The sequence below is a fragment of the Variovorax sp. GW531-E2 genome (genome assembly GCF_059423125.1).
The window spans coordinates 18,908-74,029 of record NZ_JBWKXQ010000029.1; the positions used below are offsets into that span (position 1 = coordinate 18,908).

Genomic DNA, 55,122 nt, shown 5'->3' on the forward strand with positions numbered 1-55,122 from the left:
CGTTTTGGAACGGCCGCGGCGGTCGTGCGCGCGCGTAGCGCCATCCAAAAAACTGATTAAAACCTCGGGGGTAAATAACCCGGGGTATCAAAAAATTTGCAGCCGCATTCGCTTGCGTGCGCCAAATCCATCCCCTACGCTGACCCCCTGATTGCGCCTGTCTTTGAATTGAAAAGGCAAAGCCGGCGCAATGAAAAACTCCCACGGAGGCATTGCAAAGAAAATTGACGCGTCAATTTTCAATGCATTGTTTCGCCCAAAAACAATCAGATCCGCATCGCACGAAGAATTCTTTCATCACGGCCCAGGCGTTTCCAATCCCACGGAGAAACCGGAATGCATGCCCTGCTCGAAGCCATCGATTCGCCCCATTCGCTGCGCCAGCTCGGCATTGCGCAATTGCCGGGCCTTGCGGATGAATTGCGATCCTTCATCGTCGACAGCGTGTCCCGCACGGGCGGCCACTTCGCCTCCAACCTGGGCACGGTCGAGCTCACGGTCGCCCTGCACTACGTGTTCGACACCCCGCGCGACCGCATCGTCTGGGATGTCGGCCACCAGAGCTATGCCCACAAGATCCTGACCGGCCGGCGCCAGGCCATGCCCACCTTGCGCCAATTCGGCGGTATTTCCGGATTTCCCCGGCGCGCCGAATCCGAGCACGATCATTTCGGCACCGCGCATTCCAGCACCTCCATTTCCGCCGCCCTGGGGTTTGCACAGGCCGCCCGCATTTCCAATTCGACCGATCACGCCATTGCGGTGATCGGCGACGGTGCCCTGAGCGCCGGCATGGCCTTCGAGGCCATGAACAATACGCAGGCCTGCGGCCGCTTATTGGTGATATTGAACGACAACGACATGTCGATTTCGCCCCCCGTCGGCATGCTGCGCCTTTATCTGGGCGGATTGATTTCAGAACGCGCCTATGCCAGCGCCAACGAAGCCAGCCGGCAAAGATTGCGCGCCATGCGCCCGGCGCTGACCCCCTGCGAGCCCTCGGAGCTCGGCCTGTCGCCCGCCACCCTGTTCGAGCAGTTCGGCTTCCACTACACCGGCCCCATCGACGGCCACGACCTGGGCGCGCTGATCCCGGCCCTGCAGAAGCTGCAGGCGCAGCCGGGCCCGCAGCTGCTGCACATCGTCACGCAGAAGGGCCACGGCTACCGCCCGGCCGAGCAGGACCCGGTCCTGTACCACGGCCCCGGCAAGTTCGACCCCGCCGCCGGCATCAAGACCGCCCCGGCAGCCGCCCCCGCCAAGCCGACCTACGCCCAGGTCTTCAGCGACTGGCTCTGCGACGAGGCCGAGGCCGATGCGCGCGTGGTCGCCATCACGCCGGCCATGCGCGAGGGCTCGGCGCTGATGGACTTCGAGCGCCGCTTTCCCGAGCGCTACTTCGACGTCGGCATCGCCGAGCAGCACGCCGTGACCTTCGCCGCGGGCCTCGCGGCGGCGGGGATGCGGCCCGTGGTCGCCATCTACTCGACCTTCCTGCAGCGCGCCTACGACCAGTTGATCCACGACGTGGCCTTGCAGAACCTGCCGGTCGTGTTCGCGGTCGACCGCGCCGGCATCGTCGGCGCCGACGGCGCGACGCACATGGGCGCCTTCGACGTCGCCTACCTGCGCTGCATTCCGAACATGGTCGTGATGGCCGCGTCCGACGAGGACGAGTGCCGCCAGATGCTGCACACCGCCCTGCGCCACGACGGCCCCGCCGCCGTGCGCTACCCGCGCGGCGGCGGGCCCGGCGCGCTGCCCGTGCGCGCGCTGCAGCCGCTGCGCATCGGCCGCGGCCAGGTGCGGCGCGAATCGACGCAGCCGATGGGCGCACGCATCGCCATCCTGGCCTTCGGCACGATGGTGGCACCCAGCCTGGCCGCCGCCGAGCGGCTCGACGCCACGGTCGCCAACATGCGCTTCGTGAAGCCGCTCGACGCCGACCTGGTGCTCTCGCTCGCCGAAACGCACGACGTGCTCGTGACCGTCGAAGAAGGCTGCGTGATGGGCGGCGCCGGCGCGGCCTGCCTCGAGTCGCTGGCCGCGCAGGGCGTGCTGATTCCGTCGCTGCAACTGGGCCTGCCCGACCAGTTCGTCGAGCACGGCGACTGCGCCCGGTTGCTCGCCGCCCACGGCCTGGATGCCGACGGGCTGGTGCAGTCGATCCAGGCGTTCTTCGATGCCCACGCCCCCGCGTTCCGCACGGCTCGCATGAGCCTCGTTTCCTGAAACCCACCGTGACCGCCAGCCAGAGGAGAACCCGATGAGCACAGCCACCGCACGCCGCATCGATGCGCCCGCCCCGCCTTCGCTTCAAGTGATCCGGGGTGCCGAGGCCAACCCGTACCACGCCAAGGTCGAGTACACCTACCAGGACGACCCCGAGGACTGGCGCAAGGCCATCGGCGAGGACCTGATGTTCCAGTTCGGCGTCTACGACGACCCGCGCTCGGTGCCGCCGATCTCGCTCAACGAATCCGGCCTGCGCTACTTCGACCAGCAGATGGAGATCGCGGGCCTGGACCAGCCCCCGCCGTTCCCCATCCGGCGCATCCTCGACGTGGGCTGCGGCTGGGGCTTCGGCCTGCGCTACCTCGCGGAGCACTTTCCGCAGTGCCGCCAGCTCGACGGCATCAACATCAGCGAGACGCAGCTCGCGCACTGCGCCCGCTACCACGCCCAGCAGCACCTGAGCGACCGCGTGAACCTGTACCTGTGCGACGCACAGGACGTCGCCCTGCTGCCCAACCCCGACACGCCCTACGACCTGGTGACGATCCGCGGCGTCATCTCGCACTTTCCGAACGACCTGTACGAACGCTCGATGAAGCAGGTGGCCGCGCGCATGCGCCCGGGGGCCAAGGTCGTCATCTCCGACAACCTCTACAACATCCCGCTGGACAACTACCGCTCCGACATCGAGGACGAGGTCGACCGCCTCGCCTGCAAGCACCGCAAGACGCCGGCCTACTTCCGCCGCGTGCTCGAGGAGAGCGGCTTCGTGGTCGAAGACATGCGCGTGCTCCCGCGCAACATCGACGTGGCGCGCTGGTTCACCGACGTGAAGGAAAACATCGAGAAGAACTTCACGCCGGACACCATCCCGCCGCCGCTGGAAGAACTGCGCGTCATGGCGGTCAGCCTCTCGGTCGCGCTGATCAAGGACAAGTTCTCGACCTACAGCGTCATCGCGCGACGCGTCTGAATCCCCCACAAGGAGCGCCCACACCATGCAAGCATCCGCGCAAGCCGTCGGCATCGACGTCATCCACAGCCGCAGCCTCGACCACTACCAGGACAAGATCGAGCAGGTCTACGCCGACACGCCCGACCAGTGGCGCAAGGCGATCGGCAACGAGCTCTGGTACCAGTACGGCGTGTTCGACGACAAGATGGACCCGCACGACCTCCCGCTCGACGCCTCCGGGCGGCGCCACATGGAGCACCAGTTCGAGCTCGCCGAGCAGGCCGGCGCCGACCTCTCGCCGGCCACCGTGCACCGCGCGATCGACATCGGCTGCGGCTGGGGCCCGGTGCTGAAGTTCATTGCGCAGCGCTACCCGCAGTGCGCGCGCATCGACGGCGTGAACGTGAGCCGCCCGCAGCTGGAATGCGCGCGCGAACTCATCGCGCACGAAGGCCTGGCCGACCGCGTGCGGCTGTACCAGTGCAACGCCAAGGACATCGGCGAGCTGCCCGACGCGCAGGTGCCCTACGACCTGGCCATCCTGCGCGGCAGCCTCATCCACTTCACGCCCGAGGTGCTGGAGCAGGCCATGGCCTCGCTGTCGGCGCGCATGCGCACGGGCGGCACGGTCATCATTTCGGAGAGCCTCTACAAGGTGGACCTGGCGACCTACAAGTCGCACATCCCGGACAAGGTCGACCGCGCCGCGTCGGGCTACCGCAAGACGCCCGATGGCGTGAAGCAGGTGCTCGAGCGCCACGGCTTCGCGGTGCTCGACCAGCGCGTGCTGCCGTCGAACGCGGAGGTGATCCGCTGGTACGCGCTGGTCAAGGACAACCTGGACGCGCACCACCCGACCAGCAAGACCGCCACGTTCACCGAGCTGCGCGACATCGCCGTGAGCTTCTCGGACGCGCTGCTCAAGGACAAGGCCTCGTCGTTCAGCTTCATTGCGCGGCGGACCTGAGCATGCCCGAACCGACCCCGTTCGCCCAAACCCTGGCCCGCATGCCCGAGCTGGGCAGCAAGGTCCATCTCCCCGACCCGGGCCTCACGCTCAAACCCGCCTGGCACCCGCAGAACGACGCCATCGAGGCGCGGCTGGCGGTGGACGACCGGCCCTATGTGCTGGCGCACTTTCGCAGCGAGAAGGCCACCGCCGCCTACCTCGGGCAGCGCGTGCCGGCCTACGGCGGCCTGTGCTACCCGCACGCGAAAGCGGACCGCATCTATTCCGTCATGCGCATGATGAATGCGGGGACCCTGATGGACGATGCCTTCACGCCCCTGGAGCTGAGCGCCGACCAACGCCCGCGCGACGAACTCCTGCGCCACTACCTCGATGCCCTGGAAGGCATCCTGCCGCCTGCCAGTGCGCCGCTGCCGCGGCTCCTGTTCGACACGCTGCCGCCCATCCAGGCGCAGCTGGCGCAAAAGCCCCGCGTCTGGGAGCGCATGAAGGCCGGCATCCGCAGCCAGCTGGTGCGCATGGCCGATCCGCTGGCCTACCAGATGGACACGCTGACGCTGGATGGCTACATGGACCTGCGCCGCGACAACGCGTTCGGCGAGTACCTGACCATGCTGACCGAGTACGCCCTGGACGTGGACATGACCGATGCGCTGGCCGAAGACGCATCGCTGCGCGCGGTCCGCACCGCGGCCATGGACGCGGTCATCCTGGTGAACGACTTCTTCTCGTTCCGCAAGGAGGTGCCGGCGAGGGATTCGCTCAACGCCATGTGGGTGCTGATGCGCGAGGAGGGCCGGGACCTGCAGCAGGCGGTCTATCGCCTGGCCGCTCTGTGCGCGCGCAACGAGCAGGCGTTGATCCGGTCGCGCGACGCGGTGCTCGCCGGCCCCCTTGGGCAACGCCCCGACGTGCGCGCCTACGTGCGCGAGCTGGAATACATCAGCTCGGGCAACGCGGAGTGGTGCGTCATCACGCGGCGCTACCACCTCTCGGACCAGCGCTTCGTTTCCGGCGAAGTGACCATCGCGGCGGCTCCGACGCTGGACGACATCGCGGCGGCCGACGCGCGCGCCGCCTGACCCTGCGCCACACCGACATCCCCACGCACTTCGATCCATTTCACAGGAGCAGATGCATGAATGCCGTTCTCGAAAGCACCACGCCCGCGGCGCTGGAGCCGCCCCCGAAATTCGTGATCCCCGAGATGTTGAAAGCCATCCGGCCGCGCATCAACACGAGCTACCCCTACATCAAGCGGCTGCATGCGCAATGGCTGTACGAGAACTACGGCAAGCCGGAGCCGGGCAGCCTGCACGGCGCCATCGAGCGCATGGATTCGCTCTACGACGCCAGCGTGTTTCCGGACGGCATTCCGGAGCGGGTCGCGCACCACGCGAGCATCCTGACGCTGATCTTCCAGTGCGACGACCTGACGACCAGCGACCCCGAGCAGTGCGCGAAGATCATCGCCGAAGACCCCGACGCCCACGACGCGCGCGTCATGGAAGGGCTCTGGCAGACCATCCGCCAGCATGCGCCCAGCGACGCGGTGTACCAGCGCCTGCGCGGCCGGTGGACCCGCTGGATGCACCACCTCAAGGTCGAGAAGGAATTTCGCGACAACTGGGCCAACGAAGACATGGAGAGCTTCCTCAAGGTGCGCCTGATGTCCAGCGGCATGCAGCCGTACATCGCCGCCATGGAATACGTGCTGGACATCGACGTGTCCGACCTGATCGAGGACCCCGACATGAAGCGCGCGGTGGACCTCGTCAGCTGGCACTGTGCGTTCACGAACGACGTGTACTCATATGCCGTCGAGTACTACTCCACCGAGGACACGCTGAGCTCGGTCCTCATCATGCGCAACACCCGCGGCCTCGATGCGCAGCAGGCCATCAGCGCCGTCTGCGAAATGATGGAAGAGATGTACGCAGAGCTGGCCGGCCTGATCGCCCGGCTGCACGAGCGCTATGCCAATCACCCGCTGGGCGCGCGCCTGCACCTGTACCTGGACACCTACCTCCTGATGGTGGTGGGCACGCTGCAGTGGCACATCGAATCGCCGCGGTACGGCGGGCACGGGCACATCTGGAACGGGTTGCCCATGCGGCATGTGGATGTGAGCCTGGCGGGCACCGACAAGATGGAGGGCGCGGGCGCCCCGCAACAGGCACCGGTCGGTTCTGTCTACGTGTCGTAGAGACCGCGCCATGAAGCTGCCGTACTTCGAGTGCCCCATTCCCAGCGCCATTCATCCCGGGGCGGCGCACGCGGATGCGCAGTCGGTCGCCTGGATGCGGCGCTTCTCCCTGTGCCTGAACGACACCGAACGCGACCGCATGGCCCGCTCCGGCTGCGGCGAACTCGCGGCCCGCATCGTGCCCGACGCCACGCCGCAGACCCTGCAGATCCTCTCGGACTTCTTCATCTGGAACGTCTCGTTCGACGACGAGTACTGCGACGAGGGTCCGCTGAGCCGGCAACCCGGCCGGCTGGCCGGCGTGCTGGCGATGATCCACCGGGCGATCGAGACGCCGGAAGACAGCGCGCAGGTCGACGACCGCTATGCCGCAGCCATGTGCGACATCCGCCGCCGCCTGGACGCGCACGCCACCGCCGACCAGATGGCCCAGTGGCTGGCCGCCATGCGGGGATGGTTCTTTGCCGAGGTCTGGAAGGCGGGCAACGTGGCCTCGGGCCATGTCCCCTCGCTGAACCAGTACGGGCTGCTGCGCCTGTACAGCGGGGGCGGCCTGGCCTTTCCCACGCTGGCCGCGATCGCCGAAGGCTATGCGGTGCCCACGGACCTCCTGGAGGATCGCCGTGTCAGGGCGCTCGCGGAAATGGCGCTCACGCTGGCCACCTGGAGCGCCGACATCGTGTCGTACGAGAAGGAGGTGGCGCGCGAGCAGGGCGGGCACAACCTGATCAGCGTGATCCAGCACGGGTCCCAATGCTCGCCCGCGGCGGCAGGCGCACGGGCCGTCGCCATGTACATGGAGATCATGCAGCTCTTCCTGGGCCTGCGCGGCGAACTCATCGCCGCCGGCACCTCGCCCGCGCTGCAACGCCATGTGCAAAGCCTGGGCCGCATCGTCAGGGCCACGTTCGACTGGTGCCACGGCTCCGAGCGCTACGTGCAGGATGGCATGCCCGACGGAGCCGGGCCGCAGGGCGCCCCTGCGCCGAAGGTGGCATCCACTGCGTCCGCCATTCCGTGCATCGCCTGGTGGTGGACGCACGACCCCGCGGCGCAAGAAGCCCGCCGGGGCACGCCGGCCCTGCACGTCGCAGGCCAGGGTGAACGCGCCCGTGCGGGAGCGCTCCCATGAACCCGCCCACGATGCCGCGCGTGATCGATGCGGCCTTCCAGGAAGCGGGCCATCTCGCGCCGCCCGCCGCGGCAAGCTGCGGCCCGGCCGCGCACACCATCGGCCTGCAGCAATTTCGCAGCACCGTGGGCGAAACACGCCGCCCGCTGCCCTATGCCGAGGGCTGGTTCCTGGGGTGCTTCTCCAGCGAGCTCGCGCGCGGGCAGGTGCTGACAGTGCCGTTCATGGGGCAGGAACTCGTCCTGTACCGCACGCACGCCGGGCTCGCCCGCGTCGTCGAGCCGTACTGCCCGCACCTGGGCGCGCACCTGGGCCACGGCGGCAAGGTCGACGGCGAGAACCTGGTGTGTCCGCTGCACGGGCTGGCCTACGGGCCGGACGGCGGCTGCGTGCGCACCGGGCACGGCGAGCGGCCGCCGCGCGCCGCGCTGACCGCGCGCCACGCCCGGGAAATCGACGGTGCCGTCCTGGTGTGGGTCGACCATGCGGGCCGCCCTCCCCAGTGGGACGTGTCGCACCACGACCTCGGCGACTTTTCTTCCGCCTGCTACATCCGCAAGACGCTGGACGGCTACGCGCACGATGCAGTGGAGAACGGTGCCGACATGGTTCATTTCGGCTGGCTCCACGGGCTCTCGGACATGACCATGTCTCACCGGGCGGACGACTGCAGGTTCGAGATCTCGCTATCGGCCCGCTGGAAAGGGCTGCACATCCGTGGCGAATTCATGAACTACGGCGTCGGTTATGTGATGGGCTCGTTCGAGATGCCCGACCTGGGCGTGCGGCTGCAGACGCAGGTCTTCTTCACGCAGATCGCACCGCTGAAATGGAAGCTGGCGATCGCGGATCGGCTGCGCATCGTGCGGCTTGGCCGCGCGCCCCGCATGCTGAGGAGCGCGATCTACGCCGTGCTCACGCCGATCGCCAGCCGATGGATGCGGTGGTTCATCGAGCCGGACTTTCCGATATGGAATGCCAAGAGCTTCATCAAGCATCCCAGGCTGACCGCGGGCGACAAGACCCTGATCGTCCACCGGCGCTGGGCGTCCCGGTTCTATCCGGGCGGCCTCGTGGACGATCCCGGCGCACTGCACGCGGGAGACCACCATGCCCCTTGAAACCCTGCTGCCATGCGATGTCCGCGAGGCCCCGGTGCCGCAGGGCGGACCCGCCGCCCCCTTCGACACCTGGATGCTCGACGCGGTCCGCCGCACCGAGCACGCACTCGCTGCCGGCCTGCCGCCGGCCGAGACCCTGCCCACGCACCTGCACGAAGCGCTGCGCTACGCCGCGCTCGGCGGCGGCAAGCGCATCCGCCCGCTGCTGTGCCAGGCGGCGGGCGCCCTCGTGGACGCACCACCCGACGCGCTCGACGCCACGGGCGCCGCGATCGAGATGGTCCACGTCTACTCGTTGGTGCACGACGACCTGCCCGCGATGGACGACGACGACCTGCGCCGCGGCAAGCCGACCGTGCATGTGGCTTACGACGAGGCCACCGCCATCCTCGTGGGCGATGCGCTGCAGGCCCAGGCCTTCCTCACGCTGAGCGAACTGCCGCTGCCGACCGAGCGCCGCATCGCACTGGTGCGCGAGCTGGCGCAGGCGGCCGGCTCGCGCCAGCTCGTGGGCGGCCAGGCCATCGACCTGCAGAGCGCGGGCCGGTCGTTGAGCCAGCCCGCGCTCGAGCAGATGCATCGCATGAAGACCGGGGCGCTGATCCGCGCGGCCGTGCGCATGGGGGCGCTGTGCGGCGCGGCCGACGTGCCGGCCAACGCCGCGCTGTACCGCGCGCTCGACGACTACAGCAGCGCCATCGGCCTGGCCTTCCAGGTGGTCGACGACATCCTCGACGCGACCGCTGACACGGCCACGCTCGGCAAGACCGCAGGCAAGGACGCGTACGACGACAAGCCGACCTGCGTGTCGATGCTCGGCCTCGACGCCTCGCGCACGCTGGCCCGCACGCTGAACGCGCGCGCCCATGCGGCGCTCACACCCTTCGGTGAGCGCGCCGCACGGCTCGGCCAGCTGGCCGACCTGGTGGTCCAGCGCGCGCACTGAGCCCCACCTGCGAATGCCCCCGTCCCAGGAGCCCCGACATGCCTGAACCGACGACCCATTTCATGAGGGAACCACTGGGCGTGAACAGCGCCCCGTCGGTTGCCGACGAACGCCACGCGCGCGTCGTGGAGGTTCGCACGCCGCCGCGGCCCATGCGCAGCACCACGGGAGAGACGCGCCCCCCGCATCCTTATGCCAACGGCTGGTTCGCCGTGTGCTTCAGCCACGAGGTCAAGCCGGGCGCGGTGCGCATCGTGCCGTTCGCGGGACAGGAGCTGGTGATCTACCGCACGCAGTCGGGCCTGGCCCGTGCCATCGATCCGTACTGCCCGCACCTGGGCGCGCACCTGGGCCACGGCGGCAAGGTCGACGGCGAGAACCTCGTGTGCCCGTTCCACGGCCTGAGCTTCGGCCCCGATGGCGGCTGCGTGCGCGCCTGCACGGGCCAGACCCCGCCGAACGCGGCGCTGACGGGCCGCTACATGAAGGAGATGAACGGCGCGATCATGGTGTGGCGACACAGCGAGGACCGGCCGCCCGACTGGGACATTCCGGAAATGGACCTCAGCGACCGCCTCAACCCCCGGTACGGTAGCCACGAACTCGAAGGCTACTTCGACTCGATGGTCGAGAACAGCATGGACCTGACCCACTTCGGATGGGTGCACGGATTCACCGAGACCGCGCTGTCGCACGAGGTGGACGGGCACAAGCTCGTCGTCACGATCACCGCCCGCTGGAAGGGGCAGCGTTTCCACTCGCGTCTGACCAACTTCGGCCTCGGCTTCACCCGCGGGGAGAACGCGTTGCCGGACCTCGGCGTGCAGGTCGTGACCCTGGCCTTCGCGACACCCGTCGCGCCCATGAAATGGACCTTCCGCTGGAGCGACAACCCCAGCGTCGCGCGCTTCGACCGCTGGCCGGCCCCGCTGCGCAAGCTCGCCTACCAGGTGCTCAATCCGCTGGCGCACCGCTGGCTGATCTCGGTGGTGGGCGGCGACTTCCCGATCTGGGACGCCCGCACCCGCCTCCCGCATCCCAAGCTCATGGCGGGGGAGCGCTCCTTCACCGCCTTCCGGCGCTGGTCGGCGCAGTTCTACCCGCCCACCTCCGGCGACGACGCAGACGCTGGCCATGTCCTGCGCATGTCTGCGGGACGCTGAGCCGCCCCCACCAGGAGTTCCCCCCATGCGCGTCATCCTTGCCCAGCCCCGAGGCTTGCGAGCTGCGCGACATCGCCGTGAGCTTCTCGGACGCGCTGCGCAAGGACAAGGCGGCGTCGTTCAGCTTCATTGCGCGGCGGACCTGAGTTCCTGCGCGAACGGCGCCAGGAACGCCACTCGCGCGCCTGCCCCACCCACCTCACCCGCGACGACGCGACCCAGGAGAAAACCGCATGACCAGCCGTCTCAAGTTCCCGTTGCTACCGATCCCGCGCCGCTGGGAGATGCATCCGCACTTCGATCCCGCGCATTCGCTGACGAACCGCTTCGAGATGGCGACGCTCGCCTACTGCGACCGCTTCAGGATGTACGACAGCGAGACGCAACGGGCTCGCCTGGCCAAGATAGAAATCTCGCGCCTTGCCGCCCTGATGTACACCAAGGGCTCCGACGAGTTGCTGCAGGTCGGCTCCGACTTCACGTTGTGGGCGTTCGCCTTCGATGACGAGTACTGCGACGAGGGCCCGCTCAGCAAGGATCCGGCGGGTTTCAACCGCAAGGCCTGCGAGATCCTGCGCGGCATCGACAGCCCGGAGGATCCGCCTTGCAACGGCGACAAGTACGCCATGGGGATACGGGACATCCGCCAGCGCCTGGACCGGTTCGCCAAGCCCCAGCAAGCCGCGCGGTTCACCGAGATGATCCGCTGGTACGTCACCTCCGAGATGATGAAACTCACGGACCCCAGTCCGACGCTCAGCGATTACTTCGTCACGCGCCTGTACGCGGGGGGCGGCATGGCGTTTCCGGCGCTGGTCCATATCGTGGCCGACGTCGACCTCCACCAGAACGAGTGGGAGGACCGGCGCGGGCGCGCCCTGATGGAGATCACGGCCCTGCTGGCCATCCTCGACGCAGAGATGTACGCCTACCCCAAGGAAGTTGCGCGTAGTTCCAACGACCACAACATCCTCATCCTCTTCCTGCGCGACTACCGCTGCTCTTTCGAAGAGGCGGTCGAGCGCTACATGCAGATGCGCTGGCGAATGATCAGCCTCTTCGAGCGCGTGCTCCGGGACGTGCTCGAGGACGCATCGCCGGCCATGACCGAATTCGTCAACGGTCTGGCTCTCTATCACGTGGGGACGATCCCATGGTCGATCGGCAACAACCGCTATGGATCGATCAGCGGGCTGGTGACCAACGAAGCGGTCGAGAACGGCGGCGTCACGTACGAGTGTCCGCCGGAGAGTTTCGAATCAATCGGCATCCAGTCGTGCGATTGGTGGTGGACGCTCGATCCGGCGCGGCGAGAAGTCGCGCACAGGCGCCGGGCCTGAATCCGCAGGCGCGAAGCGCCAGGCACCAAGGGCGGCGATCCACCGAAACCGAGAGCTCACATGACCGTTCTACTGAAACAGACAGAGACCGAGGCGCCTCCCGCCCCACCGATGCATGTGTCGGACGCCGCGACGCCCTTGCGCGCGCGCCAGCCGATGGCCGCACACATGAAGTGCCTGCCCGGCGACGCACGGCCGGTGCTGCCCTATCCGAACGGATGGTTCGCCGCCTGCTTCAGCCACGAGCTCAAGCGCGGTGCGGTGCTGATCAGGCCCTTGATGGAACGGGAAATCGTCCTGTACCGGACGCAGTCCGGCCTCGTCCGCGTGATCGAGCCCTATTGCCCTCACATGGGTGCGCACCTGGGACACGGAGGCCGGGTCGAAGGAGAGAACCTGGTGTGCCCCTTCCATCGCCTGAAGTTCGGACCGGAAGGCGGCTGCGTGCACACGGGCCGCGCCGGGCCGACACCGCGCATGGCACTGAACGCACGGCATGCACGGGAGCACAACGGGCTTGTCTTCACGTGGGTGCATCACGAGGGGCACTCTCCCTCGTGGGAGCTGCCGGTGCATGACATGAGCGGCTGGAGCCGTCCGGCCTTCGTGCATCACGAGCAGGAAGGCTATTTCCAGAACTCCGGGGAGAACAGCGTCGACGTGATCCATTTCGACACGATCCACCGCTTTGGACAACCGGAAATGTCCGCCCGCGTCGTCGACAACCAGCTGGAGGTCCGGATGTCGGCCACGTTGATGGGCAAGCCCATGTTCCTGCATCTCACGAACTACGACGCAGCCACCATGTACGGGCACTTCACGGTGCCTTCGCTCGGCCTGCAAGCCGTTGTCCGGGCGTATTCCACGCCCAACACGCGCCTGCGCTGGTCCTTGCGCATCGTCACGACCCTGAAAGTCGAACGCTTCGCCCGCTGGCCTGCGGGGGTCCGCTCGGCGCTCTATGCGCTGATGAAGCCGCTCGCGGGCGTGTGGTCGGATCGCACGTCGCACCAGGACACGCGGATCTGGGACCACAGGGGGCTCCCGGGGAGTTTCAAGCTGATGGCCGAAGAGCGACCTGCCGCGCTGTACCAGCGCTGGGTGTCGCAGTTCTATTCGTGCGACTTCCCGGGTGTGAAGCCTTCGGCAACGGACAGGCCTTCGCACAAGGAGACTTGATGACCGCCTCCCTCGAGCATGCGCCCCACCGCATGGCCCCTCGCCCGGACGAGACCCGCTTCGACGCCTGGATGCACGACGCGATCGGCCGGTATCTCGGGCAGCTGGCCGACCTGATCGTCCACCGCTCGCACTGAAACGATCGCCCCGCCACCCGACGCGTTTGCCATGCCTTCTTCATCGCCAGCCAGGCGTCGTGGGTCCAGGACGAGGCTCTCGGCGCTGCATCCGAACATCCTCACCCAGGAGTCCCAGAGATGACCGAACCGACCGCGCGCACCATGATCGGCCTGCCCTCCGTGCAAGCGATCCATCCACCCGCAGGCGAACACCATGCCTTCCCCCAGGAGGTTCGCAAGCCGTACCTCCTGGCGCGCAGCGCCTCGGGCGACACCCGTCCTGCGCTGCCCTATTCCAACGGCTGGTTCGCCGTGTGTTTCAGCCACGAGGTCAAGCCGGGCGGGGTGCACGTCGTCCCCTTCATGGGCCAGGACCTGGTCGTCTATCGCACGCAGTCGGGGCTGGCGCGTGTCGTCGATCCGTATTGCCCGCACGCGGGCGCGCACCTGGGACACGGCGGGAAGATCGACGGCGAGAACCTGGTCTGCCCGTTCCATGGCCTGGCGTTCGGTACCGACGGCGGGTGCGTGCGCGCCTGCCCGGGCCAGACCCCGCCACGCGCGGCGCTGACGAGCCGCTACATGCGGGAGCAGAACGGGACCATCCTGGTGTGGCGGCACAGCGAGGACCGGCCTCCCGAATGGGAGATTCCCGCCATGGACCTGTCGGACCGCCTCAGCCCGCAATACGGCGCCCATGAACTCGACGGCTACGGCGACTCCATGGGAGAGAACGGCATGGACCCGACCCACTTCGGCTGGCTGCACGGATTCACCGACACCGAGATCACGCACGAGATCGAGGGGCACACGCTCGTCGCCACGATCAACGCACGCTGGAAAGGACAGCGATTCCGCTCGCGCCTGACCAACTACGGCCTTGGCCATGCCTGCGGGGAGAACGAAATGCCGGACCTCGGCGTGCACGTCGTGACCCAGGCGTACGCCACCCCCATCGCCCCCCTGAGATGGACGTTCCGCTGGATCGACAACCCCAGCGTCGCGCGGATCGATCGCCTGCCCGCGCCGCTGCGGCGACTCGCCTACCGGGTGCTCAATCCGCTGGCACACCGCTGGCTGATCTCGGTCGTCAACGACGACTTCACGATCTGGAACGCCCGCACGCATCTGAAGCATCCCAAGCTCATGCCGGGCGAGCGCACCCTGGCCGCGTTCCGCCGCTGGTCCGAGCAGTTCTACCCACCCACCCAGACCGCCGACGCGGAAGCCGGCTCGGCGCCGAGAACGTCGACGGGAAGATGAACCGCCACCCCGAGGAGTCCCCACCATGCGCGTCATCCTTGCCCAGCCCCGAGGCTTCTGCGCCGGCGTCGTGCGGGCCATCGACACGGTCGAACACGCGCTGCGGCGCCACGGCACGCCCATCTATGTGCGCCACGAGATCGTCCACAACAAGCACGTCGTCGACGACCTGAAAGCGCAGGGCGCGGTCTTCGTCGAGGAGCTGGCCGAAGTGCCCGCGGACGCCGTGGCGATCTTCAGCGCGCATGGCGTGAGCCACGCGGTCGAGGTCGAAGCCCGCGCGCGCGGCCTGCGCGCGATCGATGCCACCTGCCCGCTGGTCACCAAGGTGCACGAGCAGGGGCGCCGCTATGCCGCCAAGGGCTATGCGCTGATCCTCATCGGCCACGCCGGGCACCCCGAAGTGACCGGCACGCTGGGGCAGATTCCCGCGCCGGTCACGCTGGTGCAGACCGAGGCCGACGTGGACGCGCTGGTGCTCGATGCCGACACGCCGCTGGCCTACATCACGCAGACCACGCTGTCGGTGGACGACACGCGCGGCATCATCGACGCGCTGCAGCGGCGCTTTCCGCAGATCGTCGGCCCCGACACGCGCGACATCTGCTACGCCACGCAGAACCGGCAGACGGCCGTGCGCGAGCTGAGCCAGCAGGTCGACGTGGTGCTGGTGGTCGGCGCGCAGAACAGCTCCAACTCGCAGCGCCTGCGCGAGATCGCGGCGCAGGCCGGCGTGCGCAGCTACCTCATCGCGCAGGGCAGCGAGCTCAAGCCCGACTGGGTGCGCGACGCCGGTGCGGTGGGTGTCACCGCCGGTGCGTCGGCGCCCGAGACCATGGTGCAGGACGTGGTGGCCGCGCTGCGCCGGCTGGCCGAGGTGGAACTGCTGACGCTGCCCGGGCGCGAGGAGCACGTGGTGTTCCGCCTGCCGACGGAACTCGCAACGGAAGTGGCCGTGCCATGAAACCGCCCGTCGCACGCCGCAGTTCGCGGCAGGTGCGCGTAGGCACCGTGCGCATCGGCGGCGACGCCCCCGTGGCCGTGCAGGCCATGACCAACACCGACACCGCCGACGCGGTCGCCACCGTGGCGCAGGTCGCCGCGCTCGCGCGCGCGGGGGCCGAGCTGGTGCGCCTCACGGTCAACAACGAAGAGGCCGCCGCGCAGGTGGCGCCGATCCGTGACGCGCTCGCGCGCCAGCAGGTGCACGTGCCGCTGGTGGGCGACTTCCATTTCAACGGCCACCGCTTGCTCGCGCAGTACCCCGACTGCGCGCAGGCGCTGGCCAAGTACCGCATCAACCCCGGCAACGTCGGGCGGGGCGACAAGCGCGACGCGCAGTTCTGCCAGCTCATCGAGATCGCCTGCCGCCACGGCAAGCCGGTGCGCATCGGCGTGAACTGGGGCAGCCTCGACCCCGCACTGCTCGCGCGCCTGATGGACGCGAACGCGCAGGCGGCGCAGCCGCAGCCGGCCGACGAGGTGATGCGCCAGGCGCTCATCGTCTCGGCGCTGGAGAACGCCGCGCGCGCCGAGGACGTGGGCCTGCCGCCCGATCGCATCGTGCTGTCGGCCAAGGTGAGCCAGGGGCAGGACCTGATCGCCGTGTACCGCGAACTCGCCGCGCGCTGCGACTACCCGCTGCACCTGGGCCTGACCGAAGCCGGCATGGGCTCCAAGGGCATCGTGGCCTCGGCCACCGCGATGGGCGTGCTGCTGCAGCAGGGCATCGGCGACACCATCCGCGTGTCGCTCACGCCCGAGCCGAACGGCGACCGCACGCGCGAGGTGCTGGTGGCGCAGCAGATCCTGCAGTCGATGGGCCTGCGCGCCTTCACGCCCAGCGTGACGGCCTGCCCCGGCTGCGGGCGCACCACGAGCACCTTCTTCCAGTCGCTGGCCAGCCAGATCGAAGGCTGGCTGCACGCGCAGGCGCCGGCCTGGCGCGTGCGCTTTCCGGGCGTGGAAGACATGCACGTGGCCGTGATGGGCTGCGTGGTCAACGGCCCCGGCGAGAGCCGGCTGGCGCACCTGGGCATCTCGCTGCCGGGCTCGGGCGAGCAGCCGGTGGCGCCGGTCTACATCGACGGCGAACGCGCGCTGACGCTCAAGGGCGAGCACATCGCCGACGACTTCACGCGGCTGGTCGAGACCTACGTGGCCGCGCGCTACGGCGCCGATGCCGAGGCGAGCGAGCGGCTGGGCGCGTGGATGAAGCCGTCGTCGCGCGAGCGCGTCGTGCCGATCGCTGCCGTCTGAAGGCATCGCCATGGCCACGCAACGCCTCACGCTGCTCGGTGCCACCGGGTCGATCGGCGACAGCACGCTCGACCTCGTGGCGCGCCACCCCGACCGCTTCACGGTGCATGCGCTGACGGCGCACCGCAACCTCGACAAGCTCTTCACGCACTGCGTCGCCTTCCGCCCCGAGGTCGCGGTGGTCGGTGATGCGCCAGGCGCCATGCAGTTGCAGGCCCGGCTGCGCGCGGCCGGCCTGCGCGCCGAGGTCATGTATGGCCCGCAGGCACTGTGCGAAGTGGCGCAGTCGGCGGGCTGCGACACGGTGGTCGCGGCCATCGTCGGCGCGGCGGGGTTGCTGTCGTCGCTGGCGGCGGCGCGCGCGGGCAAGAAGATCCTGCTGGCGAACAAGGAGGCGCTCGTGATGTCCGGCGCGCTGTTCATGCGCGCGGTGGCTGCGCACGGCGCCACGCTGCTGCCGCTGGACAGCGAGCACAACGCGATCTTCCAGTGCCTGGCGGGCGCGCCGCCCGGCGGCGCGGGCGTGCAGCGGCTGGTGCTCACCGCGTCGGGCGGGCCGTTCCTGCACCGCCCGCTGGAGGCGCTGGACCGGGTGACGCCCGACGAAGCCTGCGCGCATCCCACCTGGCGCATGGGCCGCAAGATCTCGGTCGACTCCGCGACGATGATGAACAAGGGCCTCGAGACCATCGAGGCCCGCTGGCTGTTCGCGATGCCGCCCGAGCGCATCGAGGTGGTGATCCATCCGCAGAGCGTGATCCATTCGATGGTGGCCTATGCCGACCAGTCGGTGCTGGCGCAGCTGGGCCGCCCCGACATGCGCACGCCGATCGCGCACGCGCTGGCCTGGCCCGAGCGCATCGACTCGGGCGTGGCGCCGCTGGACTTCCTGCAGCTCGCCCACCTGAGCTTCGCCGCGCCCGAGCTGAAACGCTTTCCCTGCCTGCGCCTGGCGCTGAAAGTGCTGCGCGAGGGGTGCGCGGCCAGCGTCACGCTCAATGCGGCGAACGAAGTGGCGGTCGATGCGTTCCTGAACGGGCGCCTGCGCTACACCGACATTGCGCACGTGGTGGAAGACTGCCTGCAACACGCGCCCGCATCTGCGCACGAGAACCTCGACGACATCCTCGCGGCCGATGCGCATGCGCGCGTGCTGGCGGGTCAGGCGATCCAGCGTGCGGCGTTGCGGTCCCCATCGCCGGCGGTCCCGCTTTCCGAGTCGGTCACCTTGGACGAAGGCATGGGCGCGCGGCTGTAGCGCGACAGCCATTTGGCCGCGACGGCCAACGCCATCGGCGGCGGGGTCTCACGCACGGCGCGCGACGCGCCATGCGCCTCGTGCGCCGCGCCGCTCACCATGGCAGCGAATAGGTCTTGGTGTTGGTGAAGCTCTTCATGGCCTCGAGCACGCCTTCCTTGTAGCCCAGGCCCGAGTCCTTGATGCCGCCGAAGGGCGTGAGCTCCAGGCGGTAGCCCGGCACTTCGCGCACATTCACGCTGCCCACGTTCAGCTCGCGGATGAAGCGCGTGATGTAGTCCAGCCGGTTGGTGCAGATCGAGGACGACAGGCCGTAGGCCGTGCCGTTGGAGATGCGGATCGCCTCGTCGATGTTCCTGAAGCGGATTACCGGCGACACGGGGCCGAAGGTCTCGTGCTTGGCGACGGTCATCTCGGGGTCGACGTGGTCGAGCACGGTGGGCGAGTACAGCGCGCCGCGGCGTTCGTTGCCGTACAGAAGCTTGGCACCGGCTGCGATGGCTTCGTTGACGACGGCTTCGAACTGCTTGGCAGCCGCTTCGTCGATCACGGTGCCCATGTCGGTGTCCGGGTCCATCGGGTCGCCGTACTTCAGCGCGCGGGTCTTTTCCACCAGCAGCTCGACGAAGCGATCTGCGACCGACTCGTGCACCAGCATGCGCTTCACCGCCGTGCACCGCTGCCCCGAGTTCTTGTACGACCCGTTGGCAGCCAGCGTGGCCGCTTCTTCGATGTCCGCGTCTTCCATCACGATGATCGGGTCATTGCCGCCCAGCTCCAGGATCTGGCGCTTGTAGGTGGCCTTGCCCGCGATGTACTTGCCGATGGGCACGCCGCCGGTGAAGGTGACGAGGTCGACGTCGGCGTTGGTCAGCAGTTCGTCGGCGATCTCCTTCGGATCGCCCGTGAGCACCGACAGCATCTGCGGCGGCAGGCCCGCTTCGTACAGGATGTCGGCCAGCAGGAAGGCCGTGAGCGGCGTCTTCTCGCTGGGCTTCAGGACGATGCGGTTGTTGGTCGCAATGGCCGGCGCCACCTTGTGGATCACCTGGTTCAGCGGGTGGTTGAACGGCGTGATGGCGGTGATGGCGCCCAACAGCGGCTCGCGCATCGTGTAGACCTTGCGGCTCTTGCCGTGGTGCGTGAGGTCGCAGGAGAACACCTGGCCGTCGTCCACCAGCGCCTGGTTGGCGGCGAACAGCAGCACGTCGGAGGCACGGCCCACTTCGTACAGCGAGTCCTTGCGCGACAGGCCCGACTCGAGCGTGATGGTGCGCGACATTTCATCGAGGCGCGAGGCGATGATCTCGCCGGCGCGCATGAGGATCTTGTAGCGCTCGTAGCGCGTGAGCGTGGGCTTGTAGTCGCGGGCGATGCGCAGGGCATGGCGCACGTCGTCCAGCGTGGCCTTGGGCACGGTGGCGATCACCTCGCCGGTGTACGGGTAGGTGACCTCGATGGTGCGGTCGCGGTGGACTTTCTCGCCCGCGATGCGCAGCGCTTCGCGGTACACGGTGCCGGACTTCAGGGCGGCGTGGTCAGACTTACTCATGGAATGCTCCGTCAAATAGGTTCAGGCGGCGGCCACCAGTGGGCCTTGGGCGTGGTTCAGGGCGAGGTCGAGCGCGTCGAAGTTGCGCAGCCGGCGCGTGCTCGCCACGCCCGCGACGGGGCGGTTGCAGATCAGCGGCACCTTCTGCTCCGACACGCCGCCGTGCGAACGCAGCGGCACTTCGAGCGCCGTGAGGTCGTGGCGCGTGGCCGAGGTGCCGATGACGGTGCGCTGCTCGCTCACCACCACGATGTCGCCGATGCGGTCGGGCGGCAGCTCGAAGCGCTGCGCGGCCTCCTTGCGCGAGAGCACGAGCTGCATGCCGGGGATGCGCTGGATGCGGTCGATCCAGCCGGGCACCTCGTCCTCGCTGGGCACATACACGGTGGCGAACGAGCCGAGCGCGCCGTGGTGTACCACATACGGGTCGGTGATCGGCAGGATCACGCGCGCGCGGTCCGGGCCGTACCAGCCGTCGAGCACGTCCTGCAGGTAGATCACGTTCGGCGAGCCGTCGGCGCCGTGCTTGTCGTTCATGCCGTGGTCGGCCGTGAGCACGATGGTGGCGCCCAATGCATCGAGCTGCGCGAGGTAGCCGTCCATCATTTGATAGAAGGCGTTGGCGGCGGGGCTGCCCGGCGCGGCCTTGTGCTGCACGTAGTCGGTGGTCGACAGGTACATCAGGTCGGGGCGGCGCGACTCCATCAGCTTCACGCCGGCGGCGAACACGAACTCCGACAGCTCCGCGCTGTACACCGAAGGCACCGGCATGCCGACCATGTCGAGCACGTTGTCGATGCCGTTCTCTTCCATCGTCACCTGGTCCGACTTCTCGGACGAGAAGCAGATGCCCTTCATCTTGTGACCGAGCAGCTTGCGCAGCTTGTCCTTGGCCGTGACCACGGCGAGCTTGGCGCCCGCGTCGGCGAAGGCGGCGAGCACGGTGCCGGCGCGCAGGTACTTGGGGTCGTTCATCATCACTTCCTGGCCCAGTTCGCGGTCGAAGAAGTAGTTGCCGCAGATGCCGTGCACGGCCGGCGGCGCGCCGGTCACGATCGACAGGTTGTTGGGGTTGGTGAACGAGGGCACGACGCAATCGGCCAGCAGGTCGGCGCCGCCTTTGCGCATGGCCTCGAGGTACGGTGCCACGCCGGCGGCAATGGCCGCGTCGAGGTACGCGGGCTCGCAGCCGTCGACGCAGACGACGACCACCGGGCGGACCATCCAGCGGTAGCTGCGGCCGTTGACTTCGAGTGAGTCGGATTTCATGAAGAGGTGCTCCTTGGCAAGTTGGGTGTGTCGGTGCGGCGGCTTCAGCGGCGGATGAACAGCGCGATGAAGGCACTGATGAGGCAGCTGGCCGCGACGATGGGGAACACCACCGAGGTGCTGCCCGAGTGATCCAGCATCCGGCCGATCAGCGGTTCGCCCAGGCCGGCCAGCAGGTACGAGAAGAAGTTCATGACACCGGTGGCGGTGCCGGCGCGCTTGGCGCCCACGAGGTCGGGGCACAGGGCCCAGAACGACGAGGCCGGGCCGTAGACGAAGAAGCCCGCCAGGAACAGCAGCCCCAGGCCGAGGATGCTGGTGGGCAGCAGGTACATGCCCATCGAGGCGATGGCGCCCAGCAGCATGTACAGCACGATGGCCTTGTAGCGCTTGGAGCCGAACACCTTGTCGGAGATCCAGCCGTTGGTGAGCGCGCCGAAGGCCATGCCCACGGGCAGCGCCACCGAGATCCAGGCCGGGTCGATCATGCCGTCGGCGGCCTTGGCCCAGTCCTTGCCCAGGAAGTGCACGGGCACCCAGACGATGAGGCCGTAGCGCGCCGCGTTCTGGAAGCCGATGGCCAGCGCGGCGATCATCAGCTTGGGGTTGCTGAGCACGGCCTTGTAGCGCGACCAGGAGCTTTCCTGCGGCTCGCCGTCGGCCACGCCGGCCTTGTCGGCTTCCTGCGGGTTGTTGTTGGCCACGCCGGTGTCGGGCGACTTGAAGCCCAGGTCTTCCGGCCGCTCGCGGGCGATCAGGTAGAAGGCGATGCCGCCCACCAGCATCAGCAGCACGGGGAGCCGGAAGATCCAGCGCCAGTCCAGGTGCAGCACGTTGACGACGATGATCGAGGTCACGAACGACAGCACCGAAGCGCAGCCGGCGGCGAACACGTAGAAGCCGTAGACCTTGCCGCGCTCGCCCGCGCCCCACCAGTTCGACAGCAGCCGGCTGCCCGGCGCCCAGCCCAGGGCCTGGAAGTAGCCGTTGATGCCCCAAGGAATCGCCAGGCTCTTGAAGCCGACCGCGAAGCTCACGACCCAGTTGGCGGCGCACGAGAGGATGGCGCCGGCGGTCATCACGCGGCGTCCGCCGAACTTGTCGCCCAGGTTGCCGTTGATGGCCTGCCCGACGGCATAGCACCACAGCAGCGAGGTCGAGGCCCAGCCCAGCATTTCCTTGGAAAGGCCGAACTCCTTCTGGATGCCGGGGATGGCGAAGCCGAAGGTCTGGCGCCCCGTGTAGAAGAAGAAGTAGCAGAACATGGCCGCCAGCAGCATCCGCCACTGCGCCTTGCGGAACGAGTTGTCGAGGGGGCGTGCGTAGGTGCCCGCCTGCAGGATGGGATTGGCCGCTTGCATGGTATGTCTCCTTGTCTTGACGGGCGTGGGGCCCGTGGGGCCGGCTCGATGGCCGGCATGCTGTCTGTCTTGTCTGGCTGACTCTGTCTTGTCTCGCTGCGCAGTCCCTGCCTGTCAGGCCAACGCCGCCGCGCCGATGAAGTTCTTGCCGCGCGCCCCGTCCATGGCGCGCGCGATCATGGCCGCCGCTTCGCTGTCCGCAACGCCATAGTCGGCAAACTCGGTCTTCACGCCAAGCCCCTGCAGGAAAGCCCGCAGTCGCTGCGTGGCGGTCGCCAGGTCGGTGCCGAACAGCAGCTGCAGCGTCCGGTCGCGGTCGGGCGAGCGGGCCCAGGCCTTCTCCAGCACCAGGGGCAGCGTGAAAGAGCAGGCGATGCCGTGGGCCAGGCCGTGGCGCAGCGTCATCTCGTAGGAAATGGAATGCGCCAGCGCCGTCTTGGTGTTGGAGAACGCCATGCCGGCCTTCAGTGCGGCCAGCGCCATGCGCTCGCGCAGGTCGAGGTTGCCCAGGTCCTTGAGCAGCGCCGGCAGGCAGTCGAAGATGTCGCGCACGGCCGAGACGGCGAAGGTGTCGGAGACCGGGTTGGCATTCACGTTCCAGATCGCTTCGAGCGCGTGCGACAGCGCATCGAGCCCCGTCGACACCGTGGTGCCCGCCGGCACCGAGAGCATGAGCTCGGGGTCGACGATGGCGGCCTCGGGCCAGGTGGCGTCCAGGTGCAGCGAGTATTTCTTCTGGTTGCCGGCGTCCCAGATGGTGGCCCACGGCGTCACCTCGCTGCCGGTGCCGGCGGTGGTCGGCACGGCGATCAGCGGCTTGACGCTGGCGGGCACGAAGGGCTTGCCCGTGGCCAGCAGCGCGACGAGTTCGTCGAACTGCCCGTTGGCCGTGCCCACCATCAGCGCCTTGGCCGTGTCGATGGCGCTGCCGCCGCCGACCGCCACGATGGCGTCGCAGGGTGCGTCCGATTGCCAGAAGGTGTTGTACAGCTCGCGCAGGTGGGCGACGTCGGGGTTGGGACGCACGTCGTCGATGACGGTGACGAGCGCGTCGCCCAGCAGCGCCTGCAGGCGATCGACCAGGCCGAGCCCGCGGGCCTCGGGGAAGGTGACGAGGGCGACGCGGCGCCCCGCCAGGAGCGCGGGCAGCCGTGCGAGGCTGCCTCGCCCGGAATGAATGGACACGGGATTGCGGTAGGCGTGGGGCATGTTTTTTGTCTCCGGTTTCTGTCTGGGCCGCAGTGTCGAAGCGGCGCACCGGGGCGTCCAATCGCATTTCGCGCGTGCAACCCGTCCAAAACCGATGGATGCCTTGGGGAAAGCCTGCATAGGCGCCAGCGCCGCATCTGAGGGAGGCTCGGCGCACGCCCCTCACGATCGCCCCATGTTTCACCAGTACTACAAGTGGATCCGCTGCTTCCACGCCGTCGCCAAGACCGGCGGCTTCACCACGGCCGCGCGCTACCTGCACATCGGCCAGCCCACCGTGACCGACCAGGTCAAGGCGCTGGAAGAGCGCTTCAACGTCGAGCTGTTCCTGCGCAGCGGGCGCGCCGTGCGGCTCACGGCCGCGGGCGAGCAGCTGTATGCGATCACGCAGGGCCTGTTCGGGCAGGAGGAAGAGGCGATGCAGTTCCTGCAACGCGCCCACAAGCTGCGCACGGGGCTGGTGCGCGTGGGCGCGGTGTCGCCGCCCATCGCGCTGGAGCTGGCGCGCAGCTTCAAGCGCAGCCACGCCGGGCTCGACCTGACGGTGTCGATCGGCTCCGAGGCCTCCACGCTCGGCGGGCTGCAGGACTTCGACATCGACGTGGGCATCCTGGTGGAGCCGCCCGAGATCGAAGGCCTGCACCAGGTGCCGTACCGCGTGGAGCGCATCGTGGCCGTGGTGCCCGCGAAGCACCCGTGGGCGAAGAAACGCACCATCGCCACGCGCGACATCGCGGGCGAGCCGGTGATCCTGCGCGAGCCCGGCTCCAAGACGCGCCACCGCGTCGAGCGTGCCTGCGCGCAGCAGGGCGTGCAGATGCACTGCGTGATGGAGATCAACAGCCGCGAGGCCATCCTGCACGCCGTGGCCAACGGCATGGGCGTGGGCTTCGTGACGCAGATCGAGTGCATTCCGCTGCCCGGCCTGAAGATGGTGGAGATCGACGACGACGAGCTGTCGATCAGCTACTCGCTGTGCTGCCTGGCGGTGCGCAAGGACCGGCCGCTGATCCGCGCGCTGTTCGAGGTGGCGCAGCAGGGCGACGACACGGCCGACTGAGCAGGGTTTCGTCGCGGGCGGCACACCCCGCGGCGGGCTTCTTCGCTATCCTGCCGTCTGGCCCCAGACGAAGGATCGACCTTGAACTTGCACCCCGCCCTCCAGGACGCCGCCGCGCGCGACTTCGGCACCCTTGCCGACCTGGTCCGCCTCCACGCCCAGCACACCCCCGAGCGCCCCGCGCTGGCCGACGCCCAGCAGACGCTGGACTACCGCGCGCTCGACGCGCTCATGGACCGCATCGCCGCCGCCCTGCAGCGCGACGGCCTGCGCGCCGGCGACGCCATCGCGGTCTGCGCCGCCTCGTCGGTGCCCTATGCCGCCGTGTTCCTGGGCGCGCTGCGCGCGGGCGTGGCGGTGGCCCCGCTGGCCCCCGGCTCGGCGCCCGCCAGCCTGGCGCGCATGATCACCGACGCCGACGCGCGCCTGCTGTTCACCGACGCCTCGGCCGCCGAGGTGGTGGGCGCCGCGCAGGCCACGGGCCTGCCGCACATCGCGCTCGACGGCTCCAACGTCGGCCGCGCGCTCGACGACTGGCTCGCGGCGCCCGGCGCAAAGCCGGAGCCCGTCGAGGTGCAGCCCGGCTGGGCCTTCAACATCATCTATTCGTCGGGCACCACCGGCGAGCCCAAGGGCATCGTGCAGGGCCACGGCATGCGCTGGTCGCACATCCAGCGCGGCGCCAAGTACGAGTACGGGCCCGAGACGGTCACGCTGCTGTCGACGCCGCTGTACTCCAACACCACGCTGGTGGTGTTCTTCCCCACCCTCGCCTTCGGCGGCTGCGTGGTGCTGATGCCCAAGTTCGACGCGCTGGGCTACCTGCAGCTGGCCGTGCAGCACCGCGTGACGCACACCATGCTCGTGCCGGTGCAGTACCAGCGCCTGATGGCGCACCCGCGCTTCGACGCGCACGACCTGTCGACCTTCCGCCACAAGTTCAGCACCAGCGCGCCCTTCAACGCGGCGCTCAAGGCCGACGTGCTCAAGCGCTGGCCGGGCGGGCTGGTCGAGTTCTACGGCATGACCGAAGGCGGCGGCACCTGCATCCTCGAGGCGCACCTGAACCCGACCAAGCTGCACACCGTGGGCCAGCCCGCGCCGGGCAGCGACATCCGCCTGATCGACGAGGAAGGCAACGAGCTGCCGCGCGGCGACACCGAGGTGGCCGGCGAGGTGGTGGGCCATTCGGCCGGCATGATGACCGGCTACCACCGCCAGCCCGCGAAGACGCGCGAGGCCGAGTGGTTCGACGCCACCGGCAAGCGCTTCATCCGCACCGGCGACGTGGGCCGCTTCGACGCCGACGGCTTCCTCACGCTGTTCGACCGCAAGAAGGACATGATCATCAGCGGCGGTTTCAACATCTACCCGAGCGACCTCGAAGGCGTGCTGCGCGGCCATGCGGCGGTGGCCGACGTGGCGGTGGTCGGCGTGCCGTCCGAGCAATGGGGCGAGACGCCCGTGGCCTTCGTGGTGCGCCGCGAGGGCGACGCCACCACCGAAGAGGCGCTGCTGCAGTGGGCCAACGCCCAGGTCGGCAAGACCCAGCGGCTGGCGCGCCTGCGCTTCATCGACGAGCTGCCGCGCAGCGCGATCGGCAAGGTGCTCAAGCGCGAGCTGCGCGACCTGAGCGCCTGATCGGGTGAGCGCCACAAGCACCAACAACACCGCCCCACCCGAACACGGCGGCGGCAACGGCCTGCTGTGGGTGCTCGTGGCCGTCGCGGTCGTGTTCGCCTTCGTGCGCCCGCGCGCGCCGATGGACTGGCTGCGGCTGGTCGACTGGCAGACCGTGGGCGCGCTGGCGGGCCTGCTCGCCATCACGCAGGGCGTGGAGAAGAGCGGCATGCTGCAGGCCGCCGCGCGGCGCCTGCTGGCCCACACGCACAGCCAGCGCGGCCTGGCGATGGCGCTCACGGCCACGGCCGCGCTGCTGTCGGCGCTGGTGACCAACGACGTGAGCCTGTTCCTGCTGGTGCCGCTCACGCGCGTGCTGGCCGTGCAGGCGCACCTGCCGCTGGCGCGGCTGGTGGTGCTGCAGGCGCTGGCCGTGAACGCGGGCTCGGCGCTCACACCCATCGGCAACCCGCAGAACCTGTACCTGTGGCACCGCTCGGGCGAGAGCTTCTTCGGCTTCATGGCCATGATGGGCCCGACCGTGGCGATCATGCTGTTCTGGCTCTTCGTGGCCGTGTGGTGGCTGGTGCCGCGCACGCCCATCGCGCTGCGCGAGGAGACCGAGGCCGCGCCCGTGCAGCCGCGCCTGCTGGCGCTGGCCGGCGTGCTGTTCGTCGGCTTCGTGGTCGCGCTCGACCGCCACTGGCTGCTGCCCGGCCTGGGCGCGGTGTTCGGCGTGCTGCTGCTCACCTACCCGCGCGTGCTGCGCGGCATCGACTGGGCCTTGCTGGCCATCATCGCCCTGATGTTCGTCGACCTGCGCCAGGCCGCCGAGCTGCCCGCCATCGCGGCGCTGCTGGGCCACTGGCCGATCGGTGAGGGCTGGCGCGCCTACCTCGCGGCCATTGCGGCCTCGCAGGTCATCAGCAACGTGCCGGCGGCGATCCTGCTCGACCGCTACGTGCACGACCTGCCCGCGCTGGCGGCCGGCGTGAGCGTGGGCGGCTTCGGCTGCGTGCTGGGCTCGCTGGCCAACCTGATCGCGCTGCGGCTGGCGAAGCTGCCGCACGGGCTGCGCGAGTTCCACCGCATCAGCATTCCGTTCCTGCTGGTGTGCGCGGCCTCGGCGCTGCTGCTGCGGCTGGGGTGATGACAGGCGGCGGGGCGGCGCGGACAATCGCTCCCGCCATGCACACGCCCGCCCCTGTCCTCTCACTGCGCGACTACACGCCATCGCGCGGCAGCCACGCGCACGACCACTTCCAGGTGCTGCTCGGGCTCGACGGCGTGCTCGAGATCGAAGTCGAAGGCCGCGGCTCGGGCATCGGCACGGGCCAGGCCCAGGTGGTCGCGCCCGGCGACCGGCACGACTTCGAGGCCCGGCGCGGCGGCAGCGTCTGCCTCGTGCTCGACACGCCGCATGCCCCGTGGGCACGCTGCGTCGAGCAGCCGCCGGCCGATGCACCCCGGCTGCATGCGCTGGCCCGCTACCTCGCGCACTGCCTGCAGCAGCCGCAGCACGCGGCGCTCGCCCTGCAGCATGGCCCCGCGCTGCTGCTCGAGGCCTGGGGCGCCGCCCCTTCGGTCGCCGACACGCGCCGCCGCCGCATCGACTGGCCGGCCCTCGCGGCCTGGGCGCAGGCGAACTGGCACCGGCCGCTGGGCGTGGCCGACCTGGCCGAGGTCGCCTGCCTGAGCCCCAGCCAGTTCGCACAGCGCTGCCGCGAGGAACAGGGCCAGAGCGCCATGCTCTGGCTGCGCACGCTGCGGCTGGCCCATGCGCGCGCACTGCGGCTCGAAGGCCTGAGCGTGGCCGAGACGGCGCGCCGCACGGGCTACCGGTCGCCGTCGGCGCTCACGGCCGCGCTGCGCCGCTGACACCGTCGTTGCGCGACGACGCACCGTCGGGCCGCGACGAACGCGGCGCGTAGCCTCGGCGTCCATGCCCGCCACCTTCTACGCCCTGCTCGCCATCGCGCTGTGGGCCACGCTCGCCACCTTCGGCACCGCGCTGTCGCACCTGCCGCCCTTCCTGCTGACCGGGCTGGCGCTGATCGTCGGCAGCGTGCCGAGCTGGCCGCTGGTGCTGCGCGACCGCCGCGCCTGGCGCGTGCCGCCGCGCACGCTGGCGCTCGGGGTGTACGGCCTCTTCGGCTTTCACTTTTTTCTGTTCATCGCGCTGCGGCATGCGCCGCCGGTGGAGGCCAACCTCGTGAACTACCTCTGGCCGCTGCTGATGGTGGTGCTGGCGCCGGTGCTGCTGCCGGGCGTGTCGCTGCGCCCGCTGCACGTGGTGGCGGCGCTGCTGGGCTTCGCGGGCGCGGCCATCGCGATCCTCGGCGCGCGCGGCGGCAGTGCGGCGCTTCCCGGCGCGCCCGCCACGTACTGGGGCTTCCTGCCGGCGGCCGGCTCGGCCTTCATCTGGGCCAGCTACTCGCTGTGGACGCAGCGCGTCACGCCCTTCCCGACCTCGGCCATCGGCCTGTTCGGGCTGGTGTCGGGCGCGCTCTCGCTGGCCTGCCATGCGCTGCTGGAACCGGCGGTGGCGCTGTCGACCAAAGACGGGCTGCTGGTCGCGCTGTGCGGCCTGGGCCCGCTGGGCGCGGCCTTTTTCGTGTGGGACATGGCGCTCAAGCGCGGCGACGCGCGGCAGATCGGCATCCTGAGCTACCTCACGCCGCTGGCCTCCACCGCGCTGCTGCTGGCCGTGACCGGCCGGGCGCTCACGGCCAGCATCGCGCTGGCGGCGGCGCTGATCATCTCGGCCGCCGTGATGGGCACGCGTGCGAAATGAGACAAATCAGGGCGATGCCCGACAGAGCTTGTCGTTTTTTGTGGCTAGAGTGGAGGCTCAGGAAAAAGGAGTCACCCCCATGGATCAGAAGAACAACAAGACCGAGGATTTCGAGATCACGCCCAAGCTGGTGTTCGACATGAACCTGGCGCTGTACCTCGACCTGGTGGCCGCGCTGGAGGGCGCGGGCGCCGTCACCTACCGGCAGATGGCGGCGCGGGTCCTGAACATCAGCATGGACGCCCGCACCGACGGCGACACCAACCTGTCGACCGTGCTCGAAGGCATCGCCCAGGGCTTCGCAGGCCACGGCGACGGCCTCTCGATCGAACTGCTGAAGGCCGCGCGCGGCCTGCGCGAGGACGATGCGATGGGCGACATTCCGATGCGGCCCACCGACGATTGAGGTTCGGGGCGCCGCGGCGCCCCTTTGGTTATTCCTCGGCGACCTGCAGCACCAGCTTGCCGAAGTTCTCCCCCGCGAACAGCTTGTTCAGCGACTCGGGGAAGGTGTCGAGGCCCTTCACGACGTCTTCCTTGCTCTTCATGCGGCCGTCCTTCAGGTAGCCGGCCATCTCGGCGATGGCGATCGGGTAACGGTCGGCGTAGTCGAACACCACGATGCCTTCCATGCGCGCGCGGTTCACGAGCAGGCTCAGGTAGTTCTTCGGGCCGGCGGCCGGCATGCTGTTGGCGTTGTTGTACTGGCTGATGGCGCCGCAGATGATCACGCGGGCCTTGCGTGCCAGGCGTGCCAGCACCGCGTCCAGGATGTCGCCGCCGACGTTGTCGAAGTAGATGTCCACGCCCTTGGGGCAGTGGGTCTTGAGGCCTTCGCGCACGGCGCCCGCGCCGGCCTTGTAGTCGATGCAGGCGTCGAAGCCCAGCTCTTTCACCACCCAGTCGCACTTGGCGGCGCCGCCGGCGATGCCGACCACGCGGCAGCCCTTGATCTTGGCCAGCTGGCCCACGGTCTGGCCCACAGCGCCGGCTGCGCCCGAGACGACCACCGTTTCGCCTGCCTGGGGCATGCCCACGTCCATCAGGCCGAAGTAGCCGGTCATGCCGGGCATGCCCAGCACGTTGAGCCACTGGGTGATGGTGCCCACGCGCAGGTCGACCTTCACGAGGCCGTTGCGCTTGATCTGGTCCTGCGGGATCAGCATGTATTCCTGCACGCCGAGCGTGCCGTACACGGTGTCGCCCACGGCGAACTGCGGGTTCTTCGAGGCCACCACGCGGCCGATGCCGCCGGCGCGCATCACCTCGTCGATGGCCACGGGCGGGATGTAGCTCTTGGCGTCGTTGAGCCAGCCGCGCATGGCGGGGTCGAGCGACAGCGACAGCGTCTTGACCAGCACGCCGCCCTCGTCGGGCTGGGCCACGGGCTCGGTGCTGAAGCGCCAGTGCTCGCGCGTGGCCGTGCCCTCGGGGCGCTTGGCAAGACGGACCTGGTGGTTGGTGAGGGCGCTGCTCATGGTGTCTCCTTGATGGGTGAATGTGCCGGGCATCGGCGACGCAGCCGCATCGTAGTCGCGGGCCAAGACCCCGCGCGTAGCGCAGGCGACAGCCCGCGCGCACCCTTCGGGCGCCCTGCTATGGAAGCAGGAGCAACCCGTACGCCGCCGCCGTGGCGACGCCCAGCACCGAGGCCACGGCGCCGACGCGCCGCGCCCAGCCGGGCCGGTAGCTCACGAGGCCGACCACCACGAGCGCAGCGGCCGTGAGCGCGCCCAGCCACAGCACCCAGCCCATGGCCGGCCCGCGCAGCCGGAGTGCCGCGACCAGCGACAGCCCCAGCAGCGCCGCGCCGCCCAGCTGCTGCCAGGGCCGCGACGGCCCCGGCGTGCGGCCGCGCCCGTGGGCGTCTTCGTAATGCCGGTCCATCGCCAGGCTCAGCGTGACGAAGCCGCCGAGCGCCGACGCGAACAGGGCGCACACCAGCGCGAAGGTGCTCATCAAAAGCACCCCCGCGCCGGAAGCCCCGCCCTCACCGGACGACGAAGCTCAGCGTGGCGACGTGGCGCGTCTGCGTGTAGGGCTTGCCGTCCCAGGTGCCCTTGCCGTCCTTGTCGGTGTGGTTCACCTCGACCACGTACTGGCCGGGCCAGGGCGTCTGCAGCGTGACCTTGCCGGCGTCGTCGGTGGTGAACTTCTTCTCCCACTTGGGCGGGCCGAACACGACCACCTCGGCCTTGGGCAGCGGCTTGCCCGCCAGCAGCAGCGTGAAGCTGTTGCTGTTGGCGGCCTGCGGCACGAGCTCGAGCGTGTGGCGCGCGACGGTTTCGGTGCGGCCGGTGCGTGCCTGGTAGAGGCTTGCCACGCCCTTGTCGCTGACGTAGGCGCCCACGAGGCGCGCGTCGCCGCTGGCGTCGGCCTTGACCACGAAGTGGTCGGCATGGCGCGTGGCCGGCGTCTGCTTGCCGTCGGCGGCGATGCCGCGCGGGGCGCTGATCAGCTTCAGGTGGCCGGACTCGGTCTCGCGCAGGTCGTCGGCCCATTCGCCGAAGTAGGCCTTGGCCTCGCCGCCCGCGGCGGGTTCGAGCCAGACGAAGTGGGCGTGCGCGGCGCCCGAGAAAACGAACGCGGCCGCCGCGAGGGTGGCAAGGGAGAACAGGGGTTTCTTCATGGTCGATGCTCCAGGTTGATTGATGGTTGAGACGGAATGGAAGGCTGCTTGTTCAGAACTTGGCGCGCAGGGTCAGGCTCACATTGCGCGGCTCGCCCCAGAACACGCTGTCGTAGAAGCCCACGTTGCGGTAGTACTTCTTGTCGAAGACGTTGCGGATGTTCAGTTGCGCCGTGACGTTCTTGTTGATCTCGTAGCTGGCCATGAGGCTGAAGACCGCGTACGACTTCTGCGAGATGCGCGGCAGCGGGTCCTTCATGCTGAACAGCGGCGGCTTGCCATACCACGACTCGCCGTAGATGCCGCTTTGCGCCGTCATGTCGCCGCCGACCTTCAGGCCGCGCCAGGCGCCGCCGAAGCGGTAGGCGGTCGACAGACGCAGCAGGTGCTTGGGCTGGTTGGGCACGGCACGCGCGCCCTTGGCGGTCTTGGCATCGAGGTACGTATAGCCGGCGGCCACGTTCCAATCGGGCGTGATCTGGCCCGACACGTCGAACTCGAGGCCGCGCGCCGTCACGCCGTCGCCGCTGGCCACGTAGGCCTGGCCGCCGTCGGGCAGGCGAAAGCCTGCGGGCACGCTGCGATCCAGCTCGGCCAGGTTCTTCTTCTTGACCTGGAACACGGCGGCCGACGCATTGAGCGCGCCGCCGAAGTACTCGCCCTTCAGGCCCAGCTCGGCGCTGGTGCCGGTCTCGGGCGTGAGGTACTGGTCGTTGCGGTCCTTCGAGGTCTGCGGACGGAACAGCGTGGTGTAGCTGGCATACAGCGAGTGGCGCTTGTCCAGGTCGTAGACCACACCGACGTACGGCGTGACCTCGTCCTTCGACTCCGACTTGCCCGTGGTGCGCGTGTACTGCAGCGCCGTGTTGTAGGCGTGGGTGTAGCTGCGGTAGTTGCTCACGCGCGCGCCGACGATCACGCTCAGCGGGTCGGTGAGGCTGAAGCGGCCCGCCACGTAGCCGCCGTTGAGCTGCGTGAAGCCCACGGTCTTGGAGCCGTCGGCCAGGAAGATCGGGCGCGGGATGTTGCCGGTCCACGTGCGGTAGTCGGGAATGGCCTCGGCGTACGGGATCACCGGCGTGCCGCCCTGCGAGGTGTAGGTCTGGTTGCCGCCGTTCCATCCGGCGATGAAGGTGTGGCGCCGCCCGAACAGGCTGAAGGGGCCGGTGGCGTACAGGTCGAAGTTGTCGTTGACGTACTCGCCCTCGCCCCACACGCCGCTCCACAGCTTCATGCCCTGGCCGGTGAAGCGGTTGGGGTAGCCCGCGCCGCCGTTGGCCACGGTGGTGTTGTTGGTGCTGGTGGTGCGCGCATAGCCCAGGTGCACCTTCCAGTCGTTGTCGAAGCGGTGCTGCAGCGAGACGAAGGCCGTGTGCTGCTTGTTGGCCCAGGTGCTCCACGGCGCGCTCAGGCTGGTGTTGCGCGGCAGGTTGGCCAGCGAGCCGTCGTGGTTCCAGTACGGAATGGCGCCCCAGGTCGCGCCCGTGGGCTTGTTGTCCTGGAAGTCGATGCCGGCGGTGAGCAAGGTGGAGCGCGTGAGGTCGGCCTCGACGATCACCATGCCCACGGTCTTGCGCTCGTGGTACAGGTCCATGTACGAGTCGCGGTCCTGCCAGGCCAGCGCGGTGCGCGCGCGGACGCGGCCGTCGGCGGTGAGCGGCACCGACAGGTCGACCTCGGCGCGCTTGTGGTTCCAGCGCCCGTAGCTGAGCGAGGCGCTGCCCTGGAACTCGCGCGTGGGGCGCTTGCGCACCGAGTTGATGGTGGCCGACGGGTCGCCCGTGCCGCCCATGAGGCCCGTGGCGCCGCGGATGACCTCGATGCGGTCGTACAGCACGGTGTCGGACAGCGGCGAATTCGGGCCGCGCGGCATGCCGTCGATCTGGAAGTTGTTGATCGAGAAGCCGCGCGCCGAGTAGTTCACGCGCTCGCTGTCGGCCTGCCCGACCATGATGCCGGTGGTCTGGCCCAGCACGTCGTCGATGCGGGCGCTGCCCAGGTCGTCCATGCGCTCGCGCGTGATCACGGTCACCGACTGCGGCGTCTCACGGATCGACAGGTCCATGCGGGTCGCGGTGGAGGCCTGCTCGGCGGTGTAGGAGCGGCTGCCCTCGGTGCGGCCGCTGCGGTCGCCCGAGACGGTGACCTCGGACAGCGCCGCGCCGCTGGCGGCGGGCTGTTGTTGCGCGCCGGCTGCGCCGCACAGGAGCAGGGCGACGAGGGCCACGGGAGACCGCCGGAAGCGGGCGCGTGAAAACGAATGCTGGTTCATGGCATGAAGAAAGGGGGCGACCCGACCCGGGAGGTCGGCAACGCCCGTTGGCAAGAGATGGCTAGCGACGCACCCGGTCGCGAAGGGACCGGCAGCGACCTGGCTGCGGAGAAAAAACGCGGTGCGTCAGTAGGTGCCGCGCAAGGTCACGAGCAGGTGGCGCGGGGCGCCGTAGAAGCTGCTGCTGGTGCTGGTGCGGTAGCGCGTGTCGAAGACGTTGTTCAGCGCCACCGACACGGCGAGGTGCTTGTTGATCGGGTAGCGCGCCATGAGGTCGAGCGTGGTGTAGGCCTGCTGCGTGAAGCGCGCATGGCCCGAGGGACCCAGGCCGGTGCTGTAGGTGTCGCTCTGCCAGTTCAGGCCGCCGCCCACCGTGAGGCCGTTGCCGATGCCGGCGATGCGGTAGCTGGTGAAGAGCTTCAGCAGGTTCTTCGGCACCTGCGTGTTCAGGCGCTGGCCGGCCGCGCCGCGGGCCACGCTGTGCGCAAAGCCGCCGCCAACCTGCCAGCCGGGCAGCAGCTCGCCGGCAATTTCAAATTCGTAGCCGCGCGTGGTCGTGCCCTTGGCGGCGCGGTAGGCGGCCGAGCCGTCGGGCGCAAACTCGTTGTCCAGGCGCACGGCGAGGTTGTCCTGCTTCACCTGGAACACGGCGGCGCTGAGGTTGAGCCGGTCGTTGTGGAAGGCGCCCTTCACGCCCGCCTCGTAGGCGTGCCCTTCGAGCGGGTCGAGGTAGGTGCCGCTGCGGTCCTTGCTGGCCTGCGGCTTGAAGATGCTGGTGTAGCTGGCGTAGGCCGACCAGTGCTTGTCGAGATCGACCACCACGCCCGCGTACGGCGTGACGACGCCCTTCTCGCTGCGCGTGGTGAGGGTGGCGGCGCGCTGCAGGGGGACGGTGCGCGTCACGTCCTTCCAGTCGCTCGCGCGTGCGCCGACGATCACCGAGAGCGCGTCGGTCGGCCGCAGCCGCACCGTGGCATAGGCGCCCGACTGGCGCGTGGCCGTTTCCTGGCGGCCGGTCACGGGCTGGTGCGGCTGGGCCGGCAGGTCGCCGGTCCAGCTGTTGAAGTTCGCGATCCACGGATCGAAGCCCGCCACGTTCCAGCCCGCGTACAGCGGCGCGTCGCTGTGCGTGCGCGAGGCGTTGTAGCCCAGCACCAGCTCATGGCGCCGGCCGAAGAGTTCAAAGGGGCCGCTGGCGTACAGGTCGAATGCGTTCTGCACCGGCACCGCGTTCCAGCGGTTCGTCCACAGGCCGAGCCCCGCACCGGTCGCGCGGTCCATGTAGCCGCGCAGCGCGTAGCCGATGACGTCGTCGTAGGCGCGGCGCGAGCGGTTGAAGGCGGCGTGCACGGCCCAGCCGTTGTCGAAGCGGTGGTCGAGCGCGGCGAAATACTGGCGCTGGTCCTGGTACGAGTGGGCCCAGCGCGCGGCGGCGCTGCGCGAGCGGCCGTAGCTGGCCTCGCTCCCGTCGCTGAAATGCAGCGGCAGGCCGGCACGCGCCACGCCGTCGTTGTCGTGCCGCTGCAGCTCGAAGCCGGCGCTCAGGCGTGTGCTGCGCGCGAGGTCGGCTTCGACGATGCCGTAGAACAGGCGCTTCTTTTCATGGTGGCGCTCGATCCATGAATCGCCGTCCTGCACGGCCGCGACCACGCGCGCGCGCACGCGGCCGTCGGCGGTGACGGGCCCGCCGATGTCGAGCTCGGCGCGCTGCCGATTCCAGGTGCCCGCGCTGAACGAGGCGCTGGCCTGCAGCGCGTTGCCGGGGCGCTTGCGCACGAGGTTGACGGTGGCCGCCGGCGTGCCCACACCGTTGAGCAGACCGGTGGCGCCGCGCACCACCTCGACGCGGTCGTAGAAGGCCAGGTCACCGGTCTGCAGCAGCCAGGTGCCGGCCTGCGGGATGCCGTCGACCTGGTAGTTCTCGACCTCGAAGCCGCGCGAATAGACGGCGTTGGCGTCGGTGCCGGCGTTGCCGCTTTGCACGAAGCTCAGGCCGGGCGCCTGGCGCAGCACGTCGCTGATCTGGCCCAGGCCCTGGTCGTCGAGGCGGTCGCGCGTGAGCACGCTGACCGACTGCGGCGTCTCGCGCAAGCTGAGTTCGAGCCGCGTCGCGGTGCCGATCGCGCCGTCGGTGGTGTAGGAGCCGGTGCCTTCGGTGACGGTGCCGGTGTCGCGCCCGCCGGTGACCGTGACTTCGCTGAGCGCACCGCCTGCTGCGGGCGCTTCGGCCTGCGGCTTCGGGCCCGGTGTGCGCTGCGCCGCGACGCGCAGCGCGTAGCCGCCCGAAGCGCCACGCACCGCTTCGAGGCCGCTGCCTTCGAGCAGCTGCAGCAGCGCCTCGCGCGCCGTGTAGCGGCCCTGCAGCGCGGGCGCGCGCTTGCCGCGCACCACCTCGGCATCGACGCCGAGCAGCAGCCCCGTGCGCACGGCGAGCGCGGTCAGTGCGCTGCTCAGCGGCTGCGCGGGCTGGTGCCACTCGAAGGCCGCATCGGCAGCGGGCGTTTGCGCGGCGGCCGGCACGGCAAGCAGCACCAGGCTCGCCAGCGCGAAGGCACGGCGCAGGCGATGCCAGCGCTGCGCGGTCTCGGTCGGGTCTGCGGGTCCTGTCATGGTGTGGTGAATCTCTTTTCACCACCTATGACAAGCGGGCACGGGAAACGGGTAGCGGCGCGCGCGGAAAAAGTTCGCCCGCCCGGTCACGGCGACGCCGTGGTGGTCACCCGCACCAGCCACGGCGACAGCGTCGACACGCGCAAGCTCGGCAGCGCGCTGGCGAGCAGCGCGAGCGCGGCGTCGCTTTGCTGGATCGGCAGCACGCCGGTGAAGCGCAGCGCGCCCAGGGCCTCGTCGTCGGCCAGCAGCAGCCCGGGCCGGTGCCGGCCGAGCTGGCGCAGCACCTCGGCCACCGGTGCGTCGTCGAACACCAGCCGGCCCTGCGGCCAGGCCAGGCCGCCGGGCGCGGCGGGCACGGTGTCGGTGGTGACGCCGCGGCGATCGAAGCGCACCTGCTGCCCCGCCTGCACGTCGACCCAGCGGTCGTCGCCGCCGTCCAGCGGCTGCACGCGCACGCGCGATTCGGTGACGGTGACGAGCGTGTCGCTCGCCTCGCGCCGCACGGCGTAGCGCGTGCCCAGCGCCTGCGCGCTGCCGTCGCGGTCGACCACGGCAAAAGGCTTGTCGCCGTGCGCGACCTCGACGAAGACCTCGCCGCGCAGCAGCTGCACCCGGCGCACGCTGCCGGAGAAATCGATGTCGATGGCCGAGTCGCTGTTCAGCGCGACGCGGCTGCCGTCCTCGAGCGTGAGGTGGCGGATCTCGCCGGCGCCGGTGCGTTCATCCGCCAGCCAGGCCTGCCACGGCATCGCGGCGCCCGCCACGAGCAGGCAGGGCAGCAGCACGAGCGCGCCCAGCGCCTGGCGCGAGAGGCCACGGCGCGCAGGTTGCGGCGCGGGGGTGTCGGGCGTGACCGACTCCCACATGCGGCGCATCTCGGCCAGCAGCCGCGCATGGCGTTCGTCGAGCGCGCACCACGCCGCGCAGGCGGCGCGCGTGGCGTCGTCCACGCTGTCGTCGGCGAGGGTCACGGCCCACAGCGCCGCCTCCTCGCGCAGGCGCTCGGCGGCCGCGTCAGGCATGGGCCGGGGCGTCGGCGCTTTCCGCTTCGGGCACGGCCGCGGCCATGCGGCCGTGGCAATGCGCCAGCACCTTCGCGAGGTACTGCTTCACGCGCGTCTCGGACACGCCCAGTTCGGCCGCGATCTCGCGGTACGAGCGGCCTTCGACGCGCGCCATCAGGAAGGCGGTGCGGCTCTTCACGTCGAGCTCGGTCGCCAGCAATGCGAGCACCTGGCCCAGCAGTTCGCGCGCGCAGGCCTTGTCCTCGGCGCTGGGCGCGCAGGCGTCCTCGGCCATCAGCGCCACGGTGCGCAGCACCTCGGCCTCGACCTGCATGCGGCGAAAGCGGTTGATCATCAACCGGCTGGCCACCACCTGCAGGAAGGCGCGCGGCTGGCGCAGCACCGGCTGTTGCGGCAGCTCGATGAGGTTGAGAAAGGTGTCGTGCGTGAGATCGGCCGCGGTGAAGCCGCAGCGCAGGCGGCCCAGCAACCAGCTGCGCAGCCAGCCCTGGTGGTCGACGTACAGCTGCCGGACTTCCGGATGGGACATGGTGTGAAGGGGCATCGCGGGCAGCGACGCAATTGAGAGTTATTCTCATTATAGATTTGTAAAGTTTGTCCTGTCCCCCGAAACGTCTCATTCCGCATGAGGCACCGCGCGGGCTACCCGTTTCCGCGCCTCGCACGTCTTAGCAGCATGACCCTCGCTTTCTTCTGCAGGGACGCCCGGTGACGGCGCCCGCTTCCCGTTCGCGCGCCGGCACACGCCTGCGCATCGCCGCCTTCGCGGCGCTGGCCTTGGCCGCCGTCGCGGTGGCCTACGTTTGGGCGAGTCCGCGCGACCCCGGCTGGGACACCGCCGTGCTGCGCCGCGGCGACATCGAAAGCAGCGTGACCGCCATCGGCACGCTGCAGCCGCGCCGTTATGTGGACGTGGGCGCGCAGGTGTCGGGCCAGATCCTGCGGCTGCACGTGCAGCCCGGCGACGCGGTGAAGAAGGGCCAGCTGATGGTGGAGATCGACCCCAGCGTGCAGCAAGCCACGGTGGACGCCGGCCGCGCCTCGCTCGCGGGCCTGCGCGCGCAGCTGGCCGACCAGCACGCGCAGCACCGCCTGGCGCGCCAGCAGTTCACACGCCAGCAGCAGATGGCCGCCGAAGGCGCCACGCGCGCCGAAGACGTGCAGACCGCCGAAGCCACGCTGGCCTCGGCCGCCGCGAAGATCGCGCACCTCGAAGCCCAGATCGCCCAGACCCAGGCCACGCTGAAGGCCGACGAGGCCCGCCTGGGCTACACGCGCATCTACGCGCCGATGGCCGGCAGCGTGGTCTCGGTGCAGGCGCGCGAGGGCCAGACGCTCAACGCCACCTACCAGACGCCCGACATCCTGCGCGTGGCCGACCTGTCGAGCATGACCGTGTGGACCGAGGTCTCGGAAGCCGACGTGCGCCGTGTGAAGCGCGACATGGCCGTGTACTTCACCACGCTCGGCGCCGACCGCCGCCGCTGGGAAGGCACGGTGCGCCAGGTGCTGCCCTCGCCGCCCGTGCCCGCGGGCAAGAGCGGCGGCGACGCGCCGCAGGCGCCCGCCGCCAGCAAGGTCGTGCTCTACACGGTGCTGTTCGACGTCGACAACGCCGACGGCGAGCTCATGCCGCAGATGACCGCGCAGGTGAGCTTCGTCGCCGCCTCGGCGCGCAACGTGGTGGTGGCGCCGCTGCCCGCGCTCACGGCCGTGAAGGGCCAGAGCGGGCGCTTCACCGCGCGCGTGCTCGGCCCCGACGGCCAACCCGCGCCGCGCGAGGTGCGCATCGGCGTGCGCGACCGGCTCTCGGGCGAGGTGCTCGAAGGCTTGGCGGAAGGCGAGCGCCTCATCACCGGCGAGCGCGCGGCCGGTGGCGGCACGCGGAAGTTCCAGCTGTGAGTGCGGCCGAGACGAAGACGCCCCCGCTGATCGCGCTGCACGACCTGCGCAAGTCCTACGGCGGCCACGACGGCGCGCCGGCCGTCGAGGTGCTGCGCGGCATCACGCTCGAGCTGCATGCGGGCGAGTTCGTCGCCATCGTCGGCAGCTCGGGCTCGGGCAAGTCGACGCTGATGAACCTGCTGGGCTGCCTCGACCGGCCGACCGGCGGGCGCTACCTGTTCGCCGGCCAGGACGTGGCCGGCATGGACGCCGACGCGCTCGCGCGATTGCGGCGCGAGGCCTTCGGCTTCGTGTTCCAGGGCTACCACCTGATCTCGACCGAGTCGGCGCAGGAGAACGTCGAGATGCCCGCCATCTACGCCGGCGCGGCGCCCGCCGAGCGCGCCTCGCGCGCACGCGGGCTGCTCACGCGCCTGGGCCTGGGCGAGCGGCTGGGCCACCGGCCGCACCAGCTCTCGGGCGGCCAGCAGCAGCGCGTGTCGATCGCGCGCGCGCTCATGAACGGCGGGCGCATCGTGCTGGCCGACGAGCCCACCGGCGCGCTCGACTCGCGCAGCGGCGAAGAGGTGATGGCACTGCTCGACGAGATGGCCGCCGCCGGCCACACCGTGATCCTCATCACGCACGACCGCGAGGTGGCGCAGCGCGCGCGCCGCGTGATCGAGATCCGCGACGGCTGCATCGTGTCGGACAGCGGGCGCGCGCCCGTCGAAGCGCCACCAGAGCCACTTCCGCTGCCCTCGCCCACGCACACAGCCGACGCCGCCGACACCCCGCGCGCCCTGCTCTCCGAGCTGCACGAGGCGCTGCGCGCAGCGTGGCGCGTGATGTGGATCCACCGCTTTCGCACCGGCCTCACGCTGCTGGGCATCGTGATCGGCGTGGCCTCGGTCATCGTGATGCTCGCGGTCGGCACCGGCTCGCAGGAGGCGGTGATGAAGCAGATCTCGCTGTTCGGCGCCGACAAGATGTACGTGGCCGCCATTCCCGACAGCGCGCGCGGGCGCGGCGGCAAGCTCACGCTGGCCGACGTCGACACCATTCGCCGCCTGCCCAACGTGCGCGTGGCCATGCCCTACATCGAGGGCTTCGTGGTGGCGCGGCGCGGCAACGTGGACCACCGCACCGAGGGCGGCGGCGCCACCACCGACTTCGAGCAGGCGCTGAAGTGGCCGACCGCGCGCGGCATCTTCTTCGACGAGAGCGACGAGCAGAGCCTGGCCAAGGTCGCGGTGATCGGCGAGCGCGTGCAGGCCGCGCTGTTCGCCGACGGCACCGACCCCGTGGGCCAACGCATCCTGCTGGACAACGTGCCCTTCGACGTGCTGGGCGTGCTCGCCGCCAAGGGCGCGGGCGGCGGCCAGGCCAGCGAGGACGAGCGCGTGATCGTGCCCTTCTCCACCGCCGCCGCGCGGCTGTACGGCAGCAACCACCCGACCTGGGTGGCGGTGGCCGTGCACGACGTCGACAAGGCCTCGGAGACGGCGGCCGAGATCGTCGAGGTGCTGGCCGCGCAGCGCCACGTGCGCGACGTGCAGGTGTTCAACCAGACCGAGTCGATCAAGGCGCGCGCGCAGACCCAGCGCACCATGACCGTGATGCTCGGGCTGATCGCGGCGGTGTCGCTCGTGGTCGGCGGCATCGGCGTGATGAACGTGATGCTCATGACCGTGCGCGAGCGCACGCGCGAGATCGGCATCCGCATGGCCACCGGCGCACGCCAGCGCGACATCCTGCGGCAGTTCCTCGTCGAGGCGGTGCTGGTCACGGTGACCGGCGGCGTCGCGGGCGTGGTGGGCGGGCTGCTCGTGGGCGCCGCGCTCATCGTGTGGAGCGTGCCGGTGATCTTTTCCCTCACGGCCATCGCGGGCGCCTTCGGCTGCGCCGTGCTCACCGGCCTGGTGTTCGGCTTCATGCCGGCCCGCAAGGCCGCCGCGCTCGACCCGGTCGCGGCCCTGTCTTCCGAATGACGACTGCCATGACGCGCCTTTTCTTCTCTCCCGCCGCACTGGCCCTGGCGGCGCTGCTGCTCGCGGGCTGCGCGACGCCATCGGCCGATGCGCCCGCCACTGCAGCCCCCGTCGCAGACCCGTGGTGGGGCGGCTTCGGCAGCACCGAGCTGCCGGCCTTCGTTGCCGCGGTCGATGCCGGCAACCCCAACGGCGACGCCGCCGAAGCCCGCCTGCGCCAGGCCGAGGCGCAGGAGCGCATCACCGGCGCCTCGGCCTGGCCTGAACTGTCGGCCACCGCCGACGTGCAGCGCCAGGGCCGGCTCGGCGGCGATGCGAACGTGAGCGGCAACCGGCGCGCGCTCGGGCTCGATGCGCGCTACGAGGTCGACCTGTGGGGCCGCCTGCGTGCACAGCGCGACAGTGCCGGCGCCTCGCGACGCGCCAGCGCCTTCGATCGCGACGCGGTGCGCCTCGCGCTGCGCGCGGGCGCGGGTGCGGCCTGGCTCGACGCGCTGGGCCTGCGCGAGCGCACGGCCATCGCGCGCCGCAGCCTGGACGATGCCGAACGGCTGCTGCAACTGGTCGAGGCCCGTGCACGCGCGGGCGCGGCCTCGCCGCTCGAGCTTGCACAGCAGCGCGGCATCGTCGCGTCGCAGCGGCGCACGGCCGCCACGCTGTACCAGCAGTCGCGCGCGGCGGACATCCGCATGGCGCGCTGGCTCGGCCAGGCCGGCAGCGAAGTGCGGATCACGGCCACCAGCCTGCAGCAGCTCGCGCTGCCCGCGGTCGACGCCGGCCTGCCGGCCGATCTGCTCGCGCGCCGGCCCGACATCGCACGCGCCGAGGCCGCATTGGCTTCAGCCGATGCTGACGTAGCGGCGGCGCGCGCGGCGATGTTCCCCACGCTCACGCTGAGCGCCGGCCTTTCGGCCGCGGGCCCGCGCTTCGGCACGCTGTTCGACCACCCGGTGTACAGCCTGGCGGCGGCGCTCGCGGCGCCGGTCTTCGACGGCGGCCGGCGCGCCGCGGCGCGCGACCTGTCGGCCGCACGGCGCGAAGAGTTGCTCGCGAACTACCGCGCCGCCACCGTGGCCGCCTTCACCGACGCGCTGACCGCGCTCGAGGCCGTGGCCGCACTCGACACGCAGCGCGTGGCACAAGACGAAGAACTGGCGCAGGCCGAACGCGCGCGCACGCTCGCCGAGTCGCGCTACCGCGCAGGTGCCGAGACGCTGCTCACGCTGCTCGATGCGCAGCGCACGCTGTTCGCCGCGCAGGATGCGCGCGCGCAGTTGCTGCAGGCGCGCTTGCAGGCCGGCGTGGCGCTGTACCACGCGCTCGGCGGGGGATGGTCCGCCGACGCATCGGCCACCACACGCCTCAGCCGAACCGCACGCTGATCTGCAGGCCGGGGTGCGCGTTGCGCACCGTCAGCCGGCCGCCGTGGGCTTCGGCGATGAGGCGGCACAGGTACATGCCGAGGCCGACACCACCGGTGGCGCGCGCCCGCGCGCCGTCGGTGCGATAGAAGGGCTCGGTCAGGCGTTCGAGCTGCGCGTCGTCCACGCCGGGACCGAAGTCGCGCACCTCCAGCTCGGCACCGCCGTCGGCCGGCGCGCGCAAGCTCACGGTCGGTGGCTGCGGTGCGCCGGCGCTGTAGCGCAGCGCGTTGTCCAGCAGGTTGCGCACCATCAGGCGCACGCGCATGCGGTCGACGGGCTGCGGCGCCAGGCCCTCTGCCAGGTCGAGCTGCACCGCTTGCGCGCCGGGCATCTCGGCCACGATCTCGCGCACCAGCGCGGCCAGGTCGACCGGCTCGCGTTGCAACGCGGCATGCGGGCTCGCGAGGCGTTCGCTTTCGAGCAGGTCGCTGATCAGGTCGCGCATCTCGTTGAGGTCGCGCAGCAGCGCTTCGCGCTCGGCCTCGCCTTCGGGCGTGGCGGGCAGCAGCTCGGCGTTGAGGCGAGCGCGCGTGAGCGGCGAGCGCAGTTCGTGGCTCAGCGCCAGCAGCAGGCCGCGCTTGGCATCGAGCATGGCCTGGATGTCGCTGGCCATGGTGTTGACGCGCTGCGCGAGGTCGCCCAGGTCGTCGTTGCGGCGGATCGGAATGGGCTGCGTGAACTCGCCGCGGCCGAAGCGCTGCGCGCCCTCGCGGATGTCGATCAGCGGACGCAGCAGCCGGCTCACCAGTGCGTAGGCCACCACCACGAGCAGCAGCAGCACGCACAGCGTGGTCCAGCCCGCCGCGCGCGGCGCGAGCTGCCACAGCCGGGGCGCCCAGCCGAAGATGACCTTGTGCCCGTCGGCCGTGGGGCGCACGAACCAGCGCTCGGTGGAGAACATCGACTCCTCGCGGTCGCGGTCGTAGAACCAGCCGCCGCGCGCGTGCATGTCGTTGCCGGGGTTCGACTCCCAATTCACGGTGGGCCCGGTGATGCGGATGGTGATCGGCAGCCGGTCGACCAGCGCCTGCGCGCGCGTCGTGTCGGGCGGCGTGCCGAGTTCGGCAACGAGGCGATCGGCGTAGTCCATCAGCATCGGCTGCGCGGCCTCGGCCCAGGTGCTGGAGAACGAGCGCTTCATGCCGCCCACGAACACCGCCGCCATCACGAGCGCGAGCACCACGAACATCATCACGATGCGCACGCGCACCGAGCTGCGCCAGCGCTGCTGCATGTGCGCGTGCATGCGCGCGTGCCAGTGCCGGCGGCGCTCCTTGCCGGGGCACAGACCTTCGTTGTCGGCGGGCACGGCGCCTGCGCGCCTGCGGGGAAATCTCATGAAGAAGGCTCGCCCGGCGCCACGGCCAGCGCGTAGCCGGCGTTGCGCAGCGTCTTGATGCAGTCGAGCGGCTCGAGCTTCTTGCGCAGCCGGCTCACCACGATGTCGACCGCGCGCGTGAAGAGCTCAGCCTCGTGGCCGCGCAGCCGGTTGAGGATGTCGTCGCGGCTGAACACCTTGCCGGGCTCGCCGGCCAGCAGCGCGAGCAGGTCGAACTCGGTGCCGGTGAGTTCCACGCGCTCACCGTGGCGCAGCACCTGACGCCGGTCGAGGTCGATCGACAGGCCGTCGAACACGCGCAGCTGGGCGTTGGCGGCGGCGACCGCCGGCGCGCTGCGCTGGCGGCGCAGGATGGTCTGCACGCGCGCCACCAGTTCGCGCGGCTCGAAGGGCTTGGGCACGTAGTCGTCGGCGCCGAGTTCGAGGCCGACCACGCGGTCCATCACCTCGCCGCGCGCGGTGAGCATCACGATGGGGATGTCGCTTTCCTTGCGGATCTCGCGGCACAGCTCGAAGCCGTCCATCTCGGGCAGCATGACGTCGAGGATGGCCGCGTCGTAGTGCCCCGCGCGCAGCTTGGCGATGCCCTCGCTCGGGCGCTTGGCGCTGTCGAGCGTGCAGCCGAAGCGTGCGAAGTAGGTGGTCAGCGGCGCGGCGAGGTGTTCGTCGTCGTCGATCAGCAGGATGCGCGGCATGGCGGGATTGTGCCTCCTGGCAAAGAGAGCGCGAATGGCAAGGCTTGCAATCAATCCGGCCGGCATCGCACCGTCCAGACCAGGCCGGCGGCGAGGCCGGCGAGCAAGAGCACGTGGTAGACCACGTCGGGCACCGTGCGCGGGCCGATGCCCGCGACGATGGTGCCAAGGCCGACCAGCGTGCCCAGCAGGGCAAAGCCCTGTCCGGCGATCGCCGCCGTGCGGGCATGCGCGGGGCGGCGCCAGGTTTCGAGCGCCGCGAGCACCAGCACGGTGGCGATCACGGCCTCGGCGGTGCGCGCCTGCGGATGCGCGTGGCCGGCCCCGAGCCAGCCGCCGTGCACCGCCGATGCGACGGCGAGCGTGAGCGCCTCGCCCAGCATCATGGTGCGCGCGAGCGCGGGGCGCATCAAGGGACGCGAACGGGCCACGGCACTCACCATGGATCGGCGCGGCCGATGCGGCCGAGGTGGGTGGACGCAAAACCGGTCGCGTACTTCAGGCCGAAGCCCAGCGCATGGTCGAGCCCGACGCGGGCCAGCCAGATCAGCCCGCCGGCCACCGCCCACGGCTGCGCCGCGAACACGCCCAGCGCCAGCAGCAGCACGGGCCCGATCAGCGCATGCGCGGCGTTGTACAGCGCCGCGCCGACGCGCGGCCCCGCGAGGTAGCCGAGCAGCGAAAGGTCGGGCGCGAACAGCCAGAGCGCGAACACGCCCCAGCCCATGCCGAACTGGGCATAGCCGACCAGCGCCACCGCGAGCACCACCGCGCCTTCGAAGCGCAGCACGGTGCGCACGCCATCCGCGGCCGGTGCTGCGGGTTCGTGGGACACCACGGAGGCGACGTGGTGCTGCGGCGCCCGCAGAGCGGGTCGATGCAGCGACACGAAGCGCGCCCAGCCCGGGGGCGAGCCGATTTCAGCCATGACGCGACCAGCGGCGGCCGCCGCGCTCCATGAAGTCACGCACCTTCTGTTGCTGGGCGGGGTTCAGGTGGTCGAAGAAGTCGGCCGCGGCGGCGATGACCTCGGGGCTGCCGGTGCGCACCACGGCGGTCTTCTCTTCGATCAGGCGCGCGGCGCCGGCCTGGTCGAGCGTGTTGCCCGCGAACAGCGCCTTGAACTGCGAGCGCGGATCGCCCGAGCCGCCCGCTCCGCGCATCGCCTGGCGCTGCGCCTGCAGCTTCTCGGCGAGCACGGTGAGCTTCTGCTTCTGCGCGGCGTCGAGCTCGAGCTTGCTGCCGACGCGCTCGACCATCTTGGCGCGGAACTCGGCGCTGTCGCCGCCCCAGCCGTGGCGATGGCCGGCACAGCCGGCGATGCTGCCGGCGACGACGGCCAGGCCGGCGAATCCGAACAGGGTTCGTTTGATCCAGTGCTTCATGGGGGTGCTCCTTCATGCGCCCCTGCGCGGGGCTGCTTCAGTGATGAACGTGGCGACAGCGGCGATCCGCGCGCCGCAGCGGCTCAGAGGCGGTTGCCGCTGTCGCGCGCGGCGGCGGCACGCGCGTCGACGGGGTTCTGCATCGTCGAGATGACCTTGCTGTTCACGCGCGAACCGGAGGTCACGTTCTGGTCGGGGGCGGCGGCGGTGCGCACGGCTTCGGCGATGACGCGGGCGCGGTCGGTCGACACGGCCACGGTCTCGGGGCCGCGCGAACCCCGCACGACGTTCTGGTCGGGGGCGGCGGCCGTGCGCACGGCTTCGGCGTTGACGTCGGCGCGGCTCATGGCCGACACGGGCGCGTGGACGCCCTCGTAGCTTTCAGCCTTGGCGCCGGCGGCGGCGAGCATGGCGAAGGAACCGACAGCGATGAGCTGCGCGAGGGAGAAGGACGACTTGACGATCATGATGCAGGCCTTTCTTTCAGGGGTTGGAAGAGGAGACCTGATGGTGCGCGTCGATGCCCGGCGAGTCCTTTCACCCCCGTATCGCCGTATTTCGGTTTGTTTCACCCGGCCCGCAACCCGCCGTTTTCACGGCGCATCACGAAGACAAAGGTATGCGAAAGCGCGGGCTCAGCCCGCCAGTGCGGCCGCGGGATCGTCCGCGTCGAGCACGCCCCGCGCCCAGGGTTCGAGCTTGCCGGTGTCGGCACGCAGCACTTCCTGCTTCACGGCGAGGATGCGCGACGGGTGCATCGAGAAGCTGCGCAGGCCCAGGCCCAGCAGCAGGCGCGTGAAGGCGACATCGCCCGCCATCTCGCCGCACACCGACACGCCCTTGCCCTGGCGACGGCACTCGGTGATGGTGTCGGCCACGAGCTTGAGCACCGCGGGGTGCGCGGGGTCGTACAGGTGGGCGACGGCTTCGTCGGCGCGGTCGATGGCCAGCGTGTACTGGATCAGGTCGTTGGTGCCGATCGACAGGAAGTCGAAGTGCTTCAGGAAGGTCTTGAGCGTGAGCGCGGCGGCCGGGATCTCGATCATGGCGCCGAGCTTGACCGGGCCGTACACCGCGCCGCGGTTGTCGAGTTCTGCGCGCGCGAAGTCGATGAGCGACAGCGTCTGGCGGATCTCGCTGGCGTGCGCGAGCATCGGAATGAGCAGGTGGATCTCGCCGTGCGCCGCCGCGCGCAGGATGGCGCGCAGCTGCGTGAGGAACATCGCCGGATCGGCCAGGCTCCAGCGGATGGCGCGCAGGCCGAGCGCGGGGTTCAGGTGCTCCTGCTTGCTGCCCGACTTGCCGTCCAGCGGCTTGTCGGCGCCCACGTCGATGGTGCGGATGGTGACGGGCATGCCCTGCATGCCCTCGACCGCGCGCTTGTAGGCCTGGTACTGCTCTTCCTCGTCGGGCAGGCGCGTCTGGCGCGCCGAGTTCTCGCGGCCCATGAAGAGGAATTCGCTGCGAAAGAGGCCCACGCCCACGGCGCCGGCCTTGACGGCGCCGGCCGTGTCCTCGGGCATCTCGATGTTGGCCAGCAGGTCGACGCGCTGGCCGTCGAGCGTGACGGCGGGCTTGTGGCGCAGCCGCGCGAGCCGCCCGCGTTCGAGGTCGCCCTGGCGCTGCTTGAAGCCGTACTCGGCCAGGATGATCGGCGACGGGTCGACGATCATCACGCCGGCCTCGCCGTCGATGATGACCCAATCGTCCTGGCGCACCAGCTGGCTCGCGGAGCGCGCGCCGACGATGGCCGGGATGTCCATGCTGCGCGCGACGATGGCGGTGTGCGAGGTGCGCCCGCCCACGTCGGTCACGAAGCCCGCGAACACGCTCTTCTTGAACTGCAGCATGTCGGCCGGCGAGAGGTCGTGCGCGATGAGCACCAGCGGCACGTCGAAGCCGTCGCCCGCGGTGGGGTCGTCGTCTTCGTCGTCGTGCGCGGCGGCGGCGCGCTTGCGCCGCGGCGGGCTCGGCGCGAGCACGGCGGCCGTGCCCTTCATGCGATGCAGCATGCGCTCGACCACCTGTTCGAGGTCGGCCTTGCGCTCGCGCAGGTACGGGTCCTCCATCTCGTCGAACTGACGCGCGATGATTTCGAGCTGCGTGGTCAGCGCCCATTCGGCGTTGTACAGCCGCTCGCTGATCCAGTGCTTCACGCCGCCGCTGAGCACGTCGTCCTGCAGCAGCATCTGGTGCACCTCGAGCAGCGCCGCGAGTTCGTGCGGCGCGTCGTTCGGGCCCATCTGCGCCACGCTGGCCTGCAGCTTGGTGAGCTCGTCGGCCACCGCGTTGCGCGCGGTGCGCACGCGGTCGATCTCGGTCTCGATCTCTTCGGGCTTGATGAAGTAGTGCGCCACGTCGATGCGGCTGGACACGACCAACACCGCGCGGCCGATGGCAATGCCACGGGCGACAGGGAGACCGTGGACTGCGAAGGTCATGCGCGGGTCCTTATTCGCCTTCGCCGAATTTGTCGTCCATGAGCTGGACGATGGCGTTCATGGCTTCGTCTTCCTGCGGGCCGTTGGTCTCGAGCTCGACGGTCACGCCGAGGCCGGCGGCCAGCATCATGACGCCCATGATGCTCTTGGCGTTGATGCGGCGGTCGCCGCGCGACAGCCACACCTCGCAGGGGAAGCTGCCGGCGAGCTTGGTCAGCTTGGCCGACGCGCGTGCGTGCAGGCCCAGCTTATTGCTGATGGTCACGGATTTCTTGATCACTGTGCTTTCTTTTCGCCTGGTTCTGGGGAGCCGCCACCGCCACCTGCATCACGCCGGCGGTGCCGCCCGCCAGGGCCCGCTGCACCAGGGTGTCGAGCGGTTCGTGGCGGTAGGTGACGGCGCGCAGCAGCATCGGCAGGTTGACACCGGCCACGAGCCGCGAGCGCACGCCGTCCACCAGCTTCTGCGCCACGTTGCAGGGCGTGGCGCCGAACACGTCGGCCAGCACCAGCACCTGCGAGCGCGGGGCATGCAATTGCTGCGCGAGCGTGATGCGCGCGGCGGCCAGCGTTTCCTCGGGCGACACGTTGGGCAGCACGTCAAGGGCCACGACGGCCTGTTCGCAGTCGGGGAACACATGCAGCGCGCACTGCCGCAGCGCCTGTGCGAACGGGGAGTGGGCAATGATGAGGATGCTGTTCATGCGGCTCGGAGGACGACGCGTCGATTATGCGGGGGCGCCCAAAGGAAGTAGAGACATCGAGGACACAACGCGGCAGCCGGGGAAAGCGGCCATGGCGGGCGCGTGACCGGGGCGTCGGTTTGCGTTGCGGCAACAGCTATGAAAACGATAGCTGGCCCGCGCATCGCGGCCCGCCGGCCGGCCCCTGCTCATGGCAGGCGCAGGCCCTCGAAGAAGGTCTTGGTCGCCTCGGGCGAGGACGGCCGGCCGAGCACGGTGGCCTGGTAGAGCGACACGCTGCCGTCTTTCTGCGACTGCGCGAACCAGAGCACCTGGACCGGCGCCACGCCCTGCTGCGCCGATTGCCCGTCGAGCCGCCACGGTGGGGGAACGGCCGTGGCGCGCGGCAAGGTGGCCGGCCCCTGGATCACCTGCGCGACGCCCAGCTGGCCGTGCGTGGCCGTGCGCCAGGCCGTGAGCCAGGCCTCGGCCTGCGCCGGGCTGGTCGCGGCGGCATGGGCCACGGCGAAGGTCGCGCCGCCGGCTTCGCAGCCGGTCATGTCGACCTGCACCGACTCGGCCCCCAGCGGCACCGCGCGCTGGGCGCGGTCGGCCTTGCAGGGCAGCAGCGCGACCAGGCCGGCGTCGGCGATCGGCACTTCGCGCCAGTTGAAGGTGGGGCTGCAGGCGCCCAGCACGGCGGCCAGGGCCAGCACGGGCCAGGAGGGGGAAAGAAGCGAGGGCATCGGAGGACGATTATCGAGCGGCCTTCGGGGAATGAAGCGCGTGCGCCGACGCGTTCCGGCACGCGGAACTAAAATCGCGCCGCCTCTCTCCTTCAGGTGCCCATGAAAAAATACATCGCTGCCGCCGCCGTCGTGATCGCCCTGGCCGCCGGCGTGGGCGTGTACCTCGGTTCGGGCAGCACGGCCGCTCCGGCCTCGACCTTCGTGCTGCTCGACGGCACCACCAAGAGCACGGCCGACCTGAAGGGCAAGGTCACGCTGGTCAACTTCTGGGCCACCAGCTGCGTGACCTGCGTGGCCGAGATGCCCAAGGTGATCTCGACCTACGACAAGTACAAGTCCAAGGGCTATGACACGCTGGCGGTGGCCATGAGCTACGACCCGCCGAGCTACGTCGTCAACTTCGCCGAAACCCGCAAGCTGCCGTTCAAGGTGGCGATCGACAACACCGGCAGCGTGGCGCAGGCCTGGGGCGACGTGAAGCTCACGCCAACCACCTTCATCGTCAACAAGAAGGGCGAGATCGTGAAGCGCTACGTGGGCGAGCCCGACTTCGCCGAGCTGCACAAGCTGATCGAAAAGCTGCTGGCCGAGGCCTGACCTTCGGCCCCAGAAAAGCAAAAGGCGCTCCGAGGAGCGCCTTTTTCGTGGCGAAAGCTCGCGGCTTACTGGTTGCGGAAGTTGTCGTGGCAGGCCTTGCAGCTCGCGCCGGTCGGGCCGAACTGGGCCTTGAGGGCGTCGATGTTGCCGGCCTTGGCGGCGACGACGAGCTTGCCGGTCTCGGCGATCACCTTGTCCTGGTGTTCCTTGAACTTCGCGGCTTCCTTCCAGACTTCGGGCTTGGCCTTGCCGCCCTCGGTGCCGGCGCCGAAACCAGCCCAGGGCAGCTTGGCCATGTCGGCGACGATTTCGGCGTTGGCAGCCGCAGCGGCGGCGTCGTAGGGCGCCCGGCCGTTGGCCATGGCGCCGAGGCGGCCGAAGTGCTGGGCCATCACGAACAGCGCGCTCTGGCGGTACTTGATGGCATCTTCGGGCTTGGCAAACTGTGCCGCGGCGGGCAGGGACATCGCAGCGCAGGCGGCTGCAAGGGCGAACGAAGCAAAACGGGTCATCGTGGGTCCTTGTGTGGGGGTTTGGGCACCGTCGAACGCGGTGCTGCAGGCAGTGTAGGGGCTGCCCGTGTCGGGCGCATAGCAACAACCCGGTGGAACGACCGGGCCGGACTTTGCTAATCTGCGCCTTCCGCAGCCTCGCGCCCCGGCGCCTTTTTCGATGACCGACACCCTTTCGGTGGCCCGCACACGCGTCTGGGACCTGCCGACCCGCCTCTTTCACTGGGCGCTCGCCTTCGCCGTGATCGGCCTGATCGTGACGGGCCTGAACGGCATCATGGAATGGCATTTCCGCCTCGGCTACACCGTGCTGGCGCTGCTGCTGTTCCGGCTGATCTGGGGGGTCGTGGGCGGGCGCTGGTCGCGCTTCGCGGCCTTCATCTATGCGCCGGGCTCGGTCATCGCCTACCTGCGCGGCAAGTCGCACCCCGACCACCTGATCGGCCACACGCCGCTGGGCGCGCTGTCGGTGTTCGCGGTGCTGGCGCTGTTGATCCTGCAGGTCGCCACCGGGTTGATGGCCGACGACGAGATTTCCGCCTCCGGGCCGCTGACACGTTTTGTGTCGGGCGCCATGGTGAGCCTGGCGACGGGCTGGCACAAGGCGCAGGGCAAGTGGATCGTGATCGCCCTGGTGAGCCTGCATGTGCTGGCGGTGCTGTTCTATGTGCTGGTCAAGCGGCACCGGCTGGTCGGGCCGATGCTGTCGGGCGACAAGCTGGTGGTCGCGGGCGCGGCCTCCAACGGGAACGGCAATGGCAACGGCGTGGCCCCGAGCCGCGACGATGCGGTGTCGCGCACGCTGGCGCTGGTGCTGTTCGCGCTGTGCGCGGGCGTGGCGTTCTGGGTGGCGTCGTTGCGCGTATGAGCGGCTTTTCCGTCTCCCGCCCGCTGCCGCTGTCGGACACGCCGGCCGTGGTGCTGCTCACGCCCGACGAACCGCATGAAGTCGACGCCGTGCGCGCGATCTTCCGCGACTACGCAGGCTCGCTGGCCATCGACCTCGACTTCCAGGATTTCGACGGCGAACTGGCCGGACTGCCCGGCGAGTACGCCGAGCCGCGCGGCACCTTGCTGCTGGCGCTGGTCGATCCCGCCCACGTGAACGAAGACGCCGGCCGCGCCGCGCCCACGCTGAAGCGCGCCGACGGCACGATCGCCCACGTGGCGGGCTGCTGCGCGCTGCGCCCGCTCGACACCACGGACTACGCGAACGCGGCGGAAATGAAACGGCTGTATGTGCGCCCCGGGTTCCGGGGGCTCGGGCTCGGCCGGCAGCTGGCCGAGGCCATCCTCGATGCGGCCCGCAGCGCAGGCTATGCCTGCGTGCTGCTCGACACCCTCGACGACATGGAGTCGGCGCGCGCCCTCTACGAAGACCTGGGCTTCGCGGAGGTGCCGCCCTACTATCACAACCCCGTCGCCGGGGCTCACTACCTCAAGGTAGAGCTGTAAGCCGGACTCAGCCGCGGGCTTGCGCCAGCAGCGTGTCGGCGTCGCTCACTTCGAACTTGCCCGGGCCTTCGACGTTCAGCGTCGCGACCTTGCCGTCCTTCACGAGCATCGAGTAGCGGTTGCTGCGCAGGCCCATGCCGCGGCCGGTCAGGTCAAGCGTGAGGCCTGTGGCCTTCGCGAAGTCCGCGCTGCCGTCGGCCAGCATGCGCACCTTGGCGCCAGTCTTCTGGTCACGCGCCCAGGCGCCCATCACGAACGCGTCGTTCACGCTCACGCACCAGATCTCGTCCACGCCGGCGGCCTTGAAGTCGTCGAAGTGCTGCACGTAGCCCGGCACGTGCTTGGCCGAGCAGGTGGGCGTGAAGGCGCCCGGCAGTGCGAACAGCGCGATGGTCTTGCCAGCCGTGGCCTTGGTCACGTCGACCGGGTTCGGGCCGATGCTGCAGCCCTCGCCCTCCACTTCGGAATATTCCTGCAGGGTGGCCGAAGGAAGGGTGTCGCCGACTTTGATCATGTGAATTGCTCCTGAAAAAGAAAAACGGCCCACATTGTGGGCCGTTTCCGGATGGGTTGCCTCGAGGGCGACCGAGTGCCTGATCAGACCAGGACGGCCTTCTCGACCAGACGGGTCACGACCCAGTTCTTGGTCTTCGAGATCGGACGGCTTTCCGTGATCTCGATGGTGTCGCCGAGGTGGTACTCGCCCTTTTCGTCATGGGCGTGGTACTTGCTCGTCTTGGCCACGATCTTGCCGTAGAGCTCGTGCTTCACACGGCGCTCGACCAGCACGGTCACGGTCTTGGCACGCTTGTCGCTGACCACCTTGCCGATCAAGGTGCGCTTGAGGGATTTTTTAGCTTCCGTCATGTTCACTCCTTACTTGGCGGCTTGGGTCTCTTGCTCTTTCTGAGCAAGAATGGTCTTGGCGCGAGCGATGTCGCGACGCGTCACGCGCAGCGTCGTGGTGTTCGACAGCTGTTGCGTGGCCTTCTGCATGCGCAGGCCGAAGTGGGCCTTCTGCAGATCCTTGATTTCGGCTTGCAGGCCTGCGACGTCCTTCGTGCGCAGGGTTGCGGCCTTCGTCACCTTGGCCGAAGCCGCGGTTTCTTTCTTCTTACGTGTTGCCATGGATGTTCTCCTCTCAGGCGCCGAGCTGGCGAGCGACGAACGTCGTGCGCAGCGGAAGCTTGGCGGCGGCCAGGCGGAACGCTTCGCGGGCGAGTTCTTCGGGCACGCCGACGATCTCGAACACGATCTTGCCAGGCTGGATTTCAGCGACGTAGTACTCGGGGTTGCCCTTACCGTTACCCATCCGCACTTCAGCGGGCTTGGTAGAGATCGGCTTGTCCGGGAACACGCGGATCCAGATACGGCCACCGCGCTTCACGTGACGCGAAATCGCGCGACGAGCGGCTTCGATCTGGCGCGCCGTGAGGCGACCGCGGTCGGTGCATTTGAGACCGAAGTCACCGAACGCAACCGAGTTACCCGTGGTTGCGATGCCGGTGTTGCGGCCCTTTTGTTCCTTGCGGAACTTTCTGCGTGCAGGTTGCAGCATGTTTTGTTACTCCGTGAGGGCCCCAGGCACTTGCGTGCCCGGGAGCGACCGATTACTCGGTCTTGGCACCGTCCGCTGCTGCAGCGGGCGCGGCTTTGCGGACGCGCTTAACGGCGGGTTTCGAGTCTGCACCGGCACCGCCGGTTGCTTCTGCGGGCTTGTCGCTGCCATCGGCCGGAGCGGTGTTGCCACCGATCGGACCACGGGCACCGGCACGGGGGCCGGGACCACGACGGTCGCCACCCGGACGGTCGCCAGGGCGACCATCACGGCGGGGACCACGCGGGCGGCGCTCTTCGTCCGGACGCGGCGTTTCGACGGCCGGCAGGTCGTTGCGACCCAGCGTGTCGCCCTTGTAGACCCAGACCTTGACGCCGATGACGCCGTAGGTGGTCTTGGCTTCCGAGGTGCCGTAGTCGATGTCGGCGCGCAGGGTGTGAAGCGGCACGCGGCCTTCGCGGTACCACTCGGTACGTGCGATTTCGATGCCGTTCAGGCGGCCAGCCGACATGATCTTGATGCCCAGGGCACCCAGACGCATGGCGTTCTGCATGGCGCGCTTCATGGCGCGGCGGAACATGATCCGCTTTTCGAGCTGCTGCGTGATGCTGTCGGCGATCAGCTGCGCATCGATTTCGGGCTTGCGCACTTCTTCGATGTTGACCGCAACCGGCACGCCGAGCTGCTTGCCCAGTTCGCGCTTGAGGTTCTCGATGTCTTCGCCCTTCTTGCCGATCACGACGCCCGGACGAGCCGAGTAGATCGTGATGCGTGCGTTCTTGGCGGGACGCTCGATCATGACGCGCGACACCGAAGCGTTCTTCAGCTTCTTCTTCAGGTATTCGCGAACCTTGATGTC

The 55,122-nt window shown here is 69.7% G+C and carries 54 protein-coding genes (1 of these 54 running past the window's edge); 27 read left to right on the forward strand and 27 right to left on the reverse strand.

What is annotated here, in order from left to right:
* The first annotated feature begins 336 nt into the window (after positions 1-336).
* The 15 genes from dxs to ispC all read left to right on the forward strand — a co-directional run bounded on the left by dxs (position 337) and on the right by ispC (position 18,146).
* Positions 337-2,232, forward strand: coding sequence for a 1-deoxy-D-xylulose-5-phosphate synthase (dxs, locus tag AC07XP_RS17675; RefSeq protein ID WP_495265399.1), 1,896 nt, complete (start codon positions 337-339; stop codon positions 2,230-2,232).
* Positions 2,233-2,266: 34 nt separating this feature from the next.
* Complete coding sequence (locus tag AC07XP_RS17680; protein ID WP_487847394.1) at positions 2,267-3,208, forward strand: SAM-dependent methyltransferase; 942 nt, start codon at positions 2,267-2,269, stop codon at positions 3,206-3,208.
* Positions 3,209-3,233: 25 nt separating this feature from the next.
* Positions 3,234-4,157, forward strand: a complete 924-nt coding sequence (locus AC07XP_RS17685) for an SAM-dependent methyltransferase (protein WP_495265400.1) — start codon at positions 3,234-3,236, stop codon at positions 4,155-4,157.
* Between the two features lie 2 nt (positions 4,158-4,159).
* Positions 4,160-5,242: a terpene synthase family protein gene (locus tag AC07XP_RS17690; RefSeq protein WP_495265401.1), complete on the forward strand. Its 1,083-nt coding sequence runs from the start codon at positions 4,160-4,162 to the stop codon at positions 5,240-5,242.
* Between the two features lie 56 nt (positions 5,243-5,298).
* Complete coding sequence (locus tag AC07XP_RS17695) at positions 5,299-6,366, forward strand: terpene synthase family protein (protein WP_159274697.1); 1,068 nt, start codon at positions 5,299-5,301, stop codon at positions 6,364-6,366.
* 10 nt (positions 6,367-6,376) lie between these two features.
* Complete coding sequence (locus tag AC07XP_RS17700) at positions 6,377-7,498, forward strand: terpene synthase family protein (RefSeq protein ID WP_495265402.1); 1,122 nt, start codon at positions 6,377-6,379, stop codon at positions 7,496-7,498.
* A complete protein-coding gene (locus AC07XP_RS17705) occupies positions 7,495-8,619 on the forward strand; it encodes a Rieske 2Fe-2S domain-containing protein (protein ID WP_495265403.1) in 1,125 nt (374 codons plus the stop codon). The genes AC07XP_RS17700 and AC07XP_RS17705 overlap by 4 nt, the downstream gene beginning before the upstream one ends.
* Before the next feature lie 73 nt (positions 8,620-8,692).
* On the forward strand, positions 8,693-9,565 hold the full coding sequence (locus AC07XP_RS17710) for a polyprenyl synthetase family protein (protein ID WP_495265433.1): 873 nt from the start codon (positions 8,693-8,695) through the stop codon (positions 9,563-9,565).
* 62 nt (positions 9,566-9,627) lie between these two features.
* Positions 9,628-10,728, forward strand: coding sequence for a Rieske 2Fe-2S domain-containing protein (locus AC07XP_RS17715; protein WP_495265404.1), 1,101 nt, complete (start codon positions 9,628-9,630; stop codon positions 10,726-10,728).
* Positions 10,729-10,961: 233 nt separating this feature from the next.
* Entirely contained in the window at positions 10,962-12,068 is a 1,107-nt protein-coding gene (locus AC07XP_RS17720) for a terpene synthase family protein (RefSeq protein WP_495265405.1), read from the forward strand.
* 60 nt (positions 12,069-12,128) lie between these two features.
* Entirely contained in the window at positions 12,129-13,247 is a 1,119-nt protein-coding gene (locus AC07XP_RS17725) for a Rieske 2Fe-2S domain-containing protein (protein ID WP_495265406.1), read from the forward strand.
* 257 nt (positions 13,248-13,504) lie between these two features.
* Entirely contained in the window at positions 13,505-14,629 is a 1,125-nt protein-coding gene (locus AC07XP_RS17730) for a Rieske 2Fe-2S domain-containing protein (protein WP_495265407.1), read from the forward strand.
* Positions 14,630-14,654: 25 nt separating this feature from the next.
* On the forward strand, positions 14,655-15,593 hold the full coding sequence (gene ispH / locus AC07XP_RS17735; protein ID WP_495265408.1) for a 4-hydroxy-3-methylbut-2-enyl diphosphate reductase: 939 nt from the start codon (positions 14,655-14,657) through the stop codon (positions 15,591-15,593).
* Positions 15,590-16,888 carry a flavodoxin-dependent (E)-4-hydroxy-3-methylbut-2-enyl-diphosphate synthase gene (ispG, locus tag AC07XP_RS17740; RefSeq protein ID WP_495265409.1) on the forward strand — a complete coding sequence of 433 codons (1,299 nt, stop codon included), beginning with the start codon at positions 15,590-15,592 and terminating at the stop codon, positions 16,886-16,888. The genes ispH and ispG overlap by 4 nt, the downstream gene beginning before the upstream one ends.
* A gap of 10 nt (positions 16,889-16,898) precedes the next feature.
* Positions 16,899-18,146: a 1-deoxy-D-xylulose-5-phosphate reductoisomerase gene (gene ispC / locus AC07XP_RS17745; protein ID WP_495265410.1), complete on the forward strand. Its 1,248-nt coding sequence runs from the start codon at positions 16,899-16,901 to the stop codon at positions 18,144-18,146.
* A 94-nt stretch (positions 18,147-18,240) separates the two neighbouring features.
* Here the strand turns inward: ispC and phnY are convergent, their stop codons facing one another.
* The 4 genes from phnY to psrA form a co-directional block, all read right to left on the reverse strand.
* Complete coding sequence (gene phnY, locus AC07XP_RS17750; protein ID WP_495265411.1) at positions 18,241-19,698, reverse strand: phosphonoacetaldehyde dehydrogenase; 1,458 nt, start codon at positions 19,696-19,698, stop codon at positions 18,241-18,243.
* A 21-nt stretch (positions 19,699-19,719) separates the two neighbouring features.
* On the reverse strand, positions 19,720-20,967 hold the full coding sequence (phnA, locus tag AC07XP_RS17755; protein WP_495265412.1) for a phosphonoacetate hydrolase: 1,248 nt from the start codon (positions 20,965-20,967) through the stop codon (positions 19,720-19,722).
* A gap of 44 nt (positions 20,968-21,011) precedes the next feature.
* On the reverse strand, positions 21,012-22,328 hold the full coding sequence (locus AC07XP_RS17760) for an MFS transporter (protein ID WP_062480079.1): 1,317 nt from the start codon (positions 22,326-22,328) through the stop codon (positions 21,012-21,014).
* Positions 22,329-22,442: 114 nt separating this feature from the next.
* Positions 22,443-23,537, reverse strand: coding sequence for an iron-containing alcohol dehydrogenase PsrA (gene psrA / locus AC07XP_RS17765; RefSeq protein WP_495265413.1), 1,095 nt, complete (start codon positions 23,535-23,537; stop codon positions 22,443-22,445).
* 175 nt (positions 23,538-23,712) lie between these two features.
* On the opposite strand from psrA, the gene AC07XP_RS17770 reads away from it, so the two are divergent.
* From AC07XP_RS17770 to AC07XP_RS17795, 6 genes are all read left to right on the forward strand, one after another.
* Entirely contained in the window at positions 23,713-24,597 is an 885-nt protein-coding gene (locus AC07XP_RS17770; protein ID WP_070061914.1) for a LysR substrate-binding domain-containing protein, read from the forward strand.
* Positions 24,598-24,684: 87 nt separating this feature from the next.
* Entirely contained in the window at positions 24,685-26,238 is a 1,554-nt protein-coding gene (locus AC07XP_RS17775) for a class I adenylate-forming enzyme family protein (protein ID WP_495265434.1), read from the forward strand.
* A gap of 4 nt (positions 26,239-26,242) precedes the next feature.
* Positions 26,243-27,367, forward strand: coding sequence for an SLC13 family permease (locus AC07XP_RS17780; RefSeq protein WP_495265414.1), 1,125 nt, complete (start codon positions 26,243-26,245; stop codon positions 27,365-27,367).
* A gap of 38 nt (positions 27,368-27,405) precedes the next feature.
* Positions 27,406-28,095: an AraC family transcriptional regulator gene (locus AC07XP_RS17785; RefSeq protein ID WP_495265415.1), complete on the forward strand. Its 690-nt coding sequence runs from the start codon at positions 27,406-27,408 to the stop codon at positions 28,093-28,095.
* Positions 28,096-28,159: 64 nt separating this feature from the next.
* Positions 28,160-29,011, forward strand: coding sequence for a DMT family transporter (locus AC07XP_RS17790; protein ID WP_495265416.1), 852 nt, complete (start codon positions 28,160-28,162; stop codon positions 29,009-29,011).
* A gap of 79 nt (positions 29,012-29,090) precedes the next feature.
* Positions 29,091-29,417, forward strand: coding sequence for a hypothetical protein (locus tag AC07XP_RS17795; protein ID WP_062482731.1), 327 nt, complete (start codon positions 29,091-29,093; stop codon positions 29,415-29,417).
* 28 nt (positions 29,418-29,445) lie between these two features.
* Here the strand turns inward: AC07XP_RS17795 and AC07XP_RS17800 are convergent, their stop codons facing one another.
* The 7 genes from AC07XP_RS17800 to AC07XP_RS17830 form a co-directional block, all read right to left on the reverse strand.
* A complete protein-coding gene (locus AC07XP_RS17800) occupies positions 29,446-30,489 on the reverse strand; it encodes an NADP-dependent oxidoreductase (RefSeq protein ID WP_062482728.1) in 1,044 nt (347 codons plus the stop codon).
* 118 nt (positions 30,490-30,607) lie between these two features.
* On the reverse strand, positions 30,608-30,970 hold the full coding sequence (locus tag AC07XP_RS17805; protein WP_447747628.1) for a DUF3325 domain-containing protein: 363 nt from the start codon (positions 30,968-30,970) through the stop codon (positions 30,608-30,610).
* 31 nt (positions 30,971-31,001) lie between these two features.
* The gene (locus AC07XP_RS17810) at positions 31,002-31,640 is read right to left on the reverse strand and encodes a DUF4198 domain-containing protein (RefSeq protein WP_495265417.1); all 639 of its coding nucleotides are present in this window, start codon (positions 31,638-31,640) and stop codon (positions 31,002-31,004) included.
* Positions 31,641-31,692: 52 nt separating this feature from the next.
* Positions 31,693-33,867, reverse strand: a complete 2,175-nt coding sequence (locus AC07XP_RS17815; RefSeq protein WP_495265418.1) for a TonB-dependent siderophore receptor — start codon at positions 33,865-33,867, stop codon at positions 31,693-31,695.
* A gap of 171 nt (positions 33,868-34,038) precedes the next feature.
* Complete coding sequence (locus AC07XP_RS17820; RefSeq protein WP_495265419.1) at positions 34,039-36,522, reverse strand: TonB-dependent siderophore receptor; 2,484 nt, start codon at positions 36,520-36,522, stop codon at positions 34,039-34,041.
* An 86-nt stretch (positions 36,523-36,608) separates the two neighbouring features.
* On the reverse strand, positions 36,609-37,547 hold the full coding sequence (locus tag AC07XP_RS17825; RefSeq protein WP_492743976.1) for a FecR family protein: 939 nt from the start codon (positions 37,545-37,547) through the stop codon (positions 36,609-36,611).
* The gene (locus AC07XP_RS17830) at positions 37,540-38,079 is read right to left on the reverse strand and encodes a sigma-70 family RNA polymerase sigma factor (RefSeq protein ID WP_174250314.1); all 540 of its coding nucleotides are present in this window, start codon (positions 38,077-38,079) and stop codon (positions 37,540-37,542) included. Before AC07XP_RS17830 ends, AC07XP_RS17825 begins: the two co-directional genes overlap by 8 nt.
* A gap of 179 nt (positions 38,080-38,258) precedes the next feature.
* Here AC07XP_RS17830 and AC07XP_RS17835 point away from each other — a divergent pair, with 179 nt between their 5' ends.
* Genes AC07XP_RS17835 through AC07XP_RS17845 form a run of 3 tightly spaced genes read left to right on the forward strand, consistent with a single transcriptional unit; the run spans position 38,259 to position 42,807 of the window.
* Positions 38,259-39,452 carry an efflux RND transporter periplasmic adaptor subunit gene (locus AC07XP_RS17835; RefSeq protein WP_495265420.1) on the forward strand — a complete coding sequence of 398 codons (1,194 nt, stop codon included), beginning with the start codon at positions 38,259-38,261 and terminating at the stop codon, positions 39,450-39,452.
* Positions 39,449-41,425 (forward strand): MacB family efflux pump subunit, encoded by a 1,977-nt coding sequence (locus tag AC07XP_RS17840; RefSeq protein WP_495265421.1) that lies wholly within the window; start codon positions 39,449-39,451, stop codon positions 41,423-41,425. Before AC07XP_RS17835 ends, AC07XP_RS17840 begins: the two co-directional genes overlap by 4 nt.
* A gap of 8 nt (positions 41,426-41,433) precedes the next feature.
* Positions 41,434-42,807: an efflux transporter outer membrane subunit gene (locus tag AC07XP_RS17845; protein ID WP_495265422.1), complete on the forward strand. Its 1,374-nt coding sequence runs from the start codon at positions 41,434-41,436 to the stop codon at positions 42,805-42,807.
* Here AC07XP_RS17845 and AC07XP_RS17850 read toward each other — a convergent pair.
* From AC07XP_RS17850 to AC07XP_RS17895, 10 genes are all read right to left on the reverse strand, one after another.
* Positions 42,788-44,188 (reverse strand): sensor histidine kinase, encoded by a 1,401-nt coding sequence (locus tag AC07XP_RS17850; protein WP_495265423.1) that lies wholly within the window; start codon positions 44,186-44,188, stop codon positions 42,788-42,790. The genes AC07XP_RS17845 and AC07XP_RS17850 overlap by 20 nt on opposite strands.
* On the reverse strand, positions 44,185-44,883 hold the full coding sequence (locus AC07XP_RS17855) for a response regulator transcription factor (protein WP_495265424.1): 699 nt from the start codon (positions 44,881-44,883) through the stop codon (positions 44,185-44,187). The genes AC07XP_RS17850 and AC07XP_RS17855 overlap by 4 nt, the downstream gene beginning before the upstream one ends.
* A 50-nt stretch (positions 44,884-44,933) precedes the next feature.
* The gene (locus AC07XP_RS17860) at positions 44,934-45,314 is read right to left on the reverse strand and encodes a hypothetical protein (RefSeq protein ID WP_495265425.1); all 381 of its coding nucleotides are present in this window, start codon (positions 45,312-45,314) and stop codon (positions 44,934-44,936) included.
* A gap of 5 nt (positions 45,315-45,319) precedes the next feature.
* Complete coding sequence (locus AC07XP_RS17865; RefSeq protein ID WP_495265426.1) at positions 45,320-45,811, reverse strand: DUF4260 domain-containing protein; 492 nt, start codon at positions 45,809-45,811, stop codon at positions 45,320-45,322.
* On the reverse strand, positions 45,804-46,268 hold the full coding sequence (locus tag AC07XP_RS17870; protein ID WP_095950136.1) for a Spy/CpxP family protein refolding chaperone: 465 nt from the start codon (positions 46,266-46,268) through the stop codon (positions 45,804-45,806). The genes AC07XP_RS17865 and AC07XP_RS17870 overlap by 8 nt, the downstream gene beginning before the upstream one ends.
* 83 nt (positions 46,269-46,351) lie before the next feature.
* The gene (locus tag AC07XP_RS17875) at positions 46,352-46,735 is read right to left on the reverse strand and encodes a DUF4148 domain-containing protein (protein ID WP_495265427.1); all 384 of its coding nucleotides are present in this window, start codon (positions 46,733-46,735) and stop codon (positions 46,352-46,354) included.
* Positions 46,736-46,903: 168 nt separating this feature from the next.
* Positions 46,904-48,709, reverse strand: coding sequence for a phosphoenolpyruvate--protein phosphotransferase (gene ptsP / locus AC07XP_RS17880; RefSeq protein ID WP_062478903.1), 1,806 nt, complete (start codon positions 48,707-48,709; stop codon positions 46,904-46,906).
* 10 nt (positions 48,710-48,719) lie between these two features.
* Positions 48,720-48,989: an HPr family phosphocarrier protein gene (locus AC07XP_RS17885; RefSeq protein ID WP_062478901.1), complete on the reverse strand. Its 270-nt coding sequence runs from the start codon at positions 48,987-48,989 to the stop codon at positions 48,720-48,722.
* Positions 48,958-49,413 carry a PTS sugar transporter subunit IIA gene (locus AC07XP_RS17890; protein ID WP_062478898.1) on the reverse strand — a complete coding sequence of 152 codons (456 nt, stop codon included), beginning with the start codon at positions 49,411-49,413 and terminating at the stop codon, positions 48,958-48,960. The genes AC07XP_RS17885 and AC07XP_RS17890 overlap by 32 nt, the downstream gene beginning before the upstream one ends.
* Positions 49,414-49,601: 188 nt before the next feature.
* Positions 49,602-50,138 (reverse strand): hypothetical protein, encoded by a 537-nt coding sequence (locus AC07XP_RS17895; RefSeq protein WP_495265428.1) that lies wholly within the window; start codon positions 50,136-50,138, stop codon positions 49,602-49,604.
* A 102-nt stretch (positions 50,139-50,240) separates the two neighbouring features.
* Between AC07XP_RS17895 and AC07XP_RS17900 the strand changes: the two genes are divergently transcribed.
* Positions 50,241-50,738 (forward strand): TlpA disulfide reductase family protein, encoded by a 498-nt coding sequence (locus AC07XP_RS17900; RefSeq protein ID WP_070061896.1) that lies wholly within the window; start codon positions 50,241-50,243, stop codon positions 50,736-50,738.
* Between the two features lie 65 nt (positions 50,739-50,803).
* Here the strand turns inward: AC07XP_RS17900 and AC07XP_RS17905 are convergent, their stop codons facing one another.
* Positions 50,804-51,250, reverse strand: coding sequence for a c-type cytochrome (locus AC07XP_RS17905; protein ID WP_495265429.1), 447 nt, complete (start codon positions 51,248-51,250; stop codon positions 50,804-50,806).
* Between the two features lie 160 nt (positions 51,251-51,410).
* Between AC07XP_RS17905 and AC07XP_RS17910 the strand changes: the two genes are divergently transcribed.
* A complete protein-coding gene (locus AC07XP_RS17910; protein WP_062478887.1) occupies positions 51,411-52,118 on the forward strand; it encodes a cytochrome b/b6 domain-containing protein in 708 nt (235 codons plus the stop codon).
* Complete coding sequence (locus AC07XP_RS17915; protein WP_139700419.1) at positions 52,115-52,705, forward strand: GNAT family N-acetyltransferase; 591 nt, start codon at positions 52,115-52,117, stop codon at positions 52,703-52,705. Before AC07XP_RS17910 ends, AC07XP_RS17915 begins: the two co-directional genes overlap by 4 nt.
* Before the next feature lie 7 nt (positions 52,706-52,712).
* Here the strand turns inward: AC07XP_RS17915 and AC07XP_RS17920 are convergent, their stop codons facing one another.
* The 5 genes from AC07XP_RS17920 to rpsC all read right to left on the reverse strand — a co-directional run.
* The gene (locus AC07XP_RS17920) at positions 52,713-53,219 is read right to left on the reverse strand and encodes a peroxiredoxin (RefSeq protein WP_070061892.1); all 507 of its coding nucleotides are present in this window, start codon (positions 53,217-53,219) and stop codon (positions 52,713-52,715) included.
* 83 nt (positions 53,220-53,302) lie between these two features.
* Positions 53,303-53,572 (reverse strand): 30S ribosomal protein S17, encoded by a 270-nt coding sequence (gene rpsQ, locus AC07XP_RS17925; protein ID WP_062478880.1) that lies wholly within the window; start codon positions 53,570-53,572, stop codon positions 53,303-53,305.
* 9 nt (positions 53,573-53,581) lie between these two features.
* The gene (rpmC, locus tag AC07XP_RS17930) at positions 53,582-53,791 is read right to left on the reverse strand and encodes a 50S ribosomal protein L29 (protein ID WP_056577224.1); all 210 of its coding nucleotides are present in this window, start codon (positions 53,789-53,791) and stop codon (positions 53,582-53,584) included.
* Positions 53,792-53,846: 55 nt separating this feature from the next.
* The gene (gene rplP / locus AC07XP_RS17935) at positions 53,847-54,263 is read right to left on the reverse strand and encodes a 50S ribosomal protein L16 (RefSeq protein ID WP_007838137.1); all 417 of its coding nucleotides are present in this window, start codon (positions 54,261-54,263) and stop codon (positions 53,847-53,849) included.
* Between the two features lie 52 nt (positions 54,264-54,315).
* On the reverse strand, positions 54,316-55,122 hold the 3' portion of the coding sequence (rpsC, locus tag AC07XP_RS17940; protein WP_062478877.1) for a 30S ribosomal protein S3. 105 nt of this gene lie beyond the right edge of the window; only the last 807 of its 912 coding nucleotides appear in the window; the start codon falls outside the window, past its right edge — the gene reads right to left on this strand; the stop codon is at positions 54,316-54,318.

Bases quoted from the DNA above. Each gene is read 5' to 3' on its own strand.
- dxs (WP_495265399.1), top strand. From the start codon at position 337: ATGCATGCCCTGCTCGAAGCCATCGATTCGCCCCATTCGCTGCGCCAG.
- AC07XP_RS17680 (WP_487847394.1), top strand. From the start codon at position 2,267: ATGAGCACAGCCACCGCACGCCGCATCGATGCGCCCGCCCCGCCTTCG.
- AC07XP_RS17685 (WP_495265400.1), top strand. From the start codon at position 3,234: ATGCAAGCATCCGCGCAAGCCGTCGGCATCGACGTCATCCACAGCCGC.
- AC07XP_RS17690 (WP_495265401.1), top strand. From the start codon at position 4,160: ATGCCCGAACCGACCCCGTTCGCCCAAACCCTGGCCCGCATGCCCGAG.
- AC07XP_RS17695 (WP_159274697.1), top strand. From the start codon at position 5,299: ATGAATGCCGTTCTCGAAAGCACCACGCCCGCGGCGCTGGAGCCGCCC.
- AC07XP_RS17700 (WP_495265402.1), top strand. From the start codon at position 6,377: ATGAAGCTGCCGTACTTCGAGTGCCCCATTCCCAGCGCCATTCATCCC.
- AC07XP_RS17705 (WP_495265403.1), top strand. From the start codon at position 7,495: ATGAACCCGCCCACGATGCCGCGCGTGATCGATGCGGCCTTCCAGGAA.
- AC07XP_RS17710 (WP_495265433.1), top strand. From the start codon at position 8,693: ATGCTCGACGCGGTCCGCCGCACCGAGCACGCACTCGCTGCCGGCCTG.
- AC07XP_RS17715 (WP_495265404.1), top strand. From the start codon at position 9,628: ATGAGGGAACCACTGGGCGTGAACAGCGCCCCGTCGGTTGCCGACGAA.
- AC07XP_RS17720 (WP_495265405.1), top strand. From the start codon at position 10,962: ATGACCAGCCGTCTCAAGTTCCCGTTGCTACCGATCCCGCGCCGCTGG.
- AC07XP_RS17725 (WP_495265406.1), top strand. From the start codon at position 12,129: ATGACCGTTCTACTGAAACAGACAGAGACCGAGGCGCCTCCCGCCCCA.
- AC07XP_RS17730 (WP_495265407.1), top strand. From the start codon at position 13,505: ATGACCGAACCGACCGCGCGCACCATGATCGGCCTGCCCTCCGTGCAA.
- ispH (WP_495265408.1), top strand. From the start codon at position 14,655: ATGCGCGTCATCCTTGCCCAGCCCCGAGGCTTCTGCGCCGGCGTCGTG.
- ispG (WP_495265409.1), top strand. From the start codon at position 15,590: ATGAAACCGCCCGTCGCACGCCGCAGTTCGCGGCAGGTGCGCGTAGGC.
- ispC (WP_495265410.1), top strand. From the start codon at position 16,899: ATGGCCACGCAACGCCTCACGCTGCTCGGTGCCACCGGGTCGATCGGC.
- phnY (WP_495265411.1), bottom strand. From the start codon at position 19,698: ATGAGTAAGTCTGACCACGCCGCCCTGAAGTCCGGCACCGTGTACCGC.
- phnA (WP_495265412.1), bottom strand. From the start codon at position 20,967: ATGAAATCCGACTCACTCGAAGTCAACGGCCGCAGCTACCGCTGGATG.
- AC07XP_RS17760 (WP_062480079.1), bottom strand. From the start codon at position 22,328: ATGCAAGCGGCCAATCCCATCCTGCAGGCGGGCACCTACGCACGCCCC.
- psrA (WP_495265413.1), bottom strand. From the start codon at position 23,537: ATGCCCCACGCCTACCGCAATCCCGTGTCCATTCATTCCGGGCGAGGC.
- AC07XP_RS17770 (WP_070061914.1), top strand. From the start codon at position 23,713: ATGTTTCACCAGTACTACAAGTGGATCCGCTGCTTCCACGCCGTCGCC.
- AC07XP_RS17785 (WP_495265415.1), top strand. From the start codon at position 27,406: ATGCACACGCCCGCCCCTGTCCTCTCACTGCGCGACTACACGCCATCG.
- AC07XP_RS17790 (WP_495265416.1), top strand. From the start codon at position 28,160: ATGCCCGCCACCTTCTACGCCCTGCTCGCCATCGCGCTGTGGGCCACG.
- AC07XP_RS17795 (WP_062482731.1), top strand. From the start codon at position 29,091: ATGGATCAGAAGAACAACAAGACCGAGGATTTCGAGATCACGCCCAAG.
- AC07XP_RS17800 (WP_062482728.1), bottom strand. From the start codon at position 30,489: ATGAGCAGCGCCCTCACCAACCACCAGGTCCGTCTTGCCAAGCGCCCC.
- AC07XP_RS17805 (WP_447747628.1), bottom strand. From the start codon at position 30,970: ATGAGCACCTTCGCGCTGGTGTGCGCCCTGTTCGCGTCGGCGCTCGGC.
- AC07XP_RS17810 (WP_495265417.1), bottom strand. From the start codon at position 31,640: ATGAAGAAACCCCTGTTCTCCCTTGCCACCCTCGCGGCGGCCGCGTTC.
- AC07XP_RS17820 (WP_495265419.1), bottom strand. From the start codon at position 36,522: ATGACAGGACCCGCAGACCCGACCGAGACCGCGCAGCGCTGGCATCGC.
- AC07XP_RS17825 (WP_492743976.1), bottom strand. From the start codon at position 37,547: ATGCCTGACGCGGCCGCCGAGCGCCTGCGCGAGGAGGCGGCGCTGTGG.
- AC07XP_RS17830 (WP_174250314.1), bottom strand. From the start codon at position 38,079: ATGTCCCATCCGGAAGTCCGGCAGCTGTACGTCGACCACCAGGGCTGG.
- AC07XP_RS17845 (WP_495265422.1), top strand. From the start codon at position 41,434: ATGACGCGCCTTTTCTTCTCTCCCGCCGCACTGGCCCTGGCGGCGCTG.
- AC07XP_RS17850 (WP_495265423.1), bottom strand. From the start codon at position 44,188: ATGAGATTTCCCCGCAGGCGCGCAGGCGCCGTGCCCGCCGACAACGAA.
- AC07XP_RS17855 (WP_495265424.1), bottom strand. From the start codon at position 44,883: ATGCCGCGCATCCTGCTGATCGACGACGACGAACACCTCGCCGCGCCG.
- AC07XP_RS17865 (WP_495265426.1), bottom strand. From the start codon at position 45,811: ATGGCTGAAATCGGCTCGCCCCCGGGCTGGGCGCGCTTCGTGTCGCTG.
- AC07XP_RS17870 (WP_095950136.1), bottom strand. From the start codon at position 46,268: ATGAAGCACTGGATCAAACGAACCCTGTTCGGATTCGCCGGCCTGGCC.
- AC07XP_RS17875 (WP_495265427.1), bottom strand. From the start codon at position 46,735: ATGATCGTCAAGTCGTCCTTCTCCCTCGCGCAGCTCATCGCTGTCGGT.
- ptsP (WP_062478903.1), bottom strand. From the start codon at position 48,709: ATGACCTTCGCAGTCCACGGTCTCCCTGTCGCCCGTGGCATTGCCATC.
- AC07XP_RS17890 (WP_062478898.1), bottom strand. From the start codon at position 49,413: ATGAACAGCATCCTCATCATTGCCCACTCCCCGTTCGCACAGGCGCTG.
- AC07XP_RS17895 (WP_495265428.1), bottom strand. From the start codon at position 50,138: ATGCCCTCGCTTCTTTCCCCCTCCTGGCCCGTGCTGGCCCTGGCCGCC.
- AC07XP_RS17900 (WP_070061896.1), top strand. From the start codon at position 50,241: ATGAAAAAATACATCGCTGCCGCCGCCGTCGTGATCGCCCTGGCCGCC.
- AC07XP_RS17905 (WP_495265429.1), bottom strand. From the start codon at position 51,250: ATGACCCGTTTTGCTTCGTTCGCCCTTGCAGCCGCCTGCGCTGCGATG.
- AC07XP_RS17910 (WP_062478887.1), top strand. From the start codon at position 51,411: ATGACCGACACCCTTTCGGTGGCCCGCACACGCGTCTGGGACCTGCCG.
- AC07XP_RS17915 (WP_139700419.1), top strand. From the start codon at position 52,115: ATGAGCGGCTTTTCCGTCTCCCGCCCGCTGCCGCTGTCGGACACGCCG.
- AC07XP_RS17920 (WP_070061892.1), bottom strand. From the start codon at position 53,219: ATGATCAAAGTCGGCGACACCCTTCCTTCGGCCACCCTGCAGGAATAT.
- rpsQ (WP_062478880.1), bottom strand. From the start codon at position 53,572: ATGACGGAAGCTAAAAAATCCCTCAAGCGCACCTTGATCGGCAAGGTG.
- rplP (WP_007838137.1), bottom strand. From the start codon at position 54,263: ATGCTGCAACCTGCACGCAGAAAGTTCCGCAAGGAACAAAAGGGCCGC.